Origin of the sequence: Enterococcus sp. AZ101, assembly GCF_050499005.1 — a bacterium.
Classification (GTDB): domain Bacteria; phylum Bacillota; class Bacilli; order Lactobacillales; family Enterococcaceae; genus Enterococcus_L; species Enterococcus_L ureilyticus.
This window is the reverse complement of the sequence record NZ_JBMHEZ010000002.1, coordinates 115,343-173,013: the sequence shown is the minus strand read 5'-3', so window position 1 is coordinate 173,013 and position 57,671 is coordinate 115,343. Positions and strand designations below refer to the sequence as shown.

The 57,671-nt window shown below is 36.3% G+C and carries 49 protein-coding genes and 1 pseudogene (2 of these 50 running past the window's edge); 14 read left to right on the top strand and 36 right to left on the bottom strand.

Annotated features, from left to right (window positions below; genetic code table 11):
- From IGJ50_RS10115 to opp1B, 5 genes are all read right to left on the bottom strand, one after another.
- A protein-coding gene (locus IGJ50_RS10115; RefSeq protein ID WP_069639340.1) for an RNA-guided endonuclease TnpB family protein crosses the window boundary here: on the bottom strand, window positions 1-399 show its 5' end (the start). 723 nt of this gene lie to the left of the window's left edge; 399 of the gene's 1,122 nt are visible here — the first part of the coding sequence; its start codon is at window positions 397-399; its stop codon lies beyond the left edge, outside the window.
- Window positions 400-544: 145 nt separating this feature from the next.
- The gene (locus IGJ50_RS10110; RefSeq protein ID WP_429950223.1) at window positions 545-1,504 is read right to left on the bottom strand and encodes an ABC transporter ATP-binding protein; all 960 of its coding nucleotides are present in this window, start codon (window positions 1,502-1,504) and stop codon (window positions 545-547) included.
- Entirely contained in the window at window positions 1,504-2,565 is a 1,062-nt protein-coding gene (opp1D, locus tag IGJ50_RS10105) for an oligopeptide ABC transporter ATP-binding protein Opp1D (protein ID WP_010771135.1), read from the bottom strand. Before opp1D ends, IGJ50_RS10110 begins: the two co-directional genes overlap by 1 nt.
- Window positions 2,566-2,570: 5 nt before the next feature.
- Entirely contained in the window at window positions 2,571-3,623 is a 1,053-nt protein-coding gene (gene opp3C, locus IGJ50_RS10100; protein WP_069639342.1) for an oligopeptide ABC transporter permease, read from the bottom strand.
- Window positions 3,623-4,564 carry an oligopeptide ABC transporter permease Opp1B gene (gene opp1B / locus IGJ50_RS10095; protein ID WP_069639343.1) on the bottom strand — a complete coding sequence of 314 codons (942 nt, stop codon included), beginning with the start codon at window positions 4,562-4,564 and terminating at the stop codon, window positions 3,623-3,625. The genes opp3C and opp1B overlap by 1 nt, the downstream gene beginning before the upstream one ends.
- A gap of 81 nt (window positions 4,565-4,645) precedes the next feature.
- On the opposite strand from opp1B, the gene IGJ50_RS10090 reads away from it, so the two are divergent.
- Window positions 4,646-4,993, top strand: a complete 348-nt coding sequence (locus IGJ50_RS10090; protein WP_069639344.1) for a DUF3899 domain-containing protein — start codon at window positions 4,646-4,648, stop codon at window positions 4,991-4,993.
- Between the two features lie 77 nt (window positions 4,994-5,070).
- Here the strand turns inward: IGJ50_RS10090 and IGJ50_RS10085 are convergent, their stop codons facing one another.
- A complete protein-coding gene (locus IGJ50_RS10085) occupies window positions 5,071-6,747 on the bottom strand; it encodes a peptide ABC transporter substrate-binding protein (protein WP_069639345.1) in 1,677 nt (558 codons plus the stop codon).
- 419 nt (window positions 6,748-7,166) lie between these two features.
- Between IGJ50_RS10085 and IGJ50_RS10080 the strand changes: the two genes are divergently transcribed.
- The 6 genes from IGJ50_RS10080 to fni all read left to right on the top strand — a co-directional run bounded on the left by IGJ50_RS10080 (window position 7,167) and on the right by fni (window position 13,678).
- On the top strand, window positions 7,167-8,225 hold the full coding sequence (locus IGJ50_RS10080) for an FUSC family protein (RefSeq protein ID WP_429950220.1): 1,059 nt from the start codon (window positions 7,167-7,169) through the stop codon (window positions 8,223-8,225).
- A 38-nt stretch (window positions 8,226-8,263) separates the two neighbouring features.
- Window positions 8,264-8,896 (top strand): pentapeptide repeat-containing protein, encoded by a 633-nt coding sequence (locus IGJ50_RS10075; RefSeq protein ID WP_207120219.1) that lies wholly within the window; start codon window positions 8,264-8,266, stop codon window positions 8,894-8,896.
- A 715-nt stretch (window positions 8,897-9,611) separates the two neighbouring features.
- Window positions 9,612-10,556 carry a mevalonate kinase gene (gene mvk / locus IGJ50_RS10070; RefSeq protein WP_207120220.1) on the top strand — a complete coding sequence of 315 codons (945 nt, stop codon included), beginning with the start codon at window positions 9,612-9,614 and terminating at the stop codon, window positions 10,554-10,556.
- A complete protein-coding gene (gene mvaD, locus IGJ50_RS10065) occupies window positions 10,556-11,554 on the top strand; it encodes a diphosphomevalonate decarboxylase (RefSeq protein ID WP_207120221.1) in 999 nt (332 codons plus the stop codon). The genes mvk and mvaD overlap by 1 nt, the downstream gene beginning before the upstream one ends.
- On the top strand, window positions 11,551-12,648 hold the full coding sequence (locus IGJ50_RS10060; RefSeq protein WP_429950217.1) for a phosphomevalonate kinase: 1,098 nt from the start codon (window positions 11,551-11,553) through the stop codon (window positions 12,646-12,648). The genes mvaD and IGJ50_RS10060 overlap by 4 nt, the downstream gene beginning before the upstream one ends.
- Window positions 12,632-13,678 carry a type 2 isopentenyl-diphosphate Delta-isomerase gene (fni, locus tag IGJ50_RS10055; protein WP_429950215.1) on the top strand — a complete coding sequence of 349 codons (1,047 nt, stop codon included), beginning with the start codon at window positions 12,632-12,634 and terminating at the stop codon, window positions 13,676-13,678. Before IGJ50_RS10060 ends, fni begins: the two co-directional genes overlap by 17 nt.
- A 42-nt stretch (window positions 13,679-13,720) precedes the next feature.
- Here fni and IGJ50_RS10050 read toward each other — a convergent pair.
- The 7 genes and pseudogenes from IGJ50_RS10050 to IGJ50_RS10020 form a co-directional block, all read right to left on the bottom strand.
- Window positions 13,721-14,513: pseudogene (locus IGJ50_RS10050) on the bottom strand (VOC family protein).
- A 123-nt stretch (window positions 14,514-14,636) separates the two neighbouring features.
- Window positions 14,637-15,086 carry a GNAT family N-acetyltransferase gene (locus IGJ50_RS10045; protein ID WP_069638969.1) on the bottom strand — a complete coding sequence of 150 codons (450 nt, stop codon included), beginning with the start codon at window positions 15,084-15,086 and terminating at the stop codon, window positions 14,637-14,639.
- A 90-nt stretch (window positions 15,087-15,176) separates the two neighbouring features.
- Window positions 15,177-17,774, bottom strand: coding sequence for a bifunctional acetaldehyde-CoA/alcohol dehydrogenase (gene adhE, locus IGJ50_RS10040; protein ID WP_429950213.1), 2,598 nt, complete (start codon window positions 17,772-17,774; stop codon window positions 15,177-15,179).
- A gap of 189 nt (window positions 17,775-17,963) precedes the next feature.
- On the bottom strand, window positions 17,964-18,236 hold the full coding sequence (locus IGJ50_RS10035; protein ID WP_083244278.1) for a post-transcriptional regulator: 273 nt from the start codon (window positions 18,234-18,236) through the stop codon (window positions 17,964-17,966).
- A 92-nt stretch (window positions 18,237-18,328) separates the two neighbouring features.
- Window positions 18,329-18,700 (bottom strand): preprotein translocase subunit YajC, encoded by a 372-nt coding sequence (gene yajC / locus IGJ50_RS10030; RefSeq protein ID WP_069638967.1) that lies wholly within the window; start codon window positions 18,698-18,700, stop codon window positions 18,329-18,331.
- A gap of 82 nt (window positions 18,701-18,782) precedes the next feature.
- Window positions 18,783-19,928, bottom strand: a complete 1,146-nt coding sequence (gene tgt, locus IGJ50_RS10025) for a tRNA guanosine(34) transglycosylase Tgt (RefSeq protein ID WP_069638966.1) — start codon at window positions 19,926-19,928, stop codon at window positions 18,783-18,785.
- Window positions 19,929-20,092: 164 nt separating this feature from the next.
- Window positions 20,093-21,181 carry an iron-containing alcohol dehydrogenase family protein gene (locus IGJ50_RS10020; protein ID WP_069638965.1) on the bottom strand — a complete coding sequence of 363 codons (1,089 nt, stop codon included), beginning with the start codon at window positions 21,179-21,181 and terminating at the stop codon, window positions 20,093-20,095.
- Window positions 21,182-21,404: 223 nt separating this feature from the next.
- Here IGJ50_RS10020 and IGJ50_RS10015 point away from each other — a divergent pair, with 223 nt between their 5' ends.
- The 3 genes from IGJ50_RS10015 (at window position 21,405) to IGJ50_RS10005 (ending at window position 24,836) form a co-directional block, all read left to right on the top strand.
- Window positions 21,405-22,868 carry an ABC transporter substrate-binding protein/permease gene (locus IGJ50_RS10015; RefSeq protein ID WP_207120225.1) on the top strand — a complete coding sequence of 488 codons (1,464 nt, stop codon included), beginning with the start codon at window positions 21,405-21,407 and terminating at the stop codon, window positions 22,866-22,868.
- Window positions 22,861-23,583, top strand: a complete 723-nt coding sequence (locus IGJ50_RS10010) for an amino acid ABC transporter ATP-binding protein (protein WP_429950210.1) — start codon at window positions 22,861-22,863, stop codon at window positions 23,581-23,583. The genes IGJ50_RS10015 and IGJ50_RS10010 overlap by 8 nt, the downstream gene beginning before the upstream one ends.
- A 101-nt stretch (window positions 23,584-23,684) precedes the next feature.
- On the top strand, window positions 23,685-24,836 hold the full coding sequence (locus IGJ50_RS10005) for a pyridoxal phosphate-dependent aminotransferase (protein ID WP_429950208.1): 1,152 nt from the start codon (window positions 23,685-23,687) through the stop codon (window positions 24,834-24,836).
- A 72-nt stretch (window positions 24,837-24,908) separates the two neighbouring features.
- On the opposite strand, the gene IGJ50_RS10000 is transcribed toward IGJ50_RS10005, so the two are convergent.
- The 15 genes from IGJ50_RS10000 to IGJ50_RS09930 all read right to left on the bottom strand — a co-directional run bounded on the left by IGJ50_RS10000 (window position 24,909) and on the right by IGJ50_RS09930 (window position 45,468).
- On the bottom strand, window positions 24,909-25,616 hold the full coding sequence (locus tag IGJ50_RS10000) for a recombinase family protein (protein ID WP_069638961.1): 708 nt from the start codon (window positions 25,614-25,616) through the stop codon (window positions 24,909-24,911).
- A 6-nt stretch (window positions 25,617-25,622) separates the two neighbouring features.
- Window positions 25,623-25,847, bottom strand: a complete 225-nt coding sequence (locus tag IGJ50_RS09995; RefSeq protein ID WP_069638960.1) for a hypothetical protein — start codon at window positions 25,845-25,847, stop codon at window positions 25,623-25,625.
- A 112-nt stretch (window positions 25,848-25,959) separates the two neighbouring features.
- Entirely contained in the window at window positions 25,960-28,506 is a 2,547-nt protein-coding gene (locus IGJ50_RS09990) for a hypothetical protein (RefSeq protein ID WP_429950206.1), read from the bottom strand.
- Window positions 28,507-28,625: 119 nt separating this feature from the next.
- Complete coding sequence (locus IGJ50_RS09985; RefSeq protein ID WP_429950204.1) at window positions 28,626-29,246, bottom strand: hypothetical protein; 621 nt, start codon at window positions 29,244-29,246, stop codon at window positions 28,626-28,628.
- A 12-nt stretch (window positions 29,247-29,258) separates the two neighbouring features.
- Complete coding sequence (locus tag IGJ50_RS09980) at window positions 29,259-30,101, bottom strand: BsaA family SipW-dependent biofilm matrix protein (RefSeq protein ID WP_429950202.1); 843 nt, start codon at window positions 30,099-30,101, stop codon at window positions 29,259-29,261.
- A gap of 15 nt (window positions 30,102-30,116) precedes the next feature.
- Entirely contained in the window at window positions 30,117-30,851 is a 735-nt protein-coding gene (locus tag IGJ50_RS09975) for an LPXTG cell wall anchor domain-containing protein (protein WP_239574192.1), read from the bottom strand.
- A 36-nt stretch (window positions 30,852-30,887) separates the two neighbouring features.
- On the bottom strand, window positions 30,888-32,138 hold the full coding sequence (locus IGJ50_RS09970; RefSeq protein WP_069638955.1) for a hypothetical protein: 1,251 nt from the start codon (window positions 32,136-32,138) through the stop codon (window positions 30,888-30,890).
- A gap of 65 nt (window positions 32,139-32,203) precedes the next feature.
- Window positions 32,204-33,112, bottom strand: coding sequence for a signal peptidase I (locus tag IGJ50_RS09965; RefSeq protein WP_429950200.1), 909 nt, complete (start codon window positions 33,110-33,112; stop codon window positions 32,204-32,206).
- Between the two features lie 611 nt (window positions 33,113-33,723).
- Complete coding sequence (metF, locus tag IGJ50_RS09960) at window positions 33,724-34,587, bottom strand: methylenetetrahydrofolate reductase [NAD(P)H] (protein ID WP_207120231.1); 864 nt, start codon at window positions 34,585-34,587, stop codon at window positions 33,724-33,726.
- Entirely contained in the window at window positions 34,588-36,852 is a 2,265-nt protein-coding gene (metE, locus tag IGJ50_RS09955) for a 5-methyltetrahydropteroyltriglutamate--homocysteine S-methyltransferase (RefSeq protein ID WP_429950198.1), read from the bottom strand. It lies immediately after the preceding gene.
- Between the two features lie 168 nt (window positions 36,853-37,020).
- Window positions 37,021-37,746 (bottom strand): epoxyqueuosine reductase QueH, encoded by a 726-nt coding sequence (locus IGJ50_RS09950; protein WP_429950197.1) that lies wholly within the window; start codon window positions 37,744-37,746, stop codon window positions 37,021-37,023.
- 38 nt (window positions 37,747-37,784) lie between these two features.
- Window positions 37,785-38,702 carry an L-lactate dehydrogenase gene (locus IGJ50_RS09945; protein ID WP_429950195.1) on the bottom strand — a complete coding sequence of 306 codons (918 nt, stop codon included), beginning with the start codon at window positions 38,700-38,702 and terminating at the stop codon, window positions 37,785-37,787.
- A gap of 185 nt (window positions 38,703-38,887) precedes the next feature.
- On the bottom strand, window positions 38,888-40,186 hold the full coding sequence (locus IGJ50_RS09940) for a hemolysin family protein (protein ID WP_069638949.1): 1,299 nt from the start codon (window positions 40,184-40,186) through the stop codon (window positions 38,888-38,890).
- A gap of 127 nt (window positions 40,187-40,313) precedes the next feature.
- Entirely contained in the window at window positions 40,314-42,260 is a 1,947-nt protein-coding gene (locus IGJ50_RS09935) for a KUP/HAK/KT family potassium transporter (RefSeq protein WP_167351660.1), read from the bottom strand.
- Window positions 42,261-42,831: 571 nt separating this feature from the next.
- Complete coding sequence (locus IGJ50_RS09930) at window positions 42,832-45,468, bottom strand: calcium-translocating P-type ATPase, PMCA-type (RefSeq protein WP_207120235.1); 2,637 nt, start codon at window positions 45,466-45,468, stop codon at window positions 42,832-42,834.
- A gap of 695 nt (window positions 45,469-46,163) precedes the next feature.
- Between IGJ50_RS09930 and IGJ50_RS09925 the strand changes: the two genes are divergently transcribed.
- Together IGJ50_RS09925 and IGJ50_RS09920 are read left to right on the top strand one after the other, a co-directional pair.
- Window positions 46,164-46,418 carry a helix-turn-helix transcriptional regulator gene (locus tag IGJ50_RS09925; protein ID WP_010762625.1) on the top strand — a complete coding sequence of 85 codons (255 nt, stop codon included), beginning with the start codon at window positions 46,164-46,166 and terminating at the stop codon, window positions 46,416-46,418.
- A 19-nt stretch (window positions 46,419-46,437) separates the two neighbouring features.
- On the top strand, window positions 46,438-46,770 hold the full coding sequence (locus tag IGJ50_RS09920) for a hypothetical protein (RefSeq protein ID WP_429950192.1): 333 nt from the start codon (window positions 46,438-46,440) through the stop codon (window positions 46,768-46,770).
- A 64-nt stretch (window positions 46,771-46,834) separates the two neighbouring features.
- Here the strand turns inward: IGJ50_RS09920 and IGJ50_RS09915 are convergent, their stop codons facing one another.
- Window positions 46,835-47,005, bottom strand: a complete 171-nt coding sequence (locus IGJ50_RS09915) for a hypothetical protein (protein WP_429950190.1) — start codon at window positions 47,003-47,005, stop codon at window positions 46,835-46,837.
- 81 nt (window positions 47,006-47,086) lie between these two features.
- Complete coding sequence (gene lanM / locus IGJ50_RS09910) at window positions 47,087-49,987, bottom strand: type 2 lanthipeptide synthetase LanM (RefSeq protein ID WP_069638945.1); 2,901 nt, start codon at window positions 49,985-49,987, stop codon at window positions 47,087-47,089.
- A gap of 391 nt (window positions 49,988-50,378) precedes the next feature.
- On the opposite strand from lanM, the gene spx reads away from it, so the two are divergent.
- A complete protein-coding gene (gene spx, locus IGJ50_RS09905) occupies window positions 50,379-50,777 on the top strand; it encodes a transcriptional regulator Spx (RefSeq protein ID WP_069638944.1) in 399 nt (132 codons plus the stop codon).
- Between the two features lie 142 nt (window positions 50,778-50,919).
- Here spx and queA read toward each other — a convergent pair whose 3' ends face one another.
- Complete coding sequence (queA, locus tag IGJ50_RS09900) at window positions 50,920-51,951, bottom strand: tRNA preQ1(34) S-adenosylmethionine ribosyltransferase-isomerase QueA (RefSeq protein WP_069638943.1); 1,032 nt, start codon at window positions 51,949-51,951, stop codon at window positions 50,920-50,922.
- 162 nt (window positions 51,952-52,113) lie between these two features.
- Between queA and IGJ50_RS09895 the strand changes: the two genes are divergently transcribed.
- A complete protein-coding gene (locus tag IGJ50_RS09895; RefSeq protein WP_429950188.1) occupies window positions 52,114-53,004 on the top strand; it encodes a VOC family protein in 891 nt (296 codons plus the stop codon).
- 738 nt (window positions 53,005-53,742) lie between these two features.
- Here the strand turns inward: IGJ50_RS09895 and IGJ50_RS09890 are convergent.
- From IGJ50_RS09890 to IGJ50_RS09870, 5 genes are all read right to left on the bottom strand, one after another.
- Window positions 53,743-54,255: a hypothetical protein gene (locus IGJ50_RS09890; RefSeq protein WP_429950186.1), complete on the bottom strand. Its 513-nt coding sequence runs from the start codon at window positions 54,253-54,255 to the stop codon at window positions 53,743-53,745.
- Between the two features lie 182 nt (window positions 54,256-54,437).
- Window positions 54,438-55,985, bottom strand: coding sequence for a DUF4097 family beta strand repeat-containing protein (locus IGJ50_RS09885; protein ID WP_429950962.1), 1,548 nt, complete (start codon window positions 55,983-55,985; stop codon window positions 54,438-54,440).
- 8 nt (window positions 55,986-55,993) lie between these two features.
- On the bottom strand, window positions 55,994-56,311 hold the full coding sequence (locus IGJ50_RS09880) for a PadR family transcriptional regulator (protein WP_069638938.1): 318 nt from the start codon (window positions 56,309-56,311) through the stop codon (window positions 55,994-55,996).
- 147 nt (window positions 56,312-56,458) lie between these two features.
- On the bottom strand, window positions 56,459-57,001 hold the full coding sequence (locus IGJ50_RS09875; RefSeq protein ID WP_429950185.1) for a hypothetical protein: 543 nt from the start codon (window positions 56,999-57,001) through the stop codon (window positions 56,459-56,461).
- Between the two features lie 38 nt (window positions 57,002-57,039).
- Window positions 57,040-57,671, bottom strand: partial view of a hypothetical protein gene (locus IGJ50_RS09870; protein ID WP_429950183.1) — the 3' portion only. 61 nt of this gene lie beyond the right edge of the window; only the last 632 of its 693 coding nucleotides appear in the window; its start codon lies beyond the right edge, outside the window; it ends in the stop codon at window positions 57,040-57,042.

Genomic DNA, 57,671 nt, shown 5'->3' with positions numbered 1-57,671 from the left:
TTTAGGTACCTTCAAATATTTTCCATCAATAATTTTCACTGTACCATTTTGATTATTTGTTGTATAAGAGTTAACAGCATTCTTTTTTTGTTTTAACTTGGGAAAGCCTACTGATTTTTCTCGATGAAATTTTTTAAATGCTCGATCTAAGTATACCTGCGCATTTGATAAGGCCAAACTGTCCACTTCCCTTAAACAAGGATGCTCTTTTTTGTATTGAGCAGGTGTCGGTAGTTTAACGTTTAGATCAGGGTTTTCTTTCAATTGTTTATACAGTTGAATTCTTTCCTGTAATAAAAGATTATGCACAAGTCTGACACAAGAAAATGTTTTTTTGATAAACTCTTCTTGTAATGAAGTAGGGTAAAGTCTATATTTATACGCCTTTAATACCTTCATTTATTTCCCACCTTAACAAGAAGCGGTGAAATATCCCGAAAACACACTATTTCAACTGTTCACTTCTTATCTTCATTCCCTTTTTTAAAAATGCTAGCTAAGAAAAATGTTTCTTTTTCTTAGCTAGTATTTAGTTGACCAACTGCTACTCCTGAGTTGTTTTGGCTTTTTTCTCTTCGATTTTTTTACGATAAACATCGACTTCATCTTCAGAACAGTACACATAATGTTCTGGCGTGATTTCTCTTAGTTTACGTTCTTTATTATCTTCTGGTTGTGGTTTATAAACGATACGTTTACGTGTCCGTTCATAATCTGGATCAGGCAAGGGAATCGCTGATAATAAACTTTCAGTATACGGATGTACACCAAAGTTATACACATCATCACTTGACCCCATTTCCAGTAATCTACCACTATGCATAACACCGATACGGTCACTGATATGTTTAACCATGGATAAATCATGAGCAATAAACAGATAAGTCAGTCCAGCATCTTTTTGTAAGTCTTGTAATAAATTGACAACTTGAGCTTGAATCGATACATCCAAAGCTGAAATCGGCTCATCACAGATAATAAAACGAGGATCAACAGCCAAAGCTCTTGCAATCCCGATACGTTGACGCTGACCACCTGAAAACTCATGTGGATAACGTGTTCCGTGACTCGGATCAAGTCCAACGACTTTTAGTAATTCGTTGACCTTAGATTCACGCTCAGCGGCATCTTTTGCTAAATGATTAATGTCGATTCCTTCTGCAATGATATCATTGACCTTCATTCTTGGATTCAATGAAGCGTATGGATCTTGGAAGATCATTTGAACTTCACGACGGAATGCCTGCATCCCAGATTTTGAACGAATTTTACTGATATCGTCACCATTGAAAATGATTTCGCCACCAGTTGGATCATATAAACGAATTACACTACGACCAGTTGTAGATTTACCACTACCAGATTCTCCAACTAATCCAAATGTTTCACCTTCATAGATATGGAAACTGATATCGTCAACAGCTCTAACTTCGTCAGGACGTCCAACGTTAAAATATTGTTTTAGCCCTTTAACATCTAAAAGTACTTTTCTTTTTTCACTCATTATTTAACGCCTCCTGCAGTCGTATTATGGCGTTCAGCATAAATCGCCCAACGTCTTACAATTTCAGCTGGAGGGGTGATTTTTGGTGCTTGCGGTGCTAATAACCACGTTGCAGCTTTATGAGTTGGTGATACTTCAAAATACGGTGGTGCTTCTTCTGCGTCGATCTTCATGGCAAACTCGTTACGCGGATAGAACGCATCTCCTTTTGGTGGGTCTAACAAATCGGGAGGAGAACCAGGAATCGCATATAACTTATCTTCCGTCCCTTCCATTGTCGGCATTGAGCCTAGTAAGCCCCAAGTGTATGGATGTTGCGGATTATAGAAAATCTCTTCTGATGTTCCTACTTCAACTAAACGTCCACCATACATAACAGCTACACGATCCGCAACGTTTGCTACGACACCTAAATCATGGGTGATAAAGATGATCGATGTGCTGATTTTTTGTTGTAAGTCTTTTAATAATTCTAAAATTTGTGCTTGGATCGTAACATCTAAAGCAGTTGTCGGCTCATCTGCAATCAAAACTTCTGGATAACAAATCAGTGCAATCGCGATAACGATACGTTGACGTTGTCCACCTGAAAATTGGTGTGGGTAATTTTTCAAACGTTTTTCAGCGTTTGGAATCCCTACTAATTTCAATAGTTCTAATGCTTGATCAAGTCCTTCTTTTTTCGATACTTTATTGTGCTTGATCAACGATTCTGCTACTTGCTTGCCAATCGGCATTGTTGGATCCAATGACGTCATTGGGTCTTGGAAAATCATGGCAATTTCTTTCCCACGAATGGTTTGCATTTGTTTTTCCGTTTTGTGTACGATATCTTCACCTTTAAACAGAATTTCTCCATTGTCGATGTTTGCATTACTGCTCAACAAACGCATGATACTTCTAGTAGTGACTGATTTACCACTACCAGATTCTCCTACGATTGCAAGAGTTTCCCCTTTAAACAGTTCAAAGCTCACGCCACGAATAGCATTTACTTTACCAGCAAATGTATCAAAAGAAATCTGTAAGTCTTTTACTTCTAATACTTTTTCCATAGTCATTCACTCTACTCTTTCATCTTAGGATCGAAGGCATCACGTAGTCCGTCAGCTAACAAGTTGAAACAAATCATTACGACTGACAAAGTTACGGCAGGAATCCACATCAAATATGGAAGGAAACGGAACGTTTTATACCCTTCATTTAATAATGTTCCAAGAGAAGCGGTCGGCGGTCTTAATCCTAAACCGATGAAACTTAGAAACGCTTCGAAGAAAATTGCCGATGGGATACTGAACATCATTTGAACGATGATCACACTAGAGATATTCGGCAATATATGTTTGATGGCGATCTTCAAACGAGATTCACCTAATGTTTGAGCAGCTAAAACGAACTCTTGATCTTTTAGTTTCAATGTCTGAGCCCGAACAATTCTGGCCATTGAAATCCAGTTAGTAATCACCATTGCTAAAACAATTGATAAAATACCTGGATCAAAAACAGTCAGCATCAAGATCATGACAACAAGGTTAGGAATTCCAGAAAGAACTTCAAGTACACGTTGCATCACTGTATCCACACGTCCACCTAATAGACCTGAAATCAAACCATATGTTACACCGATCGTAATATCAAGTAATGCTGCGATAAACGCAATCAATAATGAGATACGTGTGCCCATAAATAAACGACTTAATACATCACGGCCTAAACCATCTGTTCCTAGGTAGAAATTCACATTGTCTGGAACATTTGCTTGCGCATATTTGTCGACCATTTTACCAGCAACATTCGCTGTACCGTTAAAGCCATTGATACTATCTAAAAATGGAATACGCGGCGGTAAATTGATATAAGCGACATTTTGCTGAGTTGGATCATGTGGTGAGACCCAAATCGTGATAATTGAGATAAAGATGATGATTCCTAAGAAAACTAAAGAAATCACGGCTGCTTTATTCTTTTTCAAACGACGCCAAGAATCTTGTAAAAAGCTTAGCGACGGCGTTGCAATTCTTTCACGTTCCTTGGTTGTTGATGTATCCAAAGGCTGGAAATCATTTGCAGGGATTTTTTTAATTTTTTCTGGGACATTGTTTAAGTCAACTGTTTCCATTAACCTTTGGCACCTCCTGAAACACGAATTCTTGGATCGATTAATCCATAAAGTAAATCAACGATCAAGATTACGAATACTAACAAAGCAGAATATAGAATCGTCACTGCCATAATTGTCGGATAATCGTTTGTCATGATTGATTTTACGAACTGCTCCCCAATACCTGGGATCGCAAAAATATTTTCAACTACTAAAGATCCCGTCATCAAACCAACAGCTAATGGTCCAAGTAAGGTGATCAATGGAATCAAACTATTTCTAAGTCCATGTCTCACAGCAACTTGCCAGCGGCTCAAGCCTTTAGCTCGTGCTAACTCTACATAGTCACTATGTAAAACTTCAACCATTTCCGTTCGTATAAACCTGGCGGAATCGGCCATGGGACTCATTGCCAACGCAATCGTCGGTAAAATTGTATAAGCAAAACCATTCCACATTGCAATTGGTAAAACTTTTAATTTCATCGCGAAGATATATTGCAATAATACCGCAAAAACGAAGTTAGGAATCGAACGTCCTAAAATAGCCATTAACGTAGCTAATGTATCTACCCATGTATTTTGACGCATCGCTGCAATGATTCCTAGTAAAATACCTACTAGTGTACCAAAGACGATTGCTTGCGCCCCTAATTGTACTGATGGTCCGATACGGCCTACCAAAAGTTTGGCTACTGGTTGATTTTTAAATTGGAATGAGATTCCAAAATCACCCACTAAAAGGTTTTTTAGATAAATTCCGTATTGAACGATCACTGGCTTATCTAAACCTGACTGCTTATTCAACATAGCAATTGTTTCTGGACTAAGTTTTTCTTGGTTGGTATAAGGAGTACCTGGTAATAATTGCATTAAGAAAAACGTAATCGTTGCGATCAGCCACAATGTGATGATCATGAAGAAGACCCGTTTAAGAAAATATTTTCCAAAACTGTTCAAGAATGACACCTCCGAGATTATTTTGACTTCATCAGTTTTTTTCGATAAAGTAAGGATAGAAAATTAAGTAAGGATGAGCACATGAAAAAAATGAAATGGCCCTTGATTACCTCAGCGGTCTCAAGCATCGGTATTTTTACTTACCTACTGATAAAACAGTCACTGACTATCCGTTCTATATCTGATACCTTCTTCATCGTTTCATTATTCTTTTTAATTATCGGGTTCGCCTTATGGATCATGTCCTCAGGATTTTTCGATAATTTCCAACGTTTTATGAAAATGCATTTTCGTTTTAGGAAGAAAAATGAACCGAAAGAATTTATCCCATTTTCAGAGATAGGTAAAGCACATCAGCTTTACTGGCTTGAAACAGGAGGTATTTTACTGATTGTCTCTATTGTTTCTTTATTATTTTACTTTTTATGAGCAAAGATAGCAAGAGGACCGTTGCCTTTTTATTCAAAGAGGGCAAAGGTCCTTTTACTATAGAAAACTATTTCAGACTATTCTGAAATGTAAGTCCATTTGTAATCGTATTGCGCGCCTGCTGGATGGAAACCAACATCTTTTACTTTTTCAGCGCGTAAGTGAGCTTCTGCTTTTTGATAAAGCGGAATCACACCCATGTCACCCATAATAATTTTCTCTGCATCAACTAAATTGTCCCAACGTTTTTCAGGATCATTAGCATTGGTTGTTGAAGCAGCTTTTAATGCTTTATCATATTCAGTATTGCTATAGTGACCACGGTTATAAGGAACTCCTGTTTGGAATAAATCTAAGAAGCTACTTGGATCGACATAGTCTGCTCCCCAGCCACCGATAACAGCTTTGAAATCCCCTTTGTTAGAACGATCTAAACGAACAGAGAATGGAACTGGGCTTACAGTTACTTTTGTTCCATCTAATGTTTCTTGAATTGCACCTTGAATATATTCTACTGTTTTCTTAGAAGAGTCTGCATCTGAAGATAAGATATCAATATCTAACGTTTTAATACCCAGCTCTTTCTTAGCTTTTTCCCAATGCTCTTTTGCTTTTTCTTTATCGTAAGAGATCTTGTCTTCAGCAGCTTCTGTGAAGTCTTCTTTGCCATCTGGCGATTTAGACATATCTGCTGGAACTAGGCCTTTAGGTTCTACTGAACCGTCTCCTAAGATTTGTTCAACTAATGATTTACGGTCGATTGAATAAGAAATGGCTTTTCTTAGGTTTTCATTTCTATATGGTGAATCTTCATCAATTTGATTTAATTCCATATATTGTGTAGAAGCTTCTTTTTGAATCACAAGTTGTGGATCATTCGCTGCTTGCTGCGCTAATTCACCAGTCAATTGAACGTCATCTGCTTGTCCATCTTGGAATAAGTTATATGAAGTCGGTGCTTCTTTTACAACATTGACTTGTACTTCATCTAATTTAACTGTGTCAGCATCCCAATAATCTTTGTTTTTCTTGTATGACCATTTTGTATCGGTACCTGGTCCATCGAACCCGTCTAATACAAACGGTCCGTTATAAACTGAATTTTCGCTTGTTGTAGCGTATTCTTTACCATATTTTTCAACAACATCTTTTCTTTGTGGGAAGAATGATGGGAATGCTAATAGATAATCAAAGTATGGCGTTGCTTTTTCTAGAGTGATTTCTAATTCATAATCACCTGTTGCTTTGATTCCTAATTCAGCTTTGTCTTTTTTACCTGCTGCAATATCTGCACCATTTTTTACAGACTCGTAAAGGTAGGCATATTCTGAAGCTGTCGCAGGATCAACCGTGCGTTGCCATCCATAAACATAATCTTCTGCTTTTACGGGTTTGCCGTCTGACCATTTAGATTTTTCGTTTAATTTGATTTTGTACGTAATACCATCTTCACTGACTTCAGCTTTTTCGCTAGCCCCTGCAGGTTCTGGTTTATTATCTAAATTCAAACGATAGATTCCTTCATATACATTGTTTAAAGCAGTAAAGCTGATAACGTCTGTCGCTACTGATAAATCAGCACTTGGCATTTCTTGTAATTCATTGACACGGAAAATCTGTTCTCCGCTAGGCTTTCCATCAGCTGTTTTAGAGCTACCTGAATCGTCTGTCTTTGCACCACCGTTACCACACGCTGCTAGTGTTAAACTAAATAAAGTGATGAATCCAAAAGCAAATGACTTCTTTAACTTCATTCTTTTTTCCTCCCTAAAAGACCCTGAGTATTTTCTGAAAAATCAGAATTTAATAATTATTTATTGTACTGAGGTATAGTTTACAATTTTTAAATTAAAAAATCAAGAATAATCTTATTTTTTTTTAATACTCACATCATTAAATTATATCTTCATTAGAAGTTATTTCTTAGAAATGGTAAAAAGTTGCACTGTTCGCTTAGCCCTGAAGGGAAAATAGGAAAATATAAGGATGCGCTTTTTGCTGCAAGCAAGTTCTCTCTTTTTCCAAAAGGCTAGCCCATAAAGCCAGATTAGATAAAAAGCGATTGTTTTCTTCTAAATAAGTATGTTAGATTAGTATATGGAAGAAACAATATGTTGTCATGACGTTATCGCTCGTCATCTTATGTTTCATCACAACAATAAGGAGTGATTTGATGCATCATTCATCTTTTTTCAAAGAGTTAACAACCTTTCATAAACCACAAAAAGCACCTTTTCGCTTGATTGGTGCAGGAGTTTGTATGGCGGTACCATTATTTATTGGTTATTTTTCAAATAATTTATTGATTGGCAGTTTTGGTTCTCTAGGTATCTTTACCTTTCTTTATTATCAAACTCTTCCATTAAGAGAATTGCTGATTCGCTTAAGTTCGATTGGCGCTTTTTTACTTTTCGGAAATCTGGTTGGGATGTTAAGTACTCATATTCCTTGGATCATACCGATCGCTATTGCATTGGTTGCCTTTTGTGCTCGTATTATTTTCAGATTATACAGAATCGCTAAGCCGGGGGCTTTTTTTATTGTCATGGTAACTGCAATGGGGAGTGGAACTAAAATCCCTCTAGAAAGTGTTCCCACCATGATGAGCTATGTTTTGTTGGGCGTTATAACATCCCTTGTTGTGGCAGTCGTTTTATTTTTTATTGAAAGGGAATCTGTGGAACCACAAAAGAAAATCTCTTTACAAGAGCGACTTTATACAGATCCTTCCGCATTACTCGATGCTTTGCATTATGCCGCAATTCTATTTTTAGCGACCTATATCAGTCAATCATTGCATTTGACTAATGCTTATTGGATGATTGTTTCTTGTGCCGCTGTTTTACAAGGGGATAATCTACGTGCTGTTATGCATCGCAATATTCAACGGATCTTAGGTACGATGATCGGCTTATTGATTGCCGCTTTTTTATTGAGCATCTCTTTTACTTCTTTAGAAACTATTTTGCTGATTTGCTTTTTCTTTTTGACTGTGGAATATTTTATTAAACGAAATTATGCAATTGCAAATTTTTTTACAACGCCAATGTCCTTACTATTGGCCAATCTCGCCCGTCATCAATATTTAATCAGTCTCTTGAATTACCGCTTGATCGGTATTGTTTTAGGTAGTCTTTTGGGCCTTTTAGGTGCGTTTGTATTGACGACTAGTTTGAAATTTTACAATCGTGCTTACCAATTAAACGAAAATTTAGATAAGGAAACAGAATAAATCACCACCGCTATTACAATTTTTTGGAGGTTTTATTTATGAAAATCAAAAAGCCGATTACACCCGTGTTACCCAAACTCACTGAAACAGATTTTATTTCTATCGATGATGAGGTCATTATTGAAGGTCTCTCCTTAAAAGACCAAGATCTTAGTTATCAGGATATCCGCAATTTAGTCTTTCGAGAATCTCGCTTTGAAAAAGTAACGATGAACCGCAATCACTTAGAACGTTTTGAGTGTAGTAATGTGATTTTTGATCATTGTGACCTTTCGAATACAGAATGGATTGGTGCTAGTTTTCACCAGGTTCATTTTCGTCAATGTAAATTAACTGGAACAAATTTTGCTGAGAGTTACCTAAGAGATTGCCTTTTTGAAGACTGCCTTGCCGATTACACCTCGTTCAGTGCTACAAATCAAAAAGTCGTTGAATTTAAAAAAACTAGCTTGAATAATACAGAATTTGTTGAAGTGATGTATAATAACCTGCTACTTGATCAGTGTTCTGTCACAGGTAGCAACTGGTTCCATACAAAATTAGCTGCTCTTGATTTAACAACATGTACTTTTGAAAGAATTGCCTTTTCACAAGAATTACTTAAAGGGCTAAAGGTGACTCAAGAACAAGCAATCACTATTGCTGCAGGCTTAGGGTTGATTATTGAATAATAAAAACGACAAAATCGAGTAGGATTTTGTCGTTTTTTGCTCTTTTTTAAGCTTTCTTGGGGTTAGAAACTAATCATTCAGACCTACAACACTGGCATTGGCAACAGCCATTTGGTATTCTTTCATATTAAATAAGACTAAGTCATAAGCTTAATTCTTATACTCGATTTTGTCTAGGAGGTATCGTTCCTAAAGAATCGTTGATTGCTTCAACAAATCCCACAGATTTCAGCTAACTCCGTTGTCCGATCTTTATACCTAGTTTATTGTTGTGTTCTTTTTAAATAAACCGCACCTAATAAAATAATAACTGGATTTCTAATTAAAATTATTTAGGATTTTTTTTATTTACTTATTAATTTTTTTCTTAAGAAGAATCCAATGATTTTATTTCATGTGCTTTTTTGGTAAACTAGGATAGGTCAAGAATGATTCTCCGCTTTTAGAAAAGTAAATGAATGAACGATGCTCGTCAGATAACAGCATCGATCGTAAAAAACTCATAAAGCAATACTTGGATTGTTTATCGACTTTAATTTATTGTGAACTTATATGGAAGCCGACTTGATTACTATTTTGGGGATTTTGCTGGTAGGAAGCGTTTGTGGTACTCTTAATAAGTTGAGCATGAATTACGGTGTGCAATGCATGATTCTTATGAGGAACCTTAGATGTCTACGCATCTGATATTTAACTAAAAGGACTGTTTATTAAAATGAATAAAAAAAAAATTGGTCATGGCCAAGCTTCTGGAAAAATTATATTGATGGGGGAACATTCTGTGGTTTACGGTGAACCTGCAATTGCTTTTCCATTTCAGGAGACCTATATCTCAACAAAAGTTGAACCTGACTCTACTATGATCTTAGAGTGTCATTACTTTTCAGGAGAGCTTTCGCAAGTTCCTTCACAATTAAAAAGTGTATCAGAGGTCATCGATCAAACACTGATTGCTCTTCACCATGAAGAGGCAACCTTAAAAATTACCATTACTAGTACGATTCCTGCTGAACGAGGCATGGGTTCAAGTGCGGCTGTTGCCGTTTCAATCGTTCGAGCTTTGTTTGATTATTTTGATATTCCTTGTACGTCTGAATCTCTGCTTCCATTAGTAAATCGTGCAGAAAAAATAGCTCACGGTAATCCTAGCGGTATAGACGCGGCAGCAACAACTGGTGATGAACCTTTATTTTTTATAAAAAGTCATCCATTAGAATCATTCCCCATGAATGTTTCCAATGCTTTTTTGATCGTTGCAGATACAGGTATCAAGGGCCAAACAAGAGCTGCGGTCAGAGATGTGGCGCACCTTTTTGAATTAGATAAAAAACGAATTTCACAACATATTACAACATTAGGCCACTTGACTAAAAGCGCAAAACACGCTATTTTAGCAGATGAAGTTGATACGTTAGGCAATGTCATGAACCAAGCTCAGGAACATCTTAGCGCACTGACTGTCAGCAATGAACAGTTGGACCACTTGGTCAGCACTGCTCGTGCAAACGGGGCCTTAGGGGCAAAACTAACAGGTGGCGGCCGCGGTGGTTGTATGATCGCTTTAGCTGGTTCAAAAAAACAAGCAGAAAATATAGCAGTAGCGTTAGAATCAGCTGGTGCTGTAGCTACTTGGATTCAATCATTAGGAGTGAAAAATTAATGTACACTGGGAAAGCACGAGCCTATACAAATATTGCTTTGATCAAATATTGGGGAAAAAAAGATGAACACTTGATAATACCGATGAACAGCAGTCTTTCTTTAACGTTAGATGCTTTTTATACAGAAACTAGTGTACAATTCGATGAAAATTTGACCGAAGATCTTTTTGTCTTAGATGGACAAAAACAAGACACGAAACAAACTGCAAAGATTTCTAAATTTTTAGACCTTGTTCGAAAAGAGCAAAATCTAGCCTTATTTGCTAAAGTAGATAGTCAAAACTATGTCCCGACTGCAGCTGGTCTTGCTTCTTCTGCTAGTGGTTTAGCAGCTTTAGCTGGTGCTTGCAATGAAGCGTTAGACTTGCAATTAACTGAAATTGAATTATCCCGTTTAGCTAGACGCGGTTCAGGATCAGCTTGCCGGAGTATTTTTGGTGGATTTGCTGAATGGCAAAAAGGCGACTCTGATCAAACCTCCTTTGCCCAAGGGATCCCATCTGATCACTGGGAAGATGAATTAGCGATGTTATTTGTTTTAGTGGATGATGGTGTGAAAGATGTTTCTAGTCGTGACGGTATGAAACGAACCGTTGAAAGCTCGAGTTTTTATTCAGGTTGGTTGGAAACAGTCGAAGCCGATTTAGCGACAGCCAAACAAGCCATCGCAGAAAAAGATTTTAATAAGTTAGGGGAAGTCACTGAAGCAAATGGCTTACGTATGCATGGAACGACTTTAGCTGCTGTACCGCCATTTACATACTGGTCACCTGAAAGTCTCAAGGTCATGCAATTAGTCCGGAGCGCACGCCAACAAGGGTTGCCGTGTTACTTCACAATGGATGCTGGACCAAACGTCAAAATCTTAGTTGAGAAGAAAAATCTGAGTACTTTAAAAAATCATTTAGCTACTCATTTTTCTAAAAAACAATTGATTGAAGCTTACGCAGGACCTAAGATTGCCCTGATTCCTTTAGAAAGGTCGGAAAAGTTATGATAGAAGTTTCTACACCAGGTAAATTGTTTATTGCTGGTGAATATGCCGTTGTTGAACCAGGACATCCGGCAATCATTGTTGCAGTAGACCAATTTGTGACAGTCACTGTCGAAACAGCAAAAGATGTCGGCAGTATCCAATCTGCCCAATATAGCACACTACCTGTGCGTTGGACTAGAAGAAATAACGAACTTGTCCTTGATATTCGAGAAAATCCGTTTCATTATGTTCTTGCTGCAATTCGCTTAACTGAAAAATATGCGCATGAACAACAAAAAGAGCTTTCTTTTTATCACTTAAAAGTCACCAGTGAGTTAGATAGTTCAAACGGACGAAAATACGGATTAGGTTCCAGCGGTGCCGTTACTGTAGCAACAGTGAAAGCTTTAGCCCTCTTCTATGACTTGCAATTAAAAGAAGAAGAGATTTTTAAACTTTCGGCTCTAGCTCATTTAGCTGTTCAAGGAAACGGCTCCTGCGGCGATATTGCGGCAAGCTGTTATGGTGGTTGGATCGCTTTTTCAACCTTTGATCACCGTTGGATCAATGAACAATCTCAGACACAAACATTAACGACCTTGCTTCAGGCAACTTGGCCAAAATTAATGATCAAACCTTTGGTCGTTCCTAAGAAACTACGCTTATTGATCGGTTGGACTGGCAGCCCTGCTTCAACGTCAGATTTGGTGGATCAAGTCCATCAATCAAAAGATGTAAAAGAGAACGCTTATCAGGAATTTCTTGATGAAAGTAAAACCTGTGTTGAGACAATGATAGCAGGCTTCGATCAAGAAAATATTTCCTTGATCCAAACCCAAATACGAAAAAACCGTAAATTACTCCAACAATTGACCTCCATCACTGGTGTTACGATTGAAACGCCTGCGCTAAAAAAACTATGTAACTTAGCACAAACATACGGTGGCGCAGCAAAATCGTCTGGTGCAGGTGGTGGTGATTGCGGAATCGTCCTATTCAAACAAAAATCAGGAATTCTACCTTTAATGAGCTCTTGGGAAAAAGAAGGAATCACGCCTTTACCATTACACGTCTATTTTTACGGAAAGCAGGAAAAAAATGAACCGAAAAGATGAACACATCTCTTTAGCTAAAGCCTTTCATAAAGAAAAGACCAATGACTTTGATCAAATCCGTTTTGTGCATCATTCATTTTCTGAAATTGCAATGGATGAAGTCGATATTTCAACTTCTTTTCTTGATTTTTCCTTTAAGCAACCTTTTTACATCAATGCTATGACCGGCGGTAGTAAACGAGCGAAAGAAATCAATCAGGAATTAGGTATCATCGCTAGAGAAACTGGAATAATGACTGCAACAGGATCAGTTAATGCCGCTTTGAAGAATCCTGATTTAGCAGATACTTACCAAATCATGCGTAAGGAAAATCCTAATGGTGTGATTTGGGCGAATATTGGCGCAGGCCTCTCTTTAGAAGATGCGAAAAGGGCAGTCGACTTGTTTCAAGCAGATGGGCTGCAAATTCATGTGAATACTCCTCAAGAACTCGTAATGCCTGAAGGAGATCGTGATTTCCATGGCTGGTTGGATACTATTGAAGATATCGTTGCTCACTTGTCTGTTCCAGTCCTCGTTAAAGAAGTTGGGTTCGGTATGAGCAGTGAAACAATCGAACAATTAATCTGCCGAGGTGTTAAATTGGTAGATATCAGTGGACAGGGCGGCACTAGTTTTACCCAAATCGAAAATGCTCGTCGAAAAAAAAGAGAATTAGGTTTCTTAACGGACTGGGGGCAATCAACGGTTCTCTCCTTATTAGAATCTACGGACTGGCAAAAAGAACTAACTATTTTAGCTTCTGGCGGTATCCGTCAATCTATGGATATTATCAAAGCCCTGAGTTTAGGTGCTGCAAGTGTTGGCGTTGCTGGCACTATTTTAAACCATTTGATGACAAATAGCGTTGATGAAACAATCGAACTGATCCAACAATGGGAAGATGAACTTAAAATGATGTATACCTTACTTGGTAAAAAGACAACTGCTGATCTTGCAACAACTGATATTATTTTTTCTGGCGAAATCATTCACTGGTGTGAAAGTCGTGGCATTGCTTATCAGCCTTTTGCTAAGAGAAGTAAATAAACAAAGAAGATTGAGCTTAAAAAGCCCAATCTTCTTTTTAATTTATCCTTCATACGCTCGTCTCAACGTAGTTATGTCGATTCGTTTCATTTTATACAACTCTTGCATGACTCGATAAGCTCTTTCAGGATCTGAGTTATCGAATAACATATCCATATCTTTCGTAACCGTTTGCCAACATACACCATACTCATCTTCCATCCACCCACACGGCCATTCTTTTTCTCTTGATGTCACAGCTTTCCATAAACGATCGATTTCAGCTTGATCTTTACAATAGACATAAAATGAAGTAGCCATTGAAAAGGTAAAAGCATGTGTTTCACCACTATCCATCACTCGAAAGGATTGTCCATGCATTGTGAATAAAGCTTGAGCAACAGTACCATCTGGATTTTTTTGGACATACTCTACTTCTCCCTCACCAAAAATCTCGATCCACTGATGCATAGCTGCCTCTGCCTTTCCAAACTGCTCTCCCGAAAACAAAAAGCTTGGTGTAGTCGACTGCGTCCTTCTCGTCAAAACCAGTTGCCAAAAAACGCCATATTGATCTTCCAACCAGCCATACTTTTCACTGAATGGATAGGGCCCAAATTCCATCAATACCTTGCCATTGAAACTTAACGTTTCCCATAATTTATCAATTTATTCTTCCGTTTCACACTCTACAAAAAGAGAGATTGAGGGGGTAAATGAAAAATCTGATCCACCATTTAGCAAAATAACTTCTTGTCCTGCAAGTGTTAGCTCTATAGTCAAAAGCATGAACATAAAATTCAGCCACTTCTTCTACTTTCCCATCAAACCACAAACATGGAGAAAATTTTGGCATTTCGGATCATCCTTTCTTGATAAACCTAATTGTTCATTTTCTTCAATTGGATTTGTTCTACTTTTATTATATAGAAGCGGCTATATTTTTGATAATGAATAAGAAAAACTTTCATTTTTTTGATTACTCTTTTGAGATTCTTTCGTTAAATAATTTTCTGAAATTGACTTGATTTTTCACTCTCACATACTCTTGCTTCTCATAAAATTTATGGGCTGCGGTTCTTTCTACACCCGAGTTTAACCTTATCCCTTTAACACCTTGTTCCTTTGCCCATTGCTCTGCATAATCAAGCAGGGCTTTTCCTAGCCCTTGACTATGGAAATCCTCAGCTACCACAAGTGCTAAAACATTCATTAATCTAGGCGCATATGTGCTAACATATTCACTTAATTGAATATAGCCCACAACCTTTTCATCTAACTCTTTCACAAATAATTTATTTACTGGAGAAGATAATAAATAGCACAACTGTTTTTTTGCATCGGCCAAGGGATATTCGTGATTTAATGGACCAGTATTTAGCTGATTGATTGCTTCTACATCTTCTAACGTTGCTTCTCTAATCGTCATCTTACATCGCTCCCATTTCTTTTGACTTTATTATACCTCTAAATAAAAAAAGAAGAGCAACTTTTACGTCGCTCTTCTTACTATATTCGACTAGCCTTTATAAGCATCGATAATGATTTGTTTTAATTCACTGATCAATGGTTCTTTTGGATTTGCTGTTGTACATTGATCTTCGTAAGCTAATTCAGCCATGTGATCAACAGTTGAATCAAGAATTTCTTGTGTCACACCTTGTGCTTTCAAGTTCATATCGATTCCAACAGATACGCCTAAATCGTATACAGCTGTTGCTAATGCATCCACTAATTCGGCTGTATTTTTCCCTTTAAGACCTAAGAATTTCGCGATATCAGCGTAATCTGTGTCAGCACGGAAGTAGTCATATTTAGGGAACATTGCATGTTTTGAAGGATCTTTGGCATTGTAACGGATAATATGCGGTAATAAAATCGCATTTGTACGTCCGTGAGGAATCCCATATTCTCCACCAATTTTATGAGCTACAGAGTGACAAATTCCTAAGAATGCATTGGCAAATGCCATACCAGCCATTGTTGATGCATTATGCATTTTTTCACGACTTTCTGCATCTGGACGTTTCACTGAATTTTCTAAATGTTCAAAGACTAATTTGATTGCTTGTAAACTTAAGCCACGAGTGTAATCAGAAGCCATTACTGAAACGTAAGACTCGATTGCATGCGTTAAAACGTCCATCCCAGTATCAGCTGTTACAGAAGCTGGAACTGACATGACAAATTGTGGATCGATGATCGCAACATCTGGTGTCAATGCATAATCAGCTAATGGATATTTTACATGAGTATCACTATGCGTGATAACGGCAAATGGTGTGACTTCTGAACCTGTACCTGATGTTGTTGGGATACATACAAATTGTGTTTTAACTGCTTTTTCAATTTTGTACGTACGTTTACGGATATCTAAGAATTTTTGTTTAGCGCCAAAGAATTCTGTATCTGGGTGCTCATAGAACATCCACATGCCTTTGGCTGCATCCATTGCAGATCCGCCACCTAAAGCGATGATCGTATCTGGTTCAAAATCAACCATAACTTTTGTTCCAGCATACACTGTATTTGTAGATGGATTTGGTTCTACTGCTGAGAATACTTCGATTTGAACGTCGTTTTTACGTTTTTGTAATTCTTTACGAACTGTGTCTGCATAACCAAATTGAACCATTCCTGGATCACAAACGATCATAACACGTTCAACATTTTCCATTTTTTGTAGGTATTGTAATGAATTTTTTTCAAAGAAAATTTTTGGTGGTAATTTAAACCATTGCATATTATTTCTCCGTTTCGCTACAGTTTTGACGTTGATCAAGTTAACAGCAGATACGTTTTTAGAGACTGAGTTTTTACCATACGAACCACAACCTAATGTTAATGAAGGAATCATTTCGTTATAGATATTACCGATTCCTCCTTCAGCTGATGGAGAGTTCACTAAGATACGGCACGCTTTCATACGTAATCCAAATTTAACTTGTAGATCTTCATCTTCTGTATGGATCACAGCAGTATGACCTAACCCGCCTAGTTCAAGCATTGCTTCACATAAATCAAAAGCATGCTCTGAATTTTGAGCTTTCATCATCGCTAAAACTGGCGATAGTTTTTCACGTGACAATGGATATTCAGCTCCAGCACCTTCGATTTCAGCAACTAAGATTTTAGTGCCTTTTGGTACTTTGATGCCAGCAAGTTCTGCGATATGTTCAGCAGAGTACCCAACGATCGCAGGATTTACTGCATATTTTCCTTCGTTCATAACGGCATCTTCTAATTTTTGTAATTCGTTTGGTTTGACGAAGTACACTTGATGTGCTTCAAATTCAGCTTTTACAGCTGCATAAACTTCTTTATCTACAATTACAGCTTGTTCAGAAGCACAAATCATTCCGTTGTCAAATGATTTAGAAACGATCAAATCGTTGACTGCGCGTTTGATTTTCGCTGTTTTTTCAATATATGAAGGAACATTACCTGGTCCAACACCTAATGCTGGTTTACCAGTTGAATAAGCTGATTTCACCATGCCGGCACCACCAGTAGCTAAAACGATTGCGATTCCAGGATGATTCATCAAACCTGAAGTAGCTTCTAATGAAGGTTGTTCGATCCATTGTACACAGTTTTCAGGAGCACCCGCTTTGATTGCAGCATCCCGAACGATACGAGCAGCTTCTGCAGAACATTTTTGCGCACTTGGGTGGAAAGCAAATACGATTGGGTTACGTGTTTTGATGGAAATCAATGCTTTAAAAATCGTTGTTGATGTTGGATTTGTTGTCGGTGTAACACCACAAACCACACCTACTGGTTCAGCAATTTCAATTAAACCTGTTTGGTCATCTTTGTTGATGACCCCAACAGTTTTATCATGTTTGATGCTGTTCCAAATATATTCTGAAGCGTACATATTTTTGATTGCTTTATCTTCATAAATTCCACGGCCAGTTTCTTCTACAGCCATTTTTGCTAAAGGCATATGTTGGTCTAACGCTGCCATTGCCATTTGGTGCACAATGTGGTCGACTTTTTCTTGATCGAAGTCTTCCATTTCTTTTAAAGCAACATTTGCTTTTTTTGCTAACTCATCAATCATTGCTGGTACATCAACAGTTTTCGTCTCTTCTTGCTTCATTGTTTTAGCCATTGTGATCCTCCTAGAAAAATAAGTAATTTATTTTTGTTTGTTAACCATTTCACATACATATCATACAACATTATTTTTTTCTTGTAAATAGTTTATTGTGATTTTTTTCACATTTAAACCTATTTTTATTCAACTTATTATCGTAAGCGTTTTTTATCGTACTAAAAGAAAAAACGAATTTATTCTATACTAGAATAAATCCGTTAAATCATGCCAATCTTTGATCGTTAAGTTGCTTGTTTGTGCAATCAATTGTTGATAATCAAAGAACTCGTTTGGTTCAATATGTAAAATGTCTTCGCGACAAGCCTTGATAGACGATGGAGCTTTCTTTTTCCAACGATAAGAAACGAGGTAATTCATCAATTCTATTTCATTGACTGATGAATAACCAAGTTGCTGAAACGATCGGCAAGTGATTTTTAATTCTTTTTTTAATAAGAACTTTTGATGCCACGACAACGTTTCGATGGTTCTCCCTCCTCTTTGTAAAAAATGATCTATGCTATTCTTTATATGTGTTTTAGAAAGAAAAAATTCCAGCAAGCTGGAATTTATTCTTTCGTTTCGTTGTTTTCAGAAGTTGTCTCAACCGTTGTCTCTTCAACGATTGTTTCTTCTGGCGTTTCAACTACAGTAACATCACTATCATTCGCTACTACTGTACCTGGTTTAACTGTTTTAATTGCTGCACGATCAAATTCAAGGATAATTCCTTCACAATCAATCAGTACAGTCTTTTTGTCATTGTCGATTTCAGAGATTACACCATGTAATCCCCCAATCGTTACAACGTCATCGCCCACTTTCATTGCATCTAAAAGTGTTTGACGTTCATTTTGTTGTTTCTTTTGCGAACGAGTCATAAAAAACATCATTCCTGCTAAAAGAATTAATGGTAAAATAAACGAAAGTCCTCCGCCCATTTTGTATTCACCTCTCTATCGTATAATCACTAGTTTACTGTAACAAAATTTCTTGTTCAACACTAGTCTTTTGATCATTTTTTTAGAAACTTTTTGCATTCTCTTTATTAAAGCCATATTCTTCAAAAAAGGCTTCACGAAATTCCAATAGATTATCATCCATAATTGCTTGACGAACTTGTTTCATCAAATTCAATAGGAAATACAAGTTATGGTACGAAGTCAAACGAATACCAAATGTCTCATCAGCCTTAATCAAGTGACGAATATATGCACGTGTGTAGTTTTTACATGTGTAACAATCACATTTCTCATCTAACGGACGGAAATCTCTAGCGTATTGAGCATTTTTAACAACCAAACGACCTTTAGAGGTCATACAAGTTCCATTTCTAGCAATTCTGGTTGGCAGTACACAGTCAAACATATCGATTCCACGAATCACACCATCGATTAATGAATCAGCAGTTCCAACACCCATCAAGTATCTTGGCTTGTTGTCAGGTATCAAAGGTGTCGTAAAGTCTAATACGCGGTTCATTTCAGCTTTAGGCTCCCCAACAGATAAACCACCAATGGAATAACCTGGAAAGTCCATACTAATTAAATCTTTAGCACTTTGACGACGTAAATCTTCAAATCCTGCCCCTTGGATAATTCCAAACAAGCCTTGACGATCTGGATTAGCATGAGCTTTCAACCCTCGTTCTGCCCAACGTGATGTACGCTCAATTGATTTCTTCACATAATCATAGCTTTCATCAAACGGTGGACATTCATCAAAACTCATCATAATATCAGATCCTAAGTTATTTTGAATATTAATTGCTTTTTCTGGTGAAAGGAATAACTTAGATCCATTCAAATGATGTCTAAAATGAACACCTTCCTCTGTGATTTTACGCATATCACTTAATGAGAATACTTGGAAACCACCCGAATCTGTTAAAATCGGCTGATCCCAATTCATAAATTTATGTAAACCACCTGCTTCTGCAATCAAATCATCTCCAGGACGAAGCCATAAATGATACGTATTGCTCAAGATCACTCCTGCTCCCATTTCCTTTAAGTCTTCTGGTGACATTGTTTTTACTGTCGCTAACGTTCCTACAGGCATAAACATCGGTGTGGGGAAAGTCCCATGTGGTGTGATTATCTCTCCTAAACGAGCACCTGTATGCTTTTCTTTCTTTATTAAACGATAACGAATGGCTGGTTCTGTCATTCATTTCCCTACTTTCTTTTACAAATTTACACTTCAATCATCATACTTTTTTTTATTCGTATTTGCAAGGTTTTACAGGCTTTCTTTAGTATATCCTTAGACAATAAAAACTAGAGGCAAGTATACAATCGTTTGTCTCTAGTTTCGTTGAGTTTTTAATTCATTTATTTGTTCTTCATTGCTGTTTCTAATGCCATCATCGCATTTTTTACAACGTCTGGTGTGATTTTTTCTTTCATATAATGAATGGTTTCATGCGACTCGCAAGCGCGTTCTGCAACTTGCTCGTAATCGAATTCAGATAAAACCATATTCATCGCTTTTAAAGAAACAGGTAACTTCAAGCTTTGATAAAATGGAATCAATCGTTCGATCTCATCCCATTTATTTTCGATTACCAATTGAACAAACACACCATAGGCTACTTTATTTCCATGTAGTTGTTGATGGCTTTCTGGTAAAATCGTCAACGCATCATGAATCGAGTGCGCTCCTGCCGTCCGTCCATAATCATCCCCAAAGCCGCCAACCATTCCGCCAAGTAAAATATTCGTTTCTACAACATTTAAGAAGGCTTGATTGATTTCTTTTTGTGCCATGGCCTTCAACGCTTCTTGACTATCACGAAGCAACACATCACGACATTTTTTAGCAGCGAATGCGGACACTTGAATTTCAATTGGTTGGGTTGCTAACTGTGAGATCATTGCATCTGCTTCATACCATTTTGCAACCGTATCGCCAATCCCTGCAATCATCAACTCGCTTGGAGAGGTCAAGATCACCTTTGGTTCAATCAAAACTAAAGCATTACTGATAGGAAATACATCGTAACGGTCCATCGAACCATCTGTATTATAGATGACACTTAGGGGGGTATAAGCCGCACAAGTAGCCGCTAATGTAGGTAAAATTAAAATCGGCGTTTGGCACTGATTCGCAATCGCTTTACCTAAGTCTGCAATTTTCCCACCACCTACAGCTATGATCCCATCTAACTCTTTTTGCTCAAAAATCGCTTTTAGCTCTGCTGTTTTTTCATCCGTACATTCTCCACCATACTCAACAAAACATGTATCTATATGCATGAAAGTAGGAAAGTATGGTTTAGCTGCTTCCCACGAGTCTTTCCCATGTAAAATCATGACACACTTAATGTTTCTTCTATTTAAGTGCTCTTCCAAACTATCCCACGCACCCACTCGGCATTCATATTCTTGAGGTGCCCCTCTTACTATTAATGATTGATTCATCGTTCTCGACCTTTCATTTTTTCTTATTTTTATGCAAAAGTGAAAAATTATGACTTCTTTGGTAAAATTCACTTTTCCTTTCCCTTAATCTATGATATGATAAAACACATCCAAAAACAATAAATTTTTATACATATATATGCTATTTTTAGAATATTTATTGAAACAGAAAGTTATCGAGTGTTTATGCTTATGAACAATCTACTATAAAGGAGACGAACAAATGAAACTATGTAAAAAAACCTTAGCACTTATCATACCAATACTATTGGTATTACTCACTTTTTTGCCTACCAGTGTAGCCTTAGCTGAAGAAAAAGATCCAGTCTATGATGCTATCATGAAACGTGGCGAACTAATCGTTGGCTTATCAGCCGATTATGCCCCTTATGAATTCCATGCAGATGTTGATGGCAAAGACCAGGTCGTGGGTTTTGACATCTCTATCGCGCAAAAAATTGCTGATGATTTAGGTGTAAAATTAAAAATTGAAGAATTGGGTTTTGATGCATTATTAGGTGCATTGAAAACTGGTAAAATCGACTTGATTATTTCAGGGATGGCCCCGACACCTGAACGGCTGCAGGAAGTCAATTTTTCGACACCTTATATGACCGTTCAACAAAAAGTTGTTGTTCGAGCAGACGATAAAGATCGCTTTCAGTCAACAAAAGATTTTGATGGTGTCAAAGTTGGTGTTCAAAAACAGACAACCCAAGAAGAATTAGCGAAAACAGAACTAGTTGGATCGATTCCAACCTCTTTACAAAAAGTTCCAGACATTATCATGAACTTAAAAAATAAAAAAGTTGAAGCAGCAGTGTTAGAAGGTCCAGTTGCTGAAGCCTATGTCGATCGTGACAAAGAATTGACATTTGCAGATGTCACCTTTGAACAAGGGCAAAAGGACGCCGCCGTTGCTATTCCAAAAAATGCTCCTATCTTAGAACAAAAGGTCAACGCTTCGATTCAAACCATCAATGACAATAACTTGTTAGAAGGTTATAAAAAAGAAGCCGGGAAATTAATGTTTACTGACGATCAAAGTTTTCTTGGGAAGTATGGTAAATTCTATATCAGCGGTGCTGGCTATACGATTTTCTTAGCTTTTATGGGTGTCTTGTTTGGTGCAATTCTCGGTGGCTTACTCGCTTTGATGAAATTATCCAAATCAAAAATCTTACGTGGCATCGCAATTTGTTATATAGAATATGTTCGAGGTACTCCGTTATTAGTACAAATCTTCATCGTTTATTTTGGTACAGGTGTTTTAGGGCTTGATCTATCAAAAATTGCAGCTGGATGTATCGCTCTTGCCTTAAACAGTGGCGCTTATGTTGCAGAAATCGTTCGAGCTGGGATCAACGCTGTTAATAAAGGGCAATTAGAAGCGGCCCGTTCTTTAGGAATGAACCAACCTCAAGCAATGCGCTATATCATTTTACCGCAAGCAATCAAAAATATTTTACCTGCATTAGGAAATGAATTTGTAACAGTCATCAAAGAATCTTCAGTTGTATCAGTTATTGGTGTTTCTGAATTGATTTTCCAAGCCGGTAATGTTCAAGGCGCAAGTTTTAAACCATTCTTACCGTATCTAGTTGTTTCATTGATCTATTTTGTTTTAACCTTTACGATTTCCCGCCTATTAGGTGTTGCTGAAAGGAGAATGAGTACTAGTGATTAATATTAAAAACCTACACAAAACATTTGGAAAGAATGAAGTCTTAAAAGGCATCGACTTAGATGTCAAGGCTGGCGAAGTCGTTGTAATCATCGGACCTTCAGGTAGCGGAAAAAGTACCTTTTTACGTTGTTTGAACTTATTAGAACAACCAACAGATGGAACGATTGAATTTGAAGGAAAAAATTTATTAGACAAAGATACCGATATCGACGCCCTTCGTCAAAAAATGGGTATGGTATTTCAAAACTTCAATCTATTTCCTCATAAAACAGTTTTAGATAACTTAACGATTAGTCCAATTAAAGTGAAAAAAGAAACTGCTGAAGCCGCTAAAGAAAAAGCTCAGGCTCTATTAGAACAAGTAGGGCTAAAAGATAAAAGCAGCAGCTATCCCTCCAGTTTATCTGGCGGTCAACAACAACGAGTAGCCATTGCAAGAGCACTAGCAATGAATCCTGATGTTATGTTGTTCGATGAGCCTACCTCTGCGCTGGACCCAGAAATGGTTGGTGAAGTGCTGGCAGTAATGAAAGCTTTGGCCGTCGAAGGAATGACTATGGTTGTTGTGACACATGAAATGGGCTTTGCTCGTGAAGTTGCTGATCGTGTTATTTTCATGGATGCTGGAATTATCCAAGAAGAAGGGACGCCAGAAGAAATTTTTGGACAACCAAAAAATCCACGTACGCAAGATTTTCTTAGAAAAGTACTATAACATTGAAAGAGGGCAAAGCAAATTCATCTAAATTTGCTTTGTCCTCTTTCACAAAGTAAGATAGAATAGATTAAAGCAAGTAACTATTGGAGGAAAGAATTATGGACATTTCAACTATTTCAAAAAAGCACCAGCATCCTGCTGAAAATATATTGATGGATATTGCCACTTTAGCTAAACAAGTCCCCAACCTACTTGATTTATCGATTGGTGATCCGGATTTAATTACCGATGAACGAATTATTGATGCGGCTTTTGCTGATGTCAAAAATGGTCATACAAAATACACTGCATCCGGCGGTAGTCAAGAATTTATCGATACTGTAGCTGACTTTTATCGAAAGCAATATGGTTTGGCCTTCAAACCTGCTCAAATCCGAGCAACAGTTGGTGCGTTGCATGGTATGTATTTAACGTTACAGGTGATTTTAGACCCTGATGATGAAGTGATCATCCATGAGCCTTATTTTTCTCCCTACAAAGATCAAGTACTTTTAGCTGGCGGCAACCCAATATTTATCCCAACCTATGAAGAAGATGGTTTTCAGATTGATATCGACATTTTAAAAGCCGCAATCACAGATAAAACAAAAGCAATTATTATCAATTCACCTAATAATCCTACTGGAGCCGTATTTTCTCCAGAAACATTTAAGGCTATCGCAGATTTAGCCATCGAGAAAGAGTTTTATATTCTATCTGATGAAGTCTATGAAGCATTTTGTTTCTACGATAATTTTGTCCCAATGGCTACCTTCGCACCTGAGAATACCATTACTTTTAGCAGTTTTTCAAAAACTTTTGCTATGACTGGATGGCGAATTGGCTATATGGTCGCACCTGAATATATCAATGATGCAGCAAAACTAATCAATGAAAGTATTACCTATTCTGCACCAAGTCCGTCTCAACAGGCAGGGATTTATGCTTTAAATCACTCTGATAGTTTAGTACCAAACGTCGTTTCTGTCTTTAAAGAACGTTTAGAATATCTTGAACAACGTATTGCAACAATCCCATTTCTGTCTTTACATCCTGTCAAAGGCAGCATATACGCTTTTATCAATATCTCTAAAACAGGAATGACTTCCGTTCCTTTTGTGGAGAAAGTTTTGAAAGAGACGAACGTATTGATGATTCCGGGAAAGGCATTTGGTGAGACAACTGGAGATAATTATGTACGTTTAGCCGCAACTCAAGATATCACAATTTTAGAAGATGCATTTGACCGAATTGAGAAGATGCATTTTTAACCTAAAAATAGTTTTGCTTTTCCCTAACCAATCGGAAAAAGCAAAACTATTTTTATTTAGGAATAAAAAGTACTACAACTCTTCATTATCCGCTAAAACATTATACAAAATGGCCAGTGTTGCGACAATACACACAGTGATTTGAATCCACAGATTATCCGAAAAATTTTCCGATATTTTAAGCGTAGCAATTGCGAGAAAAAAACAAATTGCTAAAATTCCTGCTAATTTTATCCGCTTGAATTCTTGCTGAATTCGATAGATTGTTTCAATAGGAACACTTTTTTGTTGAGCAATTTCTCGTAGTTTCCGTTTCCCAATCAGCTGCCATAAAACATCCCGATATAACTGCTTTGCCTCACTATCTCTACTAAAAACTGAGTAGCTCTCTTTATTTCTATTTTTTTCTTGTTTTAACTTTAGTTTGATCAGACGCGGATGCAACAAGCGATCGTTTTTATTGATCCACAAAAGTACTTCTCGCCACTCAGCCAAAGTTAAGTCTGGCGAGGTCAATACAATTAAATCAAGCTCCAACTCATCTAGTTCATTAAAAAATTCTAGTAGTTTTTGATAATCTCTCGAGATAGCTTCTAAAAACGCAATCACTACACAATCACCTGGCTCTGTATAGTCCAATAAGCGTTGATAGTCACTTTCAGGATCTTGAAGTACTTCATAGCTCTGGCTTTTATCCGAGAAAATTTCTTCTACTTCATAATTTTCTAAAAAATCAAACTGTTGATTCAATTTATTGCCACGAGCATAGCCTATATTCATCGTTATCTACTTCCTCGTTTCATCAATTATTCTCTTATCTGTAGCACGCTTATCCCTTCTAGTTATTTCTTTTTTTGATGCAAAAGGTTGCTCGTTTGCTTTGGAATAAGTTTTTTTTCTAGTAATTTGATTAAGCTTATTTGTTATTTCTGCATTTTTTTGAATAACAATTATGAATAATACACTATGAACAAACGTAATAATCCCTAATACTATCAACAGTAAATACATTATATGTTATTCCTATCTATATAGATTTAGGGTTTTCATCATTCTATAGTAATGGAGGACCCTATGAACCAAACTTCTTAAATCCCTCAATATCCTTAGATAGACTATTCTTTTATTCTACTTTAATTGCACCTAATTTATTTTCCTTATACTCCCAATGATAGAAAGTAGGTTTTTCTGTTACCGGCTCGATATATGTCGTCAACCAAAATTCTGGGTTTGCCGATGCATCAATCTTAATTGGATTTAATGTACTATTGCTAGGCAAATGCGCTTCGTTTTTAGTTGTTAGTACGTAGCCAAGGAGTCTATAATTCATCGGAACCTTTGGGACAAAAGAATAAATCCGCTGACTGAATTGATAACGAATAATATAAGTATCAAAATTTGCCTTATTATCTATAGTAGAACTCATTGTTAATGGAAATTCCTCTCCATTTTGCCCTAACGTAGTTTGACTTTCTAATACCCCAAATCCTGTTTTAGGTATCACTACCTGATCATTCTGATTAGTTACAACTTGTCGACTATGAACAGTTAGTTTACGGCTTCTATAAATTAACCGTCCTTCTTGGAATTCATTGGTAACAACCCATTCAAGAGGTGAGATTTGATTTCCTCCACTCCCTACTAATTTAATAAAATCATATAGATCAACATTTTTTGTTGTGATACTTTCCTTTTTGTTGATTGTTATCTTCTGATCTAACCATATGTCTCCCGATTGAAGCGGCTCCCCTGTCTCACTATACGCTTTTAAGGAAATTCGTTGAGGGACTTCTGCAATCCTACAAACTTTCGTTACCTCGTTTACCAGTGTAGCACTTTGAGCTTTTTCATGCAGAATTATCTGAATTTCTCCTTTTTGATCAAGTGGAGCATTAATTGTAAAGCGTAAATCATTTATAAATTTAGTGAGTGTCGATAAATCATTATTTCCTTTAGTCATAAATGAAAATGATTTGTATTCAGTTGTTTCACTATTTTCGTGAGCCTTCCAATTAGTAGGAAGTATCAGAGAAGTGAAATCTTTAATTATTGTATTCTTAGGGGTACGGACTTCTACTTCTTCTATTGAATTATTTAAAGAACTATCTATACTCAGTTCAATAAGCCTTGATTCATTCTTTGTACGTTCAACTTTAAAATCAATATTTTGAGGTATCTCTTTGATTTTTTGACTGCTCACTTGAGAAATATTGTTAGAACGATCTACAGCCAAAACATGAAGATATTTTCCTGAATCTTTATTTTCCGTAATTGTAAACGTACTTCTTGTCTCATAATCAAGAGAATCATCGTTCGGCGCAACATAATGATCAAATTTACTTGCATCTATCCGACCATATGAATCTTTATAACTCTCAACCTGTTTTGCTAAATTTGATGTTGGTAAATTGGTTACTTCGTAAAAATAGCCAGCAATGTTACTTTTAATTACTTCTTTTACCACATCTGATTTTTTGATACCGTTACTTTTAGTACTTGCTTCTACGTACCATTGATATTCCTTACCAATATCAACAGCGTCTGCCTTTATACTTAAATTATTGCTACCGTTATCACAACGGACACTAACTTGGGGAGTATTAGGAGCCTTATCATCTTTGACCGTTTGATCAGTAGCAACATTTTCTAATGATACTTGTGCTAAATTATATAATGTGTTTGCTATTATTTTTCTTTCATCCAGACTCGACTGTCCGTTAGAATGTCCTGTTTGAATCATCCCGACATTGTTGTTAGTCTTTAAATACCAACCTCCACGCCACTTCCCGTCTACTAAAATTGGATTTGGCCATGCACCTGAAGGATTAATAAATTCCAGCCATACTGTTCCCACAGTGGTATCTTGTAAATCAATATTATGAGCATACGGAATATCTAAAACAATATCATTTTTCATTTCAAATGGATATTTCATCAAGTAACCATTATTGATTAATTTAACTTCTGCAGAACCTGTGACAGAATTTGCCTGACGGTTGCCTAACCCTACTGCATCTTTAAAATACTTATAAAACACAGCTCTTTTTGGGTTATTGTTGATGGTATCATGACCAAATAATACTCCTCTTCCTGTATTAAGATACTCATTTGTTATTTTAGCAGCATTTTCAGTAATATCCTTATTGTTATTTGAATCCCATGATCCAAACATCAAAACATCATATTTGTACTCCCCAGCACTACTTTTTAAATAGTTATTTGGATTCGCATTGTAATCACTCATCGATACCGAGGTAACTTGAATCAGATTACTCCCATCTGCTGCCGTTAATTTTAAACCATCCATCCAACTTTTTAGTGTATTCGATTTAGGTTCATCAGGATAGATATTTAGAACTTTGATAGATTTCCCATAATTTAAAGAGCGACTCTCCCAGATTTCACCGTCTTCTGATTGAAACAATTGATAACCCGATTGACTTAGATCGTCTACTTTATCCCACTCTAAATCCGCATAGCTTTTTTTATCTTGAGAACTCCACTTGTTTTCAGCCGTCAATCGAAAGTCTCCATTATTAACAATAGTAGAGGCTTGCATTTTCTCCTTGTTTGTAAACAGATAGCTACCAATGGCAACAAATGTTATTAATAGAAATAACAACCAACTACTTTTTTTTAATAATCGCTTTCTTAGTCTTCTCTTTTTCATTTTATCTCCTTCTTTTCAAGACTCATCAAATCAATGGTTTCTTTGTTGAAAACACTCATTTCATGAGTGTTGAATAATTGAAAAAGGCATACATGGAACAATTATTCCATGCGCCTAGCTTATTTTGCTTTTCCAGCTAATTGATTATCTATTATTTGTAAATTCCCATTATTCGGTGTAGTTCCTTGCCACCAAGCATCACGATAAGCAAATTTTGCACAATTAATTGCCTCTACTTTTACTAACAAATTGAAAGAGGCATTCTGATACTCCTGACCTAACTCTTTTTTTAATGTAACTTTTGTAAACAAATTCTCTGCAACTTTAGACGGATCAGATTCCAAGACATTTAAATAATAATAATATCCATCTTCTCCCAACTTCCATTGTGTCGTATTCAGGTCCAAAAGCACTTCCTCACCAATTTTTGAAGGTAACAAGCGATTACTTTCACCACTTTCTAAACGAATTTCCGGAAGAATCATCACTCGAATAAATTGATCGACAGAGCCTGTATTTTTTATAGTTACTTTCTTTTCAACGGAAGTATTTGGTGAAATCGTTGTTGGTTCTTTAAAAACCTCTTCTATTTTAGTTTGAAAATTTCCAATCTGAAAAAAATTTACTTTCTCTTCCCTTTCTGTCATTGCAGCATATGCTACTACACTTCCAATAACTAAACACATGATTAACGCAGGGATTATCCAGAAAAAACGAATAAACTTTTTCTTGTCTTTCATCTTTAATTCCTCCTAACGAACTTTTTCACGATACATTGTTCCTACATATGAATTAGAAGTGAGTTCCCAATCAGCTAGTAAGGATTTTGTAATATCATGAGCATCCATAACTGGAATTAATTGATATAACGAACTTTTATATTTGTTTGGTAACATTTTATCTACTGTCACACTTTGAATCAGCTGCTTCGTTTGTTCATTAGGCTGTAATACCTCTGAGTAATAAAAATAACCTTCTGAATAATACCAATAGTGACGTACCCCAGTTGCGGGTTTGTTGTTTACATCATAGATAACCGTACTATTAAATTGAATCGTTAAATAATTAAGCCCTTCAGTTAATCGATTCCCGTTATACACATATGCTGTATTTGAATTGTTCTTATCCGCTTTATAAATCTCGGATGCTATATAATATTTTCCCGAAGCTAGCTTGTATGTACTCCCCTTTGTCCATGTAGCGACATCTTCCATCTTTATATCTGAGCCACTTGATTTAGAGACAGTTTTTAGACTGCCATTCCCTGTCCCATCAGTCATATCCTGTTCAAATTGACCTAAAAACTCATATAAAGAGATGCGAACAATGGCTGGTATTTGTCCATTATTTTTTACTGATAATTTCATTTCCGTCGTTGTTCCAGGTATCCATTGCAGATTTGGGGTAAAGACTTCATCAATTGTTGCAGAAAGCTTTTTTGTATTGGTCATACTTGGGTTGATTTTTTCATCACTATAGGTAATCCAAGAATATGTACTTCCCACTACCAGTAATAAGCTTAAAAACACAGAAAATATGGCTAAAAAAGGTTTATTTTGATTAATTGTTCTCAATAATCTTCTTCCTTTTCTCATTGGTCTCCCCCTCCTCTACACAATATTGTTTTGTTCATCTTTACGCTTTTTCCATAATAAAATTGCGATCAACATCAGCAACAATCCAGCTAAGGTTTTATAAAGTAAATTTTTTATTTCTTCACCAGTCATCGGAAACATGCCTTTGGGCTTCGCCTTTGCTGGGGAGTCTTTGCTACTACTAGTATCTGATGACTCGGGCTGGTTTTTTGTTGCAACAAATGTCCAGTGATATAGTAATTGACTATCTTCTTTATAGTCTGCAAGAGTTAAATCTTTGTCTACTTCAAATACTGCCGTCAAAATTTGATCCTTACCATATTCACAAGTCCCTATTATCAAAGGCTGAACGGTCCAATCAAATTCCCCATTTCCTAACAATGGCCCTTGATACAACTGTTTCCCATCAAGTGATAAGGTCAATGTGATCTGTTTATCAAAATCAATTACACCTTTTGTAGACTTTGGGGTTGCTAAAATACCTAGTTCAAATGGTTCCTCTATATCCATACTACGAATCGTAATTGTTTTTTCATAACTTTCTCCAGGTAAGACATTTGGCAAATCAACATAGTACTCTCCTTCTGAAGAAGCAGATACTCCAGTTTCATCGCCAATGACCACTCCTGGAGGAAGGGTTTGACGGGCAACAGCTAGTAGTGTTCCACTGGTAAAAGTGATATACAGACTTAACAAACTACATAACACCAGAAATAATCGATGTTTTCGCTTTAATTGTTGCTGCATCATTTTTCCCCCTTCCCATTTTTTACGCTTTATTCATAATTAGCTTACTGCTTGACCATCTAGATAAGTCGTGATTTTTTTTGTTTCTGAACCGTCAGCTCCATTTAAATTCCAACCAGTACTATCGACCAAAGCTTCCTTAGTTGCTTGAATGGCTTCCATTTTTATGATTAAGTCGTATGTTGCATTTGTAAACTCTTTTCCTATAGAATTTGTAAACACTAATTTTTTCAATAAATGCGGTGTTGTTGCTCCAGAATTGACTGGGCTTGTAAAGTAAAAATAGCCATCTTCTTTATTATATGCCCATTTATCATTCTTCAGATCCGCAATCGTCGCCATATCTGTGCCATACTCAATGTTTATCCCACTAACGTTTAACGCAGCCTTATCTGTCTGAACACCTTTTTTCTCTGAATCAGCTACTGGTACTTGATCAGCTGCTGTTGCGACAGAAACTGGTGGAATCGCTGCAAGTCCTAAAGTTGCGACTGTATAGTCATAATCTACGTCGTATTTTTTGCCAGCACTTCCTAATAGAGCAGCTTTTGCTGCTGTTGCTTCTGTAGACGCTCCATCTAAAGTAGAGGCTGCCCAGTTTGATACTGCATATTTGTAGCCACCACTGTAAACTGAATATTTCGCTTTAGATAAAGCAAAATCCCAGTTTTCTACTGATGTTCCAGCAGTATTTCCTCCAGCCACGGACACATTAGTTTCCATTGCTTGATATTTACCTGGTGCATATTCATAGAATGCTGAATATGTAAATGTTGTGACATCTGCGTTTGTCACAGGGTTTGTTGTGACAGAACCTTTTGCATAAACTTTTACACCTTCTGGTATAGCTGCTCCTCCAGCATCTTTGACCTTACTTGTTACATCTGTATAATCATTTGCTTGTTTGACATACTTATCTCCGTCATATTCAACAGGAATATCATCTTCTAACGGTTTTGGTGTAGCACTAGCCTTCCAACCTGTATCTCGGTTTGTTACAGCACCTTTTTCCGCTAAATGTTTCAAAACTTCTTCATAAGATACACGAACAAATACTGGTACGTTCCCTGTATTCTTGATAGCTACTTCTTTGGTAGCCTCTGTTCCTGGGATAATATCCTTAGGTTTCCAGTTCTCCTCCACAGTAACACTGTCATCTTTGATTGCAGCCGCATCAACACGGTTAATTTTTTGGTCTTGAGAATTGATCCAAGCAAAGGTACCTGCAAGGAATGCTACTAAAGCTAATCCCGTGGCTGCTGCCAACTTTTTCTTTTTGTTCTTTTTCATTTTAAATAATCCTCCTATAAATTATAATGTATATTTTCACTTGCTTTTTTAAGTAAAGCAAAGTGTTAATATCCCTTTTCATACATTGGTCGTCTTCTTTTCCTGCCAACCGACTCTTCATTTGCTGTAAACAGATAAGATTTCAATACTAAAAAGAATCCATATAAAGAAAGAATACAAACTAAACAAGCCCAAAATTCTTCTCGAGCAAATTCTATGATACTTCCCACCTTCGGCACTGCAAATACTACTTTTCCTAATACTCTGTCTGCCGATATTGGCGGGTCGTTGCTCTTATTGGCATCTCCTTTAGTAACAAGATAATCTCCTTTTTCTCCGTTCAATTCATTTTTGTATTCCACCATTCGGTGAGTTAGATAGCGTGAGCCATCTCCCACAGCAAAAGTTACAATATCATTTTTTTTGACTTTTTTCCCATCTGTCAATTTAACAATAACGATATCTCCAGCATAAAAACCACCTTTGGGACCATTTTCTTGCGGAACCATCGAATTAGTCAAAACTGTATAAAACCGATACCCGAAAATCGAGGCTGTCGATTTCGAACTAAATGAAAACATCACTGCCATCGAAATGATTCCAATCGTAAGACCATAAAATACCAAATTGCTCAAAAAAGAAAATATTAGGATACCTGAACTTTTTTTAGATGGTTGCTCACGCCCTTTAAGATACTCAGCTGTTACTCCGCGTTCTTGGTCAGGCCTACGAGGTCGATGCCTTCGAGGAGACTCTTGATATTCAGATCGTCTAGGCTTTTTGGAAAAATCATTACGAGAGCTTTGCGCTGTTGGCCGCCCTCTTTTCTTTCCAATACGTTGCCTATGGCTTTCGTCTTCTATATAGATACTTTCGGGCTCTAAATAAGTGCGTGAACGTTTTTTAGGAATACTCTGCCTAACCTCTTCATCTATAGAACGGCGATTTTTTCGGACAGGAGTCCTTCTTGGCATATACAATCTCCTTTCATTTCAATAGATAATCAGTCATATAAAATTTCATTCATCATGACTTTCATAAAAACAAATAATAAGATACAACCATAAAAAACAAAAAACATGACAATACATTATTATTTTAATCCACATGTAAACTATATCTCTTGTTATTTTTCATGTCAATCTATTTCTATTTTTTTCAGTCATTATTTTTTACTAAAAGAGGAAACTGATTTCTCTAAAATTGGAAACAGCACAAAAATTTATAAAAAACAGCGATAAACCTCTTTAAAATAGCGTTTATTCAAAAAAAAGGAATTTTCTAAAAAAAATTACATTAATTCTAAGTTTTTAATTCCAAAAAAATAAATAAATAGACCTAAAAGAAAAGATGAAACAAAATTTATTTAAATGTTATTTAATTAGCTAAAAAAAAGGGGACTTTCATCCTTTAAAAATAACAACAAACAAGTTATTTATTCATTTTTTAACATTTTGTCAAAAAGTACGAACCCAAAACAAACTACTTGTTTTGAATTCGCACTTTAGATTTAAATAATTAGCAAGCAAAGAGTGTTTAAAAAAAGAGGCTTCTTCCTTTCCATAACTGAACATTCTACTTTGTGCTACGTTTCAAATAAACTACGTGTTGCTTCTCTGATTTTTTGTGCTACATACGGATTATTCATCGTATAAAGATGAATCCCTTCTGTTCCTTGTGAAACTAAATCAACAATTTGATTGATCGCATAAGCGATCCCTGCATCACGAATAGCTTCCGGATTATGCTCATAACGCTCCATCATCTTTAAAAATTTAGTTGGCAACGTCACATTAGACATCTTTATCATACGCTCAATTTGTCTTTTATTGACAACAGGCATAATGCCCGCTTGAATCGGTACTTCAATAGCCGCAATATCACACTTTTCTTTGAATGTATAAAAATAGTTATTATCAAAAAACAATTGACTGATCAATTGATTGACCCCTGAATCAACTTTTCGTTTTAAGTTTCTGATATCTTCAACTGAATTTACGGCATCGCTATGGGTTTCAGGATAGCAAGCACCGATAATATTAAAATCACCTTGTTCTTGGATAAATGCGACTAAATCATTCGCATAAGAAAAGTCTTTCTTTGGTTCTTTATCTGGTAAAATATCTCCTCTTAAAGCTAGAATATTTTCTACCTTTTTTTGTTTAAGCTCCTCTAAAATAACTTTGATCTCATCTTTTGAAAAATTTACAGCAGGTAAATGTGCTACGCTAGGTAAAAATTGTTCATCTTGGATTTTCTGTGCAATATCTGCTGTACTTAAGTTAGCATCGGTTCCCCCAGCACCTAAAGTTACACTGATAAAATCAGGCTGTTGGCCTTTCAAACGATCTAAGGTATGATAAATCGTGTCAACTGGTGCTGTTCGTCTAGGTGGAAAAATTTCATAGGAGAAAACGGTCTTTTCTTTGAACAAGGTATCAGTCCTCATTTACACCCCTCCACGTACCTTTTTAGCTGCCAATACTAAGTTTTTCAAACTTGCTTGTGTTTCTGATACACCGCGGGTTTTTAAGCCACAGTCTGGATTGATCCAAATTTTTTCGATTGGTAATTTATTTAAGATATTCTGGATCGTTGTTTCGATTTCTTCTACTGAAGGAACACGTGGCGAGTGAATATCATAAACTCCTGGTCCCACTTGCGTTTGAAAATCGATTGCTTTTAAAGCATCTAAAATATCTAAATTTGAACGGGAAGCTTCAAAGGAAATGACATCCGCATCCATATGATCGATATCTTGAATAATATCGACAAATTCGCTATAACACATATGTGTATGAATTTGTGTTGTCGGCTGTACTTTACTATGAACAAGTCGGAATGCTGGAATCGCCCAATCTAGATATTCAGTATGCCAATCTGATTGACGTAATGGTAGCTTTTCACGTAAAGCAGCTTCATCGATTTGAATGATTTCAATTCCATTCGCTTCTAAGTCTAAAACTTCTTCTTGAATTGCTAAAGCCAATTGTAATGTCGCTTCTTTTAAACTAATATCTTCTCGCGGAAATGACCAGTTCAAGATTGTTACTGGACCTGTTAGCATCCCTTTCATTGGCTTATGGGTCAAGGTTTGCGCATATTTTGAATACGCAACAGTAATTGGTTTCGAGCGCGAAACATCTCCCCAAATGATCGGTGGTTTGACACAACGAGTACCATACGATTGAACCCAAGCTTTTTCAGTAAATAAGTACCCCTCTAAACTTTCACCAAAATACTCAACCATATCATTCCGCTCAAATTCTCCATGAACTAAAACATCTAAGCCGATCGTTTCTTGAAAAGCGATACATTCATCGATTTTTTTCCGATTAAACGCTATATACTCAACTTCTGTGATTTCTCCTTTTTTGAATTTTGCCCGGTTTTGTTTGACTTCTCTTGTTTGTGGAAAAGAACCAATCGTAGTGGTTGGTAAAGTAGGTAGTTCTAGTTTCTCTTTTTGAATAATTGCTCGTTCCGACAATTTTGGTAAACGAACATAATCATTCTTTGTCAATGCTTCGATTTGTTTTGCTAATCGTTTGTTTTTGACAAAACGTTCCTGAGTAAATAATACACTGTTCGCCTTTAACAGATCTTGATTTATTTTTTTATCTTCAAGGATTTTTTTTAAATCATTTAACTCGGTTAATTTTTCTACAGCGAAAGAAAAATAGGCTGTCACGTCTTTTTCTAACACGTTCTCATTCGCTAAGGTAAATGGAACATGAAGTAATGAACAGGAAGTATTTAATACAATATCACCGAACGGTTGAATCATCTCTAGTAATTCTAATGTCTTTTGATAATTATTTTTCCAAATATTTTTTCCATTTACAATGCCTGCAAATAAAGTTTTTTCTTTTGAAAACCCATGTTCTTCGAGTAAATCTATTGTTTTTCGCCCCTCAACAAAATCTAATCCAATCCCGTCAAATGGTAGTTCAATTAATTCTTGATACCCATTTCGAACGTCTCCGAAATAAGTTTGAACTAAGATTTTTAATTGACCTTTTTTTGCTAAAAGCTTTTCATACAATTCTCTAAATTGCTGAATATCTGTTGGCGTTAAATCTAAAACCAAGGCCGGCTCATCGATTTGAAACCATTCACAACCAAGTTTTGTTAGTTGATCAAAGATTTGTGTATAGGCTATGATTGCCTCTTCATAAAAATCTTTTGCCTGTTTGGAACCGTGATAGGTTGCTAATTTCAATAGGGTAAATGGTCCTACTATTGTTGGGCGAGTCTGAATGCCAGCCTCTTTTGCTTCAGAGAAAGTTGTGAATAGTTGATTGCCGACTAGTTTTAGTTCTGTATCATCATCGATTTCAGGAACCATATAATGATAGTTGGTATTAAACCATTTTTTCATAGCTAAAGCAGTAACGTCACCAGACTCACCTTGATAACCTCGCGCTAAGGCAAAGTAGGTCTCTAATGGCGGCAATCCCAATTCTTGATATTTCTTAGGCACGAGATTCAGCAAAACTGCTGTATCTAATATTGTATCAAAAAATGAAAAATCACCGCTCGGAATAAAATCAATTCCTTGATCGGCCAACAACTGCCAGTGTTTAAGGCGCAATTCTTTTCCTGTTTTTTCTAATTCTTCTGCTGTGATTTCTTTTCTAAAATACTTCTCTGTTGCAAATTTTAATTCCCTTAACTCTCCTACCCGCGGAAACCCAATAATTGATGTTTTCATACTTTTCCTCCTTCAATAAGGTATTTCAACTACTTTACCACGAGAAAGAAATATAGAATAACACTTATTTACTATCGATAAATATAGTTTAAAACTATATTTAATAAAAGAAACAGAGCTATGACTCTATGAGTCATAGCTCTGTTTCTTCTAATTCAACTATTTAAACTATTTTTCTTGTTGCGCCAAAAAGTCTTTTGCTTCTTTATTAACAGCTTTCAAATCCAGGCCTTGCCTCGTTGCAGCAAACATGCAACCACAATAACATTGACGATAAACATCATACTCTTTACATAATTCAATCGAACGTTTATAGCCATTGTTTTTCTTGAAATCACTAGGTAAATAATTAGTGGCATAAAATTTTTGAATATCGATTCCGATTTCGTTGATCAATTGACTATTTTTCTTTGGTGATAACGTCAGTGCACTACCAAAATAATCATAGCCTAATTCTTGTGCTTTCTCCGCTACAATATCTAAACGCATTTGAAAACAGGCTGAACAACGTTTTCCACCCTCAGGCTCTTCAGTCAGTTCTTTTTCCTGCACCATTTGGATAAATTTATTTGGCTCATAAGGAGCAGCTAAAAATTTGACTTTACTGCCAGTTTGTTTATTAAAGTCCTTTACAAAAGTTTGTTGAACAATTTCTCGACGTTGATATTCTGCTCTTGGATGAATATTGGAATTCGCAAAGAAAATCGTAACAGCTGCATATTGCGTCAGGTATTCAAGAGAGTATGTGCTACAAGGAGCACAACAGCTGTGAAGTAATATTGTCGGTCGTAGAGCAGACTTTTCCCATTCTAAGATAACTTTTTGTAAAACGCGATCATAATTTATTTTTTGATTGGGAGACATTTTCTCCGTTATTTCTGTTAAATTTATCAATGAATAGCCTCCATACTTAATAAGCCTTCTCTTTTATTTTACTGTTTAAATGGCAGTTTATCCAGTCCATTTTTAATAATTTGAATAGAGTGTGTTAATAAACCAGATTCTTTTTCTGATAGCGAACAGTCAACAAACGATTCTACACCATTTTTCCCGATCACAACAGGCTGCCCATAATAGGCATCTAGTTTATGACTATAGGCTGAAACAGGCACGATTGATTTTGAATCGTTCAAAATCATCCGAATCAGACGAGCAGCACAAGTTGCGATACCATAGCTTGTATAACCTTTGCCAAAAAAGGCCTTCCACCCTCCTGCTCTAACATCTTCATCCAAGCTTTCTAAATCAAGTTCAGTATTCCAAGACAAAAGTGGTTGATCTCCAACCGTTACGGTCGACCAAGCAACAAATTGGGAATCCCCATGTTCGCCATAAACATATCCGCCAATATTGCGTCCATCAATTGCTAAATTTCGACTTACTGCTTGTTTCATGCGAGCTGTATCCAACATTGTCCCTGTCCCAAAAACTTTAGATGTTTCAAATCCTGTCAGTTTTTGCATATACGCCGCAATCACATCACATGGATTAGTAATCGTTAAAATAATGCCAGTAAAACCAGAGTGCTTGATTTTAGGTGCCGTTTCTTCCACGATTTTACTAGTGATCTCAAGTTCCTTAAACCGATCACCATCCTCACCAAGTGCACTGATTTGTCCCGCACAGAAAACGATAATTCCTGCATCTTTTAACGCTTGATAGTCTTGAATGAGGATTTTTGTTTTACCTGTTAAAAAAACTTGTGCATCTTCCAAATCATATTGCTCAGAAACCGCCAACTGTTCATTTTTATCGATCAAAACTAGTTCGTCAACCAAACTTTCCATTACTAAGGTATAAGCAAGAGTTGCCCCAACATGTCCTAAACCAATGATTCCTACCTTACGCATTCAAACACTTCCTTTTACAATTAATCCTAGCTGAATCGAAACCTTTGGTCAACCTTCTTTTCAAGAATTTGTTTAACTAGTTTGTTCTAGCATTCTCACTAAAAATAGTTCTTTTCACCTTGCTTTCAATAACATAAAAAAGTAAGCAAAATCTAGAAGTAGTTCTGCTTACTTTTTTATTCGCTTTATTTTACGGCTCTTGTTACTTTAAAATAATCAATATGAGCATGTTCATAATCTAGTACTTCAAAAGTAAAATCATCAATCACAATTTGATCGCCAACTATAATTTGATTGTTTTTTTTCTCTACGATAAAGCCAGCTAATGTAGACATGTCAGACGCTTCGAACGTTGGGAGCTTCACTTTAAAGTAACGCTCAAAATCATCAAGTGTGATTTTTCCAGAAACAATATAGCTATTATCAGATTTTTTAGCGACCAAGGCATTTTCTAAATCCGTTTCATCTCTGATATCGCCAACTAGTTCTTCTAAAATGTCCTCGATCGTTACCATCCCTGTCGTTCCACCATATTCATCTTTTAAAATGGCGATATGCTTTCCTTCTTTGCGCATCATCGTTAAAAGACTCTTAATTGGCGTTGTCGCCAAAGCAACAATCGGTTCTTCAACTAATTCACTGACTTTTCTTTGATTATCGGTAAACGACTCCTTGATCAGGGCTGGTAACGTTACATAACCAAGAACATTATCTTTGGATTCTTCGATCACTGGATAGCGCGTATGCCCACGTTCTAGTGAATGTTGGATTGCTTGTTCGACCGTTTCATCTGCTTCAAACACTTCCATCGATGTTCGGTCGACTTGGATTTCTTTCGCTAAAGTATCATCAAATTCAAAAACATTTTCCATATAATGATATTCTTCTTTGGTTAGTTCACCTTTTTTATAGGAATCAACTGCTACATATAACAATTCTTCCTGAGTCAATGTTTCTTCACCTTCTGAGACCAAACGGATCCCTAACAGTTTCCCCAATCTAGCTGCCGAATGATTCAATAACCAGATAAAGGGATACATCACTTTATAAAAATAATGCAATGGTTTAACAATTCCTAAGACGACTTTCTCTGTTTGTGCAATACTGTAGCTTTTTGGTAATAATTCACCTACAACGACATCGACATACGTCACGATAGCAAACCCTAAAATAACTGATATTGTTCGGCTAAGGGCTGTACTGATCGGCAAGTTTCCAATAAGTGGATGCAACAATGCCGCGACTGATCCTTCACCGACCCACCCAATAATCAACCCTGTCAATGTGATCCCTAATTGACTAGCCGATAAATAAGCATCCAAGTGATGTGTTACATGAATTGCTAGTTCGGCGTTCTTGACGTTCTCTTTTTTTAATTGCTCCAACCTGGACATTCTTATTTTGACCAAAGCAAATTCACTTGCTACAAAAAATGCTGTGATCGCAATCATTAAAAATAGTATGAAAAAATTTATTGCAAGCATATTTACACCTCGTTTTTCTTCTTCTCTCTTATTATACTTGTCCTCTTTAATTAGCGCGAATAGGAGCTATTGAGGAGAAACAAAAAACTCTAAGACCTTCGGCGGCAGTCTTAGAGATTTTAATTTTTTATAATAACACTTTTCTTTCCCTTAATCGCGTTTTCCGTGCATCTCCAATAATCAACGGAACGGATTCGTATTTTACTTCACTATATTCTAGACCAAACCAGTTTTCTGGAGAAGTTGTTCTTTTTTTGATGGCTAATTTCAGTTGCATGATTTGACGATCCCACTTCTTCAATTCTGTTACTTTTGATAATTCTTCTCGAATAATAATAAATTGAAAATCACCAACTTCACGACCTGGTGTCAATGAATATTTTTGTGGTTGTTTTGGCAAGCGACCTTCCTTCATTAAATCATAAACAATTTGACGGATATAGACATTCACTTCTTGCGCTACATGGAAACCAAGATATAGTTGGACTTGAACAATAAAATCTGTGTCCATCATATCAACAGAATACTCTTTCGTAAAAGGTTCATCTGTTACTTCAACATTAACAAACCAATATACATTCGCTCGTTTCGGCTGTTTATCTAAGATTGAATAAATGATCTGGCGTCCAATTTCGTCACCAATCGTATCTGGAGTCATAAACACAACATTGGTTTGCGATTTTGGAACGGACGTGTCTTCTTTTAGCATCCGCAATTGTTCGACATACTGCTTCAGTGGAACGGTATCAGAGGTTTTCTCTTTGATGATATTGCCCCATTCCCAAATCGTCATCACAGCTAAAATCAATAAAGCGATCCCTACAGCAACATACCCCCCGTGGAAGAATTTCGCAATACTTGAGACAAAAAAGATCGACTCGATGCTACCAAAGAACAATGTAACAAGATAAGCAACCCAACGTGGCGCTCCTTTTTGAAGTAAATAAAACATTAATAAAATCGTGGTCATCAACATCGTTACAGTGATGGACAGACCATAAGCAGCCTCCATGTGGGTAGAGGTTCTAAAGGTGATAACGATCAGTGAACAAACGATCCACAACATCATATTGACTGCTGGAATATACATTTGACCGATATTGGCACCAGGATAAATAATTTTCAATCTTGGCAATAATTTTAATTTGATTGCCTCAGACACTAATGTAAATGAACCGGAAATCAACGCCTGCGAAGCAATTACAGCGGCAACTGTCGCAAACACAACGCCGATAAGCATGATGCTATTTGGCATCATTTGGAAAAATGGATTTAAATTTTCAATCGCTAAAATAGATGGATCATTTTTGGCACTTAAGATCCAAGCAGCTTGACCTAAATAATTAAGGATCAAACAAACTTTGATATATGGCCAACTAGCTCGAATATTATGTTTTCCAACGTGACCTAAATCAGAATACAGTGCTTCGGCCCCAGTTGTCGCTAGAAAAACATTGCCCAAAACGAAGATCCCTAATTTGTTTTCAGGACTAAGCAACAGTTGAATCGCATAATAAGGATTCAATGCACGAAGCACCGTCCAGTCTTGTCCAAAATTGATTAGTCCCATCACACCTAAGAATGTAAACCAAGCAAGCATGATCGGTCCAAACGCTTTACCAACTGCATCTGTCCCAAAACGTTGGACAGAAAATAAGATAAGAATAATCACTAAAGTAATCATCACGATAATGTTTTGATCACTACCAAAGCGATCAAAGAACACTGGTATTCCCCGCAGACCTTCGATTGCTGTGGTCACTGTTACAGCAGGCGTTAAGACCCCATCTGCAAGCAGTGCGGCTCCTCCGATCATAGCTGGAATGATCAGATATTTTCCTTTTTTACGTACTAGTGTATATAAAGAAAATATTCCTCCTTCACCATGATTATCCGCATTCAACGCAATTACAACATATTTGATTGTTGTTAAAATCGTTAATGTCCAAAAAATCAATGATACCGCACCAATAATGAAATTTTCGGAAACATTTTGAAGACCGCCATTGTCTCCTACGATCGCTTTCATTACATAAAGCGGACTTGTTCCGATATCTCCATAAACGACACCCATTGCTACTAACAGACCAGCAGCGGTCAATTTCTGATGATGCGAAACTTTAGACTTCTCTACCACAAGATTCTCCTCCAATTTAAACGCTTTGCAGGCTTGCCTGCAAAGCTAGATAATGCGAAAGTTCAATAGGATACCACACTTTTTTATAAAAAAATGAGATGCTACTGTCACTTTTGAATATAACAAGAGACCTAAGTGAAACGACACTTGGCCCTTACACTTAGGTCTCGCAATTTCATTCTTAGACCAGTGTTTTCACACTTGCTGTTGATCTAAAAACATAGATAGACTATGCTGCTACTCCCCTAAGATTTTTATTTGGATGTCCAAACAAAAATATCGGTTACGATTTATGATTTAATTGAAAAATAGTAGAAAAAAATCAAAATAACTGATTTCGATAACAACTATAATACTCCTTTACTATTTTAGCAAGTCTTTTATGTAAATAAATTCAATAGTATTTTCAAAGACTTCTTTCAATTGAGTTAACTTAACTAAAAAGAACACTTGAAATGCTGATTTTCATTAAGAAAATCAACCTTCAAGTGTTCCTTCAATAATTAATTTATTCTTCGTCGTCTTCAGTTGAGTAGTGGAATTTAATCATTTCATTCACAAAAATCGGAATGATCGATAAGCCCATTACTAACAACCAATGGTTGATCCCAATTGGAACTAACCCAAACAAATCCTGTGTAAATGGTAACAATGCGATAACCGTTGTGATAATCACTGCTAACACGGCCATTTCGAAAAGTGATTTGTTTGTTGATAACTTGACTCTAAAAATCGATTCTGTACTTCTTACATTAAAAACATGTAGGATCGATGAATAAGCTAAAATCAAGAAGGCAACTGTTTGTCCGATTTCATGACTTGCTTCAAAGAAGTAGGAAACAGAATCAACATTTGCTCCTAAATAAAAACCAAACAGTGTGATAACTGTAAAGACAAAGGCATTGATTCCGATTTTTTGCCACAAACCACGTGCAAAAATCCCTTCATTTCTAGGAATCGGTGCTTCATCCATGATCCCTTTTTCAGCAGGTTCTTTCCCTAAAGCAAAGCCTGGAAGACCATCTGCTACGACATTTACAAATAATAATTGAACAGCTGTGAATGGTGCTCCCCAGCCAAGTAACATCGCAATCAGTACAATAAAAATCTCCGAAATATTACAACTTAATAAAAAGTTTACCGCCTTACGAATATTACGATAAACTGCTCGCCCTTGAGCAACAGCATCTACAATCGTAGCAAAATTATCATCTGTCAAAATCATATCTGCTGCGCCTTGAGCTACATCTGTTCCTGTGATTCCCATAGCACAACCGACATCACTCGCTTTTAAGGCTGGTGCATCATTGACACCATCACCTGTCATTGCAACAACAGCACCTGTCCGCTGCCAACTTTTTACGATGCGAATCTTATCTTCTGGCGTTACTCTAGCATAAACAGAAAGTGATTTCACGCGAGAGTCTAATTCTTCATCGGACATTTTTTGCAGTTCTGAACCAGTAAGTGCTTCACTTTTATCCGTTAAAATGCCTAATTCTTTTGCAATTGCTCCAGCCGTCACCACATGATCTCCTGTGATCATCACTGTTTTGATCCCAGCTTTTTTGGCTCTGGCAATAGCACCTTTACTCTCTGGTCTTGGCGGATCGATCATACCAATCAATCCTAATAGACGTAGATTCTTCTCTAAAGCCTCTGAAGTGATTTCCGTGGGTTCCTCATCATAGATTGCATAACCAACTGCTATCACGCGTAATGCACGTTTTCCAAAACGGTCATTGACCACAGCCGCCTGTTCAACATCTCCAAAACGAAAGCGAGTCAATAAGACATCGAAGGCTCCTTTTGTTACAGAAATGTATTTTTTCCCCATCTTATGAACTGTCGTCATCATCTTACGTTCTGAGTCAAAAGGAATTTCACCGATTCTTGGATATTTTTCTTCCAATTCAGCCTTTGTATGATAGTTTTCCTCAACAGCACGGACAATCGCTGCCTCAGTAGGATTTCCCTGAATGACTAAATCGTCTCCATCTTTATCTACGATCACATCAGTACACAAAGAGGCCATTTTCAAGACTTCCATTGCTTCATCGGTCATTGCATCTTCTGTATCGGTCACTTCATCGCCGCGTGACCAAACGCGTCTTACACGCATTTTATTTTGCGTCAGCGTACCCGTCTTATCAGAACAGATCACATTTGCTGTACCTAATGTTTCAACCGCTGGCAAACGACGAATAATGGCATGTTTTTTCGCCATTTTCTGCACACCATATGCAAGTGTTAATGTTACGATCACCATCAGTGTTTCAGGCACTGCTGCAACTGCTAAGGACACAGCTGTCATAAACATTTCCAATACAGGTTCCCCTTGTAGTTCACCTATGATAAATACCAATGCCGCAGCTCCTAAAGCAATAAAACTGATACGCTTCCCTAATTGATTTAAACGTTTTTGCAAAGGTGTTTGTTGGGTCACATCGTCGTTCAATAAGCCTGCGATTTTTCCCATCTCTGTTTGCATTCCTGTAGACGTAACGATTGCTCGCCCACGACCATTTGCCACAGTACAGCCTTTAAAGACCATATTTATTTGATCACCGATCGGTGCATCTTGTTTCCCTATGTATTCCGAATCTTTCTCAATAGGTTCACTTTCTCCAGTAAGTGCTGATTCTTCTACTCTAAGTTGTGATGCCTGGATCAAACGAGCATCTGCTGTAATCATGGAGCCTGATTCTAATACAAGTATGTCACCCACGACTACATCCTCTGCATCGATCGTTTCTACTTTGCCGTCACGTAAAACAGAGCTACTTTGTTTGTTCATATCCTGCAGTGCGGCCAACGATTTTTCAGCATTGCCCTCTTGAACGATTGCTAATACTGCATTGATGATCACAATGGCGATAATCAAGATTCCTTCAAAATAATCCCCATGGTCTGTTGCAATGGCTGTGTAAAATGAGATAGCTGCCGCAACCAATAAAATGATTGTTGTAAAATCAGATAAACTATGAAGAAATTTCTTTACTATCGACTCTTTCTTGGCTTCATGGAACTTATTGGCACCATGCTCAGCAAGCCGTCTCTTGACTTCTTGTTCCGTTAATCCTTGCTCTTTATTCGTATTCACTTCTTTGATAATTGTTTCGATAGGTTGTTTGTATGCTTCCATCCTATCCCCCCATTCTTATTTTTTCCTTCTATTAATATAGTATCTATACTCACTATACCATGTTTTTTTTTCAAACTTCAATAAATATGGCTAAATTTTCATTTTTTTAGCTTACTTTTTTTAAAAGTAGATCATTCGTCCAATAAAATTTTATTCTGTAATCAAAAGTCGTTTTATTTGAAAACGCTTACTAATTATGCTATTCTGTTTATAGAAGGAAGGAGGTACCATCAGTTGTATTGAAGAATTTCTCGAAGCATGACAAAATTAAACACAAAATTGTTAACAGAACACCATTCACCTTTCAACAAAAATATATGTAAAGTATAAAAATCATAAAGACATCTTTACAAATAGTGAATATGTGCAAAAATTTGTAGAAACAAGCCAAATACAATAAAAAAACACATATAAAGATAGTTTGATTAAAAAAATTTAAAAAAAGAAATGTAGAAAATGTAATGAAAACAACATTTGGTTTATGAACAAGAAATTCGACTAATTACTTTACATGTATAACGAAAAGTAAAACATTTATGATTCAATACGCTGATTCCTTCCAGAAACAAAAGCCAAGCTAATCGAGAAGCTTGGCTTTTTTCTTTGCAAGATATTTGTAAGTGAAAGTAAGATATGGTATATTGACTATGCGCTTTTTATTTACTACATAAATTAGACCATTGGAGGGATTTGCATTGCCAAAAAAGAAGAACTCATCTTTTGAGAGTTCCATTCACGTCTACAGAGCCATGAAACGCATGACCCAACAGGAACTTGCTGACAAGGTGGGAGTATCTAGACAAACAATTATTCAGTTAGAAAGAAATAGGTACAATCCTTCCCTTTTACTGGCTCACGACATAGCAGACGTTTTCGAAGTGCCTATTGAACAGATCTTCACGTTCAAGAAATTAACAGAAGACGAGCAAACGAACGAAGAAACCGACTAACGGAAGGAAAGGATAAATTATGACTGAATCACTTAAATCTTTTTTTGATGACTTGCCTGTAAATCATTGGTCTAGCTTATTAATATTTGCTCTATCAATCCTATTTATTGTCTATTCTATTTACTTTTTCTTTAGTAAAGAGGGCAAGGATGAACGTGGAAAGAAAATTCTATCCACAGCAAGTTTCATTGCATTTATACTTACCATGGTTCTTTTGATTATTTTAAACAACTTCTTTTATGATCTTGCTGTATATAATACAGTTGCATACTCTTGGATTTTAAATTTTATTGTATTATTAATCTCTGGAACAGAAGCAATATCCATCTTTATTTTAAAGAAAACTATTTAATTAAAAGCCAAAAGGAAACTATTCTTAAATGATAGTTTCCTTTTGTTTTACAAAATACTTATTTCTATGGTATACAGATAATGCGTGAGAACCCGCCTAATGTATTCGCAACAATCGTTTCTGAACGATCAGTATCCTCGGCATTTTTACTTCTTTCAAATGAAGCTCCTACAACTTCATCTACTTTCTTCAAATCTTTTGCTGCTTCCATTTTTTCAATTGATAATTTTCTCATGATATAATTTCTCCCCCTTGCGTTAATAACTAAATTATAAAGCGTTCTCGCCGATAAGTAAAGTTCTTTTTTCAGTTTGTGTCACTTAATAAATAACAAGGAGAGAACATTTACTGGATCGTAAGCTCTCAATAGTTGATATCCCACCCCTGCTATACCACAAAAAAGGCTCACAGGAACGTTCGCAGGATCAGACTTTAGTGTGGTAACATCTCCTAATAATAACTGAATATCATCCAAACGATTGTCTGCACTTCCATAGTTTCCATGACACAAGCAATCATCTAACCGCTCTTTATTTTCTACACTTCTGGACATTTTATCTGGAAAATCTAGGCCCAACTCTTGGCAAACCTCATTAATTCCTACGCTCCCTCGACACCAAGAATCATTTTGGATTTCGTCACTTTCAAGCATTGCTTCAAATCGTTCCTGATACCAGCCAAGTTTTTCTTCAACCCACGTTTCTTGAAGGATGTGATGTGCTTTAACTAGGCCATAACAAACACCTGCATATCCATGAGCAAAGCTGTTATCTGCCATTTCATGACAGCTTAATACTTGTGTGTAGTCCCAAAGCCGCTCATAGGCCTCTTCACTTTGAAACTCCTGATAAACTGCTGCTAAAATAGCTAGTAAGCTAGCTTTACCATACAGCCATTCATTTGATTGTTTTTCTGTTTGTATGTCCTCTGTTTTTAAAGCTTTTAAACTCTTTTCCAGATAGGTCCGATGTTTTGAATCATCAAGTAACTTTGTCACATAAAAAGCTACTGTTAAACGCATTCCTTCGTCAAAAAAAGCACTCTCATAGCTATTTTTATCCACCGATGTTTGAAAAATCTCTTTTTCCAATAATTCGATTACTTTTTGGTAGCTACTCTTTGGAGCAAAATGATTCAGGTAGATGAAAAATAGATAGATTCCTGCGCTTCCTTCGTAAAGATTCGTACTAGGGTATACAATCCCTATCTCTTTATCAGATTCAGGCAAAACCGACATCCAGTCAATTTCACCATTTGTTTGATCTAATACCAGTTGGTCAATGATCGTATCCCCAATATCTGCGGCTTTTTGTAGGAATGGCTGTTTGATTGAGTGATTTCTCTTGGATATTGTTATTGGTTGTTCCTGATATTCTAAAGTCCCTAAGCTTTCCTTTAGTAATAGATAGGAAAAATTACTTGTTTTCTCTGTTATCTGTTCCATGTGTTCAATAGTATCTTGTAGCGGTGTCTTTCTTAATAATTTAGGCAACTCTTGATTGTTAGTATAGACATTCGTTAAAGAGGTATTGGCCGTAAATAAAGGAACATCATGATCCAACATCGCTTGAACTTCAAAAGGAATCAAGGCTTCCGGAATGATTTTACTCGCCCATAAATTCTCAATAATCTTTTCTCGTTCAATATAGTTTGACATACTCTCAGTATGCAATGTAAAATTCAATAAATCTCCATAATTTTGTGTATCTCTGTAAATCAATCGAATCGTCTGATTTGCAAATAACGCTTTGACTTTTGCAATAAAGGCTGCCTTATTTTTTAATAATAGGCGATTGGTTGCTTGAAACGCAGTTTGGATCACATCACGATAATGTTTATAATCAACTTCTTTTCCTGCTAAACAAGGAATATTTTGAGCCCCATCCATGTATCCTTCTTCTAGTTGAAATGCGATATCACTGGAACGAGTATTTCGCAGTCTTCTAACTTTTTCAGGTAATTTTTGCTTTGTCCCAGATAATGCATCCATTTCTAGTACACGTTTCCATTGTTTTTTTTGCGGCAATAATCCTGAAACGATCACAGAGTGTTTTTCTATTCTAGTTTGTCGTGATAATTTTTGTGTTTGTTTAAACATTTCAGGACGAATTAGTGTTTCTACATCGATCAAGACAGGATACGATCCGCTGGCAATCAAATTTTCCATATGTAAGTCAGTTGCGCCTAACCAATAGACAACAGCTAACAGTTGTCCGTACCTTTGATAAAAGTCCACCACATCCCTTTCATTTTGACATTCTTGATAAGCAATTTTTTCTTCAATCGTAAAGTTTGATGCGATAATTCGTTTGATTTTATAGAACGATAACGTTTTATCTAAGTCTTCTAGATACTTTAGTAGATCATTGAACCCTTCGCCTATTTTCAAATTTTTAAATTTGAAAATCAGCGACTGCTCCTGCACTTGAAACTGGATTACTGATTTCCCACGATCATGACTATCTCCTTGCCCTAGCTTTATTTGAGTAAGTATTAGCGGAGTCGAAATAGCAAAGGTTTCCGCCAATTGTTCTGTTGAATCATTTAGCGAAGCAAAGAATTCTTCAATCATTTCACAAGCAAAGGTCAATCTAACTGCAAGAATTCTAGCAAGAGTTGGATATTCACCATAAAAAAGATAGGTTCTTTGTTTATCACCAAGGAATTCTTCGATATATTTAGTAAATTCTTCCTCTTTTGTTGCCGCTTGTAATTGATATTCTTCAATCATTTGATGAATATCCCAAACCAATGTTTTTTGTGCAAGGAAAAAAAGTTCTTTTGACAATTGATCAATGAGTTCTTTGATTACTCTTTCTGATAACTGAATCAAAGAAAATTTATCTCTCAGATATCTAATATGTTCTTCATAATAATGTAGATGAAAACGTAATGCTGCGGATAAACTCATTTCTTTTATCGTAATCTCAGACTTAAATAGCTGTCTATGTAATTGAAACCAGTCACTTTTTTCGACAGTCGGAAGTAATGACTGTGCCCGCTTTTCAGTGAAAGGGAGCAATCCAACACTATACGTTTGTTCATCTAAGTGATAGCTTTTAAGCATTTTATCATAGTCAGCTAGTTTCATTAAACTTTTACGCGCTTGCCATTGCGCTAAGTATTCTTGTCCATCGTCTCCTAAATCCAACGCTTTCCAACTTTGGATTCTTTCGGACATTGTTGTAGCATAACTATATGTCAACTCCTCAATCATCATTACCTCTCCTTTATTTTCTCTGTTCTTCTTTATAATAATAAATAAATAGCCAAAATACTATGGTTATTTTGTGACTATCTGTCCGAACCTTCTAACACTACTCACTAAAAACAAATTCCCACGCCTACCGAAAGCGTTATCAAAAAATAGTGAAAAGCTTATCTAATTTACCAAAACTATACATAACATGTCTGCTTCCCTCTATTACGGTCAACCTTGAAAATTATTCAACAAAAATAACAAAAGATTGTGAATTTTTAGTTATTTCAGCCTTTTAATAGAAATAAACAGCTATTTTGTAAGCATTTGTTTTGTGAATTTTTTACTTTTCGTATATTATAGTTATTAAGAGGTATGTACCAATATTTTTGAAAGGATATGAAAAAATATGTTAAAATTATATACCACCAATAGTTGTACGTCATGTAGAAAAGCACGTAGATGGCTAATTGACCATGATATTCCATTTGAGGAAAAGAATTTTGGCACTACTCCTATTACATTAGACGAACTAAAAAATATATTGATCCTTACCGAAGAAGGCACGGAAGATATTATCTCCATCCGATCCAAGGTCTTCCAAAAACTAGATACAGATATTAATGAGCTTCCTTTACATGTATTACTAGAGTTGGTAAAAGATAATCCTGGACTATTACGTCGTCCAATCATGATCGATGAAAAAAGATTACAAATCGGCTTTAATGAAGATGAAATTCGCTGTTTCTTACCTAGAGCTGTTCGCAAAAGAGAATTATCACAAACTTTACTTTTAAGCGGCTTATGACTGTTACTACCTCGAAGTAAAAAATCAAAAAAACTCATTCTGTTTCTAACTAGAACATGTGGAATAAATACCTTTGCACGTTTGCAGCGTATTTATTTTTCACTGGTGTTCAGTTAAAAGAGAATGAGTTTTTTAGCTTAGATTATTTTACGAACATCGCATCGCCAAAGCTAAAGAAGCGATAACGTTCATCGATTGCATGCTGGTAAGCCGTAAGGGTCAGATCTTTGCCGGCAAAAGCACTAACGAGCATCACTAAGGTCGACTTCGGTAAATGAAAGTTAGTCGAAAAGGCTTGAACAATTTTAAATTCATAGCCGGGTGTGATAAAAATATCTGTCCAACCACTATCAGCTTTGATTTGTCCGTCAAATTTTGTTCCAATTGTTTCTAATGTTCGAATCGATGTTGTCCCAACCGCAACAATTCTACCGCCCATTTTACGAACTTCATTCAGTTGTTCTGCTGCTGCTTCAGTTAGACGGTAAAATTCACTATGCATTTCATGTTCTGCAATATTTTCCACACTTACAGGACGGAATGTGCCTAATCCCACGTGTAAGGTCAAATAAACGAGCTTCACGCCTTTTGATTGGATTTTAGCAAGTAATTCCTGCGTAAAGTGCAAACCCGCTGTAGGAGCTGCTGCAGAGCCATTTTCTTTAGCATACACCGTTTGATATCGTTCAGGATCTTCTAACCGTTCTTTGATATACGGAGGCAAGGGCATTTCTCCCAGTGACTCCAAGATTTCTAAGAAAATTCCTTCATAATTAAACGTGACGATCCGACCGCCATGTTCTAATTCTTCAACGACAGTTGCTGTTAAACGACCATCACCAAAACTGATTTTGGTCCCAACTTTTGCTCGTTTGGCTGGTTTGATCAATGTTTCCCACGTATCCCCTACAGTGTTAGTCAAAAGAAGGACTTCTAAATGACCACCCGTTTCTGGTTTTTCACCGTACAATCGAGCTGGAAGTACTCTTGTATCATTCATGACTAGTGCATCTCCAGCCTTTAATTCATCAATGATGTCATGAAAATGTTTATCTTCAATTTCTTTTGTCTCATGATTTAAGACTAAAAGACGTGAACTCGTTCGATCTTTTAAAGGGGTTTGCGCAATCAGTTCTTCAGGTAAATCAAAATCAAAATCTTCTGTACTTAACATAGTTGTCACTCTTTCTCCTTGATTTGTCTTGGTCATTCTACCATTTTTTATAGTATCTGGCTATGAAGAAAGCATTTCTCAAAAAGACAAATTACTTGAAACTGTCTATTTCAAACGTTACACTTACTAAAAGTAAGTTTTTAAAAAAAAGGAGGAACCGCTATGTTTGCACCTATCCATCACGTTTCACTATTAACTAGATTTGCTGAGAGAAATCATTTTTTTTACACAACTATTCTTGGTTTACGTTTTGTAAAAAAAACAGTCAACCAAGAGAATCATAAAATGCTTCACTATTATTATGGTGATTATGCTGGAACGCCTGGATCAGTTATTACGTTTTTTATAGTTCCTGCACTTGGACGACGTTATGATAACGATTCTTTTTTAAGCACGATTGGTTTAAAAATCCCTAAAGGCAGCCTAGATTTTTGGGCCCAACGTTTAGCTGATGCACAAATCAAATTCGTTAAAGAAGATAACCTACTCCATTTTACAGATGAGGATCACGTAGATTTACGCTTGATTGAAGTGGAACAAGGTCCATTAGAACAGAATTTGCAGGTTAAAAATGCTATTCCAGGAGATAAGCAAATTCTTGGTCTCTCTTCTACTGAATTTCATAGTGCTGAACTTGACAAAACAGCAGACTTTTTCTATCGATTGTTAGGATGGAAAAATAATCAAGGACGTATCCAGCTAAATGAAACAGATTTTATTCAGCTCTTACCAACAGAAACAACTGAGAAAACACGGATGGGACGAGGAAGTATGGATCATATTGCTTTTTCAGTCAATGATGAACAAGCGCTAGATAAACTTCATAACAAAGCGCAAAACCAAGGCTGGAATATTGAAAAATCAGTACACCGCGGCTATTTTAAAAGCCTCTACATCAAAGAACCTGGTGGTATGCGTGTTGAGTTTGCTACTCTAAGTCCTGGTTTTACGATCGATGAGCCCTTAAATTCATTGGGAGAACACCTTGCTTTGCCGCCTTTTTTAGAAGAAAAACGATTAGAAATCGAAACAACTATTTATAAAGAACAATAGAGCTTTTTTATACTCAAAAATACAAGCAGGTGTGTAAGATAATAATAGACTGGTTTAGCTAGAATAGACCATTCTTATTATTTCTTTCCTCCTGCTTGTATCCTTTAAAGTATCAAAAACTACATTTTGCTGCACAGAACATTACCACTTCAACGATTCTACCAGCACTTGTACGTCTTTGATCCTTTTCATTTCGTAAAGCCCACATTGTTAGCTCGTGACCGATTGTCGGCTTCAATCTGTGTCACAAGCCCACAACACAACGCTTTACTTTTTCTGGATAGAAACAAAATAAAAAAATGGTGCTGGTAAACTCTACCAACACCATTGCATGTTCAACAAATAGGCATCACATGATCCATCTCAAAATCCATAAAGAAAGTTCTAGATATTTCTTCGAAAATTGAGTAAAATGGAATATGTCGATGTTACGCATTGACAAGGGCAACTTGATTGGTCAGCGTTCTCTGACTTTTCAGGGCTTCATGAATCAGCGCCAACTGATTTTTGAAGTGCCTTTTTATTATATTCGTTTCTATCCTATTACTCATTTTAAAGAAAAACAATTTCATAGTCAACAAAGTGTCAAAAATTTTTTTATTTATCTGGTTTTATTATTAAAATAAAGCTAATTTTCTTCACTTTTTGCTCGCTTACATAAAATGTTTGAACCAGAACTAATTAAAAAAAGCCTAAAATAAAATGAATAAACCATTTTTATTCTCGGCTTTTTTTCGTTTACATATTCGGTATATCTACGCACTCTTCGTAAGACCAAACAAAATCTTGATCCGTTTCTACCTGCATTTGATCTTCTATTTTATTGGGGGGCAATAATTTTTGTAAACTGATTTTTCCTTCTTCAATAAGAAAATGCCAATTCTTTCTATCTTTTGTTTGAATAATATCAGTAAAATCAATCATATTTTTTTCCAACCATTTTTTGCTATTCGTTTCATAATTTGTTTCATCATGGAAGAGTTCCTGTTTTAACAAAACATACTTTGCTGAAAAATCCAGCCCAGCAGCCATTCGATAAAGTTGATCCGCTTTTCCAAAGCACATCTGTTCACTATAGATATCTCCAAGTAAAACAAATGCATTAAAACACTCATTTAATTGAATCCCACCATTTTTAATACTTGTTTCAATAGTTAGCTTAAAAAAATAGACTGCTTGTTGGTGATCATTTTCTTTCAAAGCTAGCTGTCCTTGTTTAAACCATTTTCTTATTTTCCTTTTATTAAACATCTTTTCTCCTTAAAAACTTTTTTCCTAGGAAGTACGTTAAAACAAATTCTCCGTTGTTTCTTAACCACTTGTTCAGATTTAAGGAGAGCAAAACAAAACGTATTGCGCTTTGTCTAGCTCTCCTTAATTCACTAATTGTGGCACCCATCTTTCATAACGTTAAGCGACTAAAATTGTTACGTTTATTCAACTTTTTCTAAGATTTTAACATCTCCTGTTTTCGATTTCACATCAACTTTATATTTTCCGTTGTTTGCTACATCTGAAAAATCATTTCTCAATTCGCCAGTCCCTGTACTTGCTGTAATCTTGACTGACTGGCTAGGATCTTGCAGCCATTTGATAAATCCGGATTGACTAGAGACCTGCGCATTTACTTTACTTTCTTGGACAGCAATCGTTTGGCCGGAGCCATTTTTTAAATCTAATGTGCCTTGATTTTCCTCTGAAACGATTTTTCCGCTTTCATTAGACATCAAAAGATCCCCTTTTGTTCGTTTAACGATAACTTGACCATCTGTTGCAGTTGCTGTCAGTTTTTTTGTTTCCGAATCTTCTAGGATCATTCTACCTGAATGATTATTCAACACAACATTATCTGAGCGTAAAAATTTCAAGATGGAGAGTCCTTTATCGCCGTCGATTGTTAGATCACCCAGCATACCCGTAATGACTGTTTTACCAGACACACTTTTAACCTTTAAATTCATTGCGGATTCTTCTATGATCACATCACCGTACTCGCTACTGACATTGCCATCATCTGCAATAATATTTTTAGCGTAAACATCTCCAGAGAGTAAATCTAAGTCAAAATTCTTTGTTTGAATATCTAACAGACGCAGATCTCCACGGCTTAATCCCAAATGAAAATCATCCAAGATTGTGCCTTTTGGAATAAAGAAAATCACTTCTGATCGTCCAGTGCGGGTAAAGGTATCAAAGATACTTTCTTCATCTAAAGTCAAATTTACTTTATTATCATATGAACCCGTTTCAATTTTTTTGATATCGCTTTCTTTAAAGCGACCTTTGACCATCAAACTAGGTTTTTCTGTACTAGATACTTCTACTGTTGTAATTTCGACATCCGCATCTGAATCAAAACTAAACGCAGCATGATTGCTTGATGTTAAACTGATTTCTTTATAGTATTGTCTCCCTGTATACATCAATCGGTTCGTCATTGAACAAAATAACAGCAAGCCCATTCCAAAGGCTAAAAAGCCAATCGACAAACCATTGATCCATGATCGTTTTTCACTTTGCCAGCCTTTTATTACTTGCAAAATGATTGCTATCAACAGTAAACAGAAAATAGTTGGAATCCCCGCAAGATTCTGCTCTTCTATCAACTCTTTGATTGTGTACATCAAGAAAAAAGCCAACAAGGCTAAAAGTAACAGAAGAAATAATGGTTTCAATACTTTAAAGACTGTTTCCATAAATTTCTGTATTCTTTTTTTCTGCGTTTGAATGAAAACATCTTGAATTTCTTCTCTTGGAACAACTGACGTTTTAGCATTGATTGCAGCATCTAAACTTAAATCTGCGTAGTAATCCGCTGCAATCTCTTCGGGTGGGGCAAGGCCTGCAACAACTTCTGCTTCAGTCTGACCTTCTTCTAAACAAATCGCTAACTGTTCCAATAGATCTTCTTTTAATTCGTTAAACTCTTCTATATCTTCTTCAGCAAAAGCTGCTTGTAGCTGATTTAAATATTCTTTCATTGTTTTCACTAATCGGCCCCCCTCAGTTTAGTGACTTGCTCAACGAACTCATCCCAATCATGTTCTAAAAGTTCTAAATACTCATTTCCTTTATCTGTCATTTGATAATATTTTCTAGAAGGACCATCAGGCGATTCTTTGGTATAAATGACACAGTATGATTCTTTGACTAATCGACGCAAAACTGGGTAAAGCGCCCCTTCAGTGATTGGTATAAATTGATTTACTCGTTGTGTTAATTCGTATCCGTATCGATCTTCTTTTTGAATAAAATGAAGTACACACATTTCTAAAGCACCTTTTTTAAATTGGCTGGAAGCCCTCATCGCTCAATCCCCTTATCACAGTTTTGATTGACAAATTACCCGCTGTTCGATAATGTCCACTGAAATAACAAAAGAGCAAACATGACTAAAATCCACTTTAGACCAAAGGGCTTTGAGCTTTGGTACAAGGCGTTGTTTCGTTCTTTGTCAGTGGTTATTGCGGTTGTAATTCTTTTTCTCTTGAATGATACCTTGACGTTCTGCCGGTGTCAAATTAGGATCGCTCAGTTGATTGCCCCACTCTCTATTTCTTTGCCCTCTCTCTTGCCCATTTGCAGAGGCGCCTGACACAGCATCAGCTGTTTCTCCATTTCCTTGCGCTTGAGGTGCTTGTTGTTCTTCTTGGATCACCGCTTGTTTTGCCGCTTCTTCTGCTTGTGCAGCCTCTTGGGCTGCGGCTTGATTGGCCGCTTGTTCTTCTTCTGCTTTTTTAGCTGCAGCTTTTTTATCCTCCTCTTCTTTTTGTTTTTTGATTTTGTTGGCTTCTTGTTCTTTGAGCTTTTTCTTGATCGAATTTTCAACATGTGCGATTTTTTTTGAAACCACTTCTGCTAATTGTTCTCGTTTTAAAGCAAAGCGCTCTCTGACGACTTCATCTTTAGAAAAAGCAGCATCTGCGGTATTTATTGTCTGGGTCATCCCGATACCGATCATTAAAAGAGCTATGCAAAATACTATCATTTTTTTCATTCTAAGTTCTCCTTAATCAACATATTTCTATACTATAGTTATCCTTGGAAAGCATCTAGTAATTCGCTAAATCGTTTCTCTTCCTCTAATATGAGCCAATATTTTTTTTCTTTCTTATCTGGCTCTAATTCCAATCGAATCGTTTTCGGTTCTTTTGCGGCTTTTAATTCCTTAAACGTTTTTTTAAGTGCTTCGAATTGGATTTGATTAAGGTCTTCGTCTTTTAATGTATCTAGTTCTTTTAAAATCCCGTTTAATTGCTTTTCATCGGAAATTTGGTCAATATCATCTAATTTTTCAAGCTGATCATAGCCTTTATTTTTTAACCATTGCACCAATTCTTCGTCTGTTTTTTGGTCAATCGTCTGATCAAAGTTTGTCTGATCCAAGCCTGTGACCGTTACTTGCGCTTCTTTTTTTTCTGACTTGCTCTCTTTTATATTTACTGAAAAGCTTGTTTCTTTGTCCAATTGCTCTTGGTAAATGCTCACCAATTCTTTGGCTTGTTCTTTTGATAGATCGAATAGCTCAGAAAAATCCTCGACCATATCTGTTTGACTTGGTGCATCTAATTTATAAAAATATTTTTCAGCATCATCTTTATCTTTCCTATAAATCACATTATTAATAAATGTTGTAGCGACATCTTTTGGATCAGCAGTCTTACTAG

What these genes read in the sequence shown, in the direction of transcription:
- IGJ50_RS09885 (WP_429950962.1), bottom strand. Translation starts at nt 55,985, where the DNA reads ATGAAAGAATATTTAAATCAGCTACAAGCAGCTTTTGCTGAAGAAGAT.
- IGJ50_RS10015 (WP_207120225.1), top strand. Translation starts at nt 21,405, where the DNA reads ATGAAACTATGTAAAAAAACCTTAGCACTTATCATACCAATACTATTG.
- IGJ50_RS09945 (WP_429950195.1), bottom strand. Translation starts at nt 38,702, where the DNA reads ATGCGTAAGGTAGGAATCATTGGTTTAGGACATGTTGGGGCAACTCTT.
- IGJ50_RS10005 (WP_429950208.1), top strand. Translation starts at nt 23,685, where the DNA reads ATGGACATTTCAACTATTTCAAAAAAGCACCAGCATCCTGCTGAAAAT.
- IGJ50_RS10085 (WP_069639345.1), bottom strand. Translation starts at nt 6,747, where the DNA reads ATGAAGTTAAAGAAGTCATTTGCTTTTGGATTCATCACTTTATTTAGT.
- IGJ50_RS09895 (WP_429950188.1), top strand. Translation starts at nt 52,114, where the DNA reads ATGTTTGCACCTATCCATCACGTTTCACTATTAACTAGATTTGCTGAG.
- mvaD (WP_207120221.1), top strand. Translation starts at nt 10,556, where the DNA reads ATGTACACTGGGAAAGCACGAGCCTATACAAATATTGCTTTGATCAAA.
- IGJ50_RS09875 (WP_429950185.1), bottom strand. Translation starts at nt 57,001, where the DNA reads ATGAAAAAAATGATAGTATTTTGCATAGCTCTTTTAATGATCGGTATC.
- adhE (WP_429950213.1), bottom strand. Translation starts at nt 17,774, where the DNA reads ATGGCTAAAACAATGAAGCAAGAAGAGACGAAAACTGTTGATGTACCA.
- IGJ50_RS10000 (WP_069638961.1), bottom strand. Translation starts at nt 25,616, where the DNA reads ATGAATATAGGCTATGCTCGTGGCAATAAATTGAATCAACAGTTTGAT.
- IGJ50_RS09985 (WP_429950204.1), bottom strand. Translation starts at nt 29,246, where the DNA reads ATGAAAGACAAGAAAAAGTTTATTCGTTTTTTCTGGATAATCCCTGCG.
- IGJ50_RS10090 (WP_069639344.1), top strand. Translation starts at nt 4,646, where the DNA reads ATGAAAAAAATGAAATGGCCCTTGATTACCTCAGCGGTCTCAAGCATC.
- IGJ50_RS09990 (WP_429950206.1), bottom strand. Translation starts at nt 28,506, where the DNA reads ATGAAAAAGAGAAGACTAAGAAAGCGATTATTAAAAAAAAGTAGTTGG.
- IGJ50_RS09890 (WP_429950186.1), bottom strand. Translation starts at nt 54,255, where the DNA reads ATGTTTAATAAAAGGAAAATAAGAAAATGGTTTAAACAAGGACAGCTA.
- IGJ50_RS09920 (WP_429950192.1), top strand. Translation starts at nt 46,438, where the DNA reads ATGACTGAATCACTTAAATCTTTTTTTGATGACTTGCCTGTAAATCAT.
- spx (WP_069638944.1), top strand. Translation starts at nt 50,379, where the DNA reads ATGTTAAAATTATATACCACCAATAGTTGTACGTCATGTAGAAAAGCA.
- IGJ50_RS10020 (WP_069638965.1), bottom strand. Translation starts at nt 21,181, where the DNA reads ATGAATCAATCATTAATAGTAAGAGGGGCACCTCAAGAATATGAATGC.
- metE (WP_429950198.1), bottom strand. Translation starts at nt 36,852, where the DNA reads ATGAAAACATCAATTATTGGGTTTCCGCGGGTAGGAGAGTTAAGGGAA.
- metF (WP_207120231.1), bottom strand. Translation starts at nt 34,587, where the DNA reads ATGAGGACTGATACCTTGTTCAAAGAAAAGACCGTTTTCTCCTATGAA.
- IGJ50_RS10045 (WP_069638969.1), bottom strand. Translation starts at nt 15,086, where the DNA reads ATGACGATTAGAGAAGCAACGTTAGAAGATGTAGAAGCAATCAATCAG.
- tgt (WP_069638966.1), bottom strand. Translation starts at nt 19,928, where the DNA reads ATGACAGAACCAGCCATTCGTTATCGTTTAATAAAGAAAGAAAAGCAT.
- IGJ50_RS10075 (WP_207120219.1), top strand. Translation starts at nt 8,264, where the DNA reads ATGAAAATCAAAAAGCCGATTACACCCGTGTTACCCAAACTCACTGAA.
- IGJ50_RS10080 (WP_429950220.1), top strand. Translation starts at nt 7,167, where the DNA reads ATGCATCATTCATCTTTTTTCAAAGAGTTAACAACCTTTCATAAACCA.
- IGJ50_RS09995 (WP_069638960.1), bottom strand. Translation starts at nt 25,847, where the DNA reads ATGTATTTACTGTTGATAGTATTAGGGATTATTACGTTTGTTCATAGT.
- IGJ50_RS10110 (WP_429950223.1), bottom strand. Translation starts at nt 1,504, where the DNA reads ATGAGTGAAAAAAGAAAAGTACTTTTAGATGTTAAAGGGCTAAAACAA.
- opp1D (WP_010771135.1), bottom strand. Translation starts at nt 2,565, where the DNA reads ATGACTATGGAAAAAGTATTAGAAGTAAAAGACTTACAGATTTCTTTT.
- IGJ50_RS09880 (WP_069638938.1), bottom strand. Translation starts at nt 56,311, where the DNA reads ATGAGGGCTTCCAGCCAATTTAAAAAAGGTGCTTTAGAAATGTGTGTA.
- IGJ50_RS09980 (WP_429950202.1), bottom strand. Translation starts at nt 30,101, where the DNA reads ATGAGAAAAGGAAGAAGATTATTGAGAACAATTAATCAAAATAAACCT.
- IGJ50_RS09975 (WP_239574192.1), bottom strand. Translation starts at nt 30,851, where the DNA reads ATGATGCAGCAACAATTAAAGCGAAAACATCGATTATTTCTGGTGTTA.
- queA (WP_069638943.1), bottom strand. Translation starts at nt 51,951, where the DNA reads ATGTTAAGTACAGAAGATTTTGATTTTGATTTACCTGAAGAACTGATT.
- mvk (WP_207120220.1), top strand. Translation starts at nt 9,612, where the DNA reads ATGAATAAAAAAAAAATTGGTCATGGCCAAGCTTCTGGAAAAATTATA.
- lanM (WP_069638945.1), bottom strand. Translation starts at nt 49,987, where the DNA reads ATGATTGAGGAGTTGACATATAGTTATGCTACAACAATGTCCGAAAGA.
- IGJ50_RS09930 (WP_207120235.1), bottom strand. Translation starts at nt 45,468, where the DNA reads ATGGAAGCATACAAACAACCTATCGAAACAATTATCAAAGAAGTGAAT.
- IGJ50_RS09940 (WP_069638949.1), bottom strand. Translation starts at nt 40,186, where the DNA reads ATGCTTGCAATAAATTTTTTCATACTATTTTTAATGATTGCGATCACA.
- IGJ50_RS09935 (WP_167351660.1), bottom strand. Translation starts at nt 42,260, where the DNA reads ATGGGTGTCGTTTATGGAGATATCGGAACAAGTCCGCTTTATGTAATG.
- IGJ50_RS09915 (WP_429950190.1), bottom strand. Translation starts at nt 47,005, where the DNA reads ATGAGAAAATTATCAATTGAAAAAATGGAAGCAGCAAAAGATTTGAAG.
- opp3C (WP_069639342.1), bottom strand. Translation starts at nt 3,623, where the DNA reads ATGGAAACAGTTGACTTAAACAATGTCCCAGAAAAAATTAAAAAAATC.
- IGJ50_RS10060 (WP_429950217.1), top strand. Translation starts at nt 11,551, where the DNA reads ATGATAGAAGTTTCTACACCAGGTAAATTGTTTATTGCTGGTGAATAT.
- yajC (WP_069638967.1), bottom strand. Translation starts at nt 18,700, where the DNA reads ATGGGCGGAGGACTTTCGTTTATTTTACCATTAATTCTTTTAGCAGGA.
- IGJ50_RS09965 (WP_429950200.1), bottom strand. Translation starts at nt 33,112, where the DNA reads ATGCCAAGAAGGACTCCTGTCCGAAAAAATCGCCGTTCTATAGATGAA.
- IGJ50_RS09970 (WP_069638955.1), bottom strand. Translation starts at nt 32,138, where the DNA reads ATGAAAAAGAACAAAAAGAAAAAGTTGGCAGCAGCCACGGGATTAGCT.
- fni (WP_429950215.1), top strand. Translation starts at nt 12,632, where the DNA reads ATGAACCGAAAAGATGAACACATCTCTTTAGCTAAAGCCTTTCATAAA.